Origin of the sequence: Devosia sp. FKR38, assembly GCF_005222805.1 — a bacterium.
Classification (GTDB): Bacteria; Pseudomonadota; Alphaproteobacteria; order Rhizobiales; family Devosiaceae; genus Devosia.
The window spans coordinates 2,236,423-2,292,882 of sequence record NZ_STGC01000005.1 but is presented as its reverse complement, the minus strand read 5'-3'; the positions used below and the strand labels follow the sequence as shown (position 1 = coordinate 2,292,882).

The following is a 56,460-nucleotide window of genomic DNA, read 5'->3' as shown; positions in this document are numbered from 1 at the left end:
ATGCCGCCGTCGCCTTCGGCGGTGCCATGGCCGGCATCGCCGGCGCCTGCTTCCCGCTGCTGCTGACGCCGCAATGGGCGGAGCGGATGACGGCGGGCCGCGGCTGGATTGCCGTGGCGCTGGTGGTCTTTGCCTCCTGGCGGCCATTCCGCCTGCTGGCCGGGGCCTATCTGTTCGGTCTGGTGATGACCATGGAGCTCTATGCCAAGGCCGGGGGGGGGCCCTTGTCCGCGATTCCGAGCGAATTGTGGGCGGCCTTGCCCTATCTCGCCACCGTCGTCGTGCTGGTGCTTATCTCGATCCGCCGCGACGCATCCACCAATGCACCGGCCTGTCTCGGCAGGCCGTTTCTGCCCAGCAATTGAGGGCCGCCCAACGGCGCTCGATCAACCAAGAAAAGTCATTCAGGAGAAACAGATGACAATCACTCGTCGCAATATCCTCAAGATCGGCGGCGCTGCCGCGGCCCTGCCGCTGCTGGGGTCGCGCGCCTTCGCCCAGAGCGAACCGCTCAAGGTCGGCTTCATGCTCATCGGTACCGTCAATGACAATGGCTGGAACTTCGGCCACGCCACCGGCGCCAAGTTCATGAAGGACGCGCTGGGCGATGCCGTTGCCGAGCCCACGATCGTGGAAAACGTGCCGGAAGGCCCGGACTGCGAGCGCGTGCTGCGCGAACTGGCCCAGTCGGGCCACAAGCTGATCTTTGCGACCAGCTTCGGCTATGGCGATTATGTCATCAAGGTTGCCCAGCAGTTCCCCGACGTGAAGTTCGAACATGCCACGGGCTACCAGCGCTCGGACAATGTGGCGACCTACAATGCGCGCTTCCATGAAGGTCGCGCCGTGTGCGGTACGCTGGCCGGCCATCTCTCCAAGACCGGCAAGGCGGGCTACATCGGCTCCTTCCCGATCCCGGAAGTGGTGATGGGCATCAATGCCTTCGTGCTGGCGGCCCGCAAGGTCAACCCCGAGTTCACCATCACCCCGGTCTATATCTCGACCTGGAATGACCCGGCCAAGGAAGCCGACGCTGCCCGCGCCATGATCGACCAGGGCATCGACGTGATTGCCCAGCACACCGACGGTCCGGCTGCCCTGCAGGTTGCCGAGGAACGCGGCATTGTCGGCGGCTTCGGCCAGGGCGCCGACATGAGCGCCTTTGCTCCCAAGGCACAGCTGACCTCGATCATCGACAACTGGGGCCCGCACTATGTGGAAGCCGCAGAAGCCGTGATCGCCGGCACCTGGACCTCGGGCGACCGCTGGCCGGGCCTGAAGGAAGGCGAAGTGGTGATCGGGCCCTACAATGAGTCCATCCCCGCCGACGTCGTGGCTGCCGCCGAAGCGGTCAAGAACGGCCAGATCGACGGCTCGTTCAACATCTTCACTGGCCCGATCAACGACCACACCGGTGCTGAGAAGGTGCCGGCCGGCGTGACGCTCACCGATGCCGAGCTGCTCAGCATGGACTGGTATGTCGAAGGCGTGAACCCGCCCGCATAAGGCCTGGCCTGATGCAAATTCCAGGGGGGCGGGTTGTGCCCGCCCCCTTTTTCTGAGCAGTGCCCAGCGCAGGACAGGCTGCAGGCCCGAGGGGGTCGGCGCGCGGCGGGCAAACGGAGAGCGACGCATGCCCGATTACATCATTTTCTACGAATGGCTGATGTTTGCCGTGCGCTGGCTGCACGTGATCACGGCCATCGCCTGGATCGGGTCGTCGTTCTATTTCATCGCCCTCGACCTGGGCTTGCGCAAGACGCCGAGCCTGCCGCCGCTGGCGCATGGCGAGGAATGGCAGGTGCATGGCGGGGGCTTCTATCACATCCAGAAATATCTGGTGGCGCCCGAGTTCCTGCCCGAGCACCTGACCTGGTTCAAATGGGAAAGCTATTGGACCTGGCTGAGCGGCTTCATGCTGATGGTGCTGGTCTATTATGTGGGCGCCGACATTTATCTGATCGACCGCAATGTGCTCGATGTGCCCAATTGGGCCGCCATCCTGATCTCGATGGCCTCCATCGTGGTGGGCTTTGTGGTCTACAACCGGCTGTGCAAGTCGCCGCTGGGCAATTCACAGAACGGGCTGATGCTGGTGCTGTTCGTGATCCTGACGGCCATGGCCTGGGGCTATACGCAGCTCTTCACCGGCCGCGCCGCGCTGCTGCACATGGGCGCGTTCACAGCCTCGATCATGGCGGCCAATGTGGCCATGATCATCATCCCCAACCAGAAGATCGTCGTCGCCGATCTCAAGGCCGGCCGCGTGCCCGATGCCAAATATGGCAAGATCGCCAAGCAGCGCAGCCTGCACAACAATTACCTGACGCTGCCCGTGATCTTCTTCATGCTGAGCAGCCACTACCCGCTGGCCTTTGCCACGCAGTGGAACTGGCTGATTGCGTCGCTGATCTTCCTGGTCGGCGTGGTGATCCGGCACTATTTCAACACGCGCCATGCCCGCAAGGGCAATCCGCACTGGACCTGGCCGGTGGCGGTGATCCTGTTCATCCTCATCGCCTGGCTGTCCTCGGGCCCCAAGCTGCCGGGCTCGGCGGGAGAGGAGGTGGCGTCTCGTGCGGCCGAACCCTTTCTCAATGCAGAGCATTTTGCCGCGGCCAGCCTGACGGTGCAGACCCGCTGCGCCATGTGTCACACGGCCGAGCCGGCCTGGCCCGGCGTCTATGAAGCGCCCAAAAACGTGATCCTCGATAATGACATCGCCATCGCCAACCACGCCAGGGACATTGCCATCCAGGCGGGCTATGCCCATGCCATGCCGCCGGGCAATGTGACCGAAATCACCCCCGAGGAACGGGCACTGATCGTGGCCTGGTTCCGCGAGGGTTCGGGACAATGACGCGGACCATCCTGCGCGGGCGCGTGCTGAGTTTTGAACGCGAGCCACTGAGCATCGATGATGCGGGCAGCTATCGCTATTTCAGCGATGGCGGCATCACCATCGAGAACGGTGTTATCGTCGCGGTGGGCGATTTCGTCGCCGAAGCGGGTGCGGAGGTAATCGATCATCGCCCGCACCTGATCCTGCCCGGTTTCATCGACATGCATCTGCATTATGTGCAGAGCCAGATCGTGGGCTCCTATGCGGGATCGCTGCTGGAATGGCTCAACACCTACACCTTCGTTGAGGAGCAGAAGTTCAGCCAGCAAGGCCATGCCGAGGCCATGGCGACGGCGTTCTTCGATGAACTCCTGCGCAATGGCACAACCACGGCGGTGGCCTATTGCTCCAGCCACCCGCGTTCGGTGGATGCGTTTTTCGGCGAGGCCGAGAAGCGCAATATGCTCATGGTCGGCGGCAAGGTGATGATGGATCGCAATGCGCCCGAGGCGCTGTGCGATACCGCCCAGTCGGGCTATGACGACAGCAAGATGCTGATCGAGCGCTGGCATGGGCGGGGGCGCGGGCTCTATGCCATCTCGCCGCGCTTTGCCATCACGTCGACGCCGGAGCAGCTGGAGGCGTCGCGCGCCTTGGTGCGCGAATTCCCGGACTGCTATGTGCAGACCCATCTCAGCGAGAACGACGCCGAGATCAGCTTTTCCATGGAGCTCTATCCGGATTCGCCGGATTACACGGGCATCTATGAGGATTATGGCCTGCTCGGGCCTAGGACGCTGCTGGGCCATTGCATCCACCTCAACCACCGCGAGACCGGCGTTCTGGCCGAGACGGGCGCCGTGGCGGTGTTCTGCCCGACATCGAACCTGTTCCTGGGTTCGGGCCTGTTCGACCGCGAGCGGCTGGCCAAGGCCGGCGTGCGCATGGGGCTGGCCACCGATATTGGCGGCGGCACCAGTTTTGGCATGATGGCGACCATGGGCGAGGCCTACAAGGTGTTGCAGCTGCGCGGGCAGCGCCTCAACCCGCTTGCTTCGTTCTATATGGCCACGCTGGGCAATGCCCGGTCGCTGTCGCTCGAGGGCACCATTGGCGCCATCGCCCCGGGGCATGTTGCCGATCTAGTGGTGCTCGATGCCGGCGCGACGCCGGCGATGCGGCTGCGCCAGGGCAATATCGGCAATCTCGCCGATGAGCTGTTCCTGCTCCAGACCATGGGAGACGATCGTTCCGTGGTGGAAGCCTATGTCGCTGGCGCAAGGGCGAAGTCGACTTTAGGCGGGTTGGCAGCCCCGCGGGCATGACTTAAGTCTGCAGCAAACGCATTCAAAGGAAGCAATGATGAACGACTATCAGACGAAGTCCGGCCTGTCGGTGCATTCCCTGCTGGTCGACTTCGTCGAGCAGGAAGCGTTGCCCGGGCTTGGCGTGTCGGCCGAGCAGTTCTGGAGTGGCTTTGCGGCCATGGTCGCCGAGCATGCGCCCACCAATGTGCGGCTCCTGGCGCGACGCGATGCGCTGCAGAGCCAGATCGATGACTGGCATCGTCGCTACGGACCGGTGGCGAACAATCCGCAGGGTTATGAGTTCTTCCTGCGCGACATCGGCTATCTTGTGCCCGAGCCGGCGGATTTCACCATCGAGACCAATGGGCTCGACCCCGAGATTTCCACGCTCTGTGGCCCGCAGCTGGTGGTGCCGGTGAGCAATGCCCGCTATGCGCTCAATGCCGCCAATGCCCGCTGGGGCAGCCTCTATGACGCGCTCTATGGCACCGATGTGATCTCCCGCGAGGGCGCGCTGGCGCCCGGCAAGAGCTACAATGCCGAGCGTGGCGCGGCCGTGGTGGAACGGGCGGCGCAGTTCCTTGATGCCCATTTCCCGCTGGCCAGCGGCAGCCATCGTGATGTGACCGGCTATCACGTGGTCAAGCAGGACGACGTGCGCCACCTGGAGGTCGACACGACTGCCGGCCGCACAGGGCTGCGCGATCCGGCGGCCTTCGTCGGCTATGGCGGCACCGAGGACAGGGGCGAGCTGGTGCTGGTGCATCATGGCTTGCATGTCGTACTGGTGATCGACCCGGCCAGCGTCATCGGCGGCGCGCACAAGGCCGGGCTGAGCGATGTGATCGTTGAGGCGGCGCTGACCACGATTCAGGACTGCGAGGATTCGGTGGCCGCGGTCGACGCTGCCGACAAGGTGGGCGTCTACCGCAACTGGCTGGGGTTGATGAATGGCTCGCTGGCCGACACCTTCGAGAAGGGTGGCCGCAGCGTCACCCGCAAGCTCAATGCCGACCGCAGCTACAAGGACATCAATGGCGCCCCGCTGGTGCTCAAGGGGCGCTCGCTGCTGCTGGTGCGCAATGTCGGGCATCTGATGACCACCGATGCGGTGTTGTGGAACGGCGCACCCATCGGCGAGGGGCTGATGGACGCCGCCGTCACCGTGCTCTGCGCCATGCAGGACAAGGTCAACAGCCGCACGGGCGCCATCTATATCGTCAAGCCCAAGATGCATGGGCCTGAGGAAGTGGCCTTTGCCTGCGCCATCTTTGCGTCGGTCGAGGCGTTTCTGGGCCTGGCGCCCAATACGATCAAGATCGGCATCATGGATGAGGAGCGCCGCACCTCGGCCAATCTCAAGGCGGCCATCTATGAGGCGCGGGCGCGCGTGTTCTTCATCAACACCGGGTTCCTTGATCGCACGGGCGACGAGATCCACACCGCGATGGAGGCCGGCGCTGTGCTGCGCAAGGACGAGATCAAGTCCGAACGCTGGCTGAGCTCCTATGAGGATCGCAATGTGTTGATCGGGCTGGCCTGTGGCCTGTCCGGCCGCGCGCAGATCGGCAAGGGCATGTGGGCCCGCCCCGATGACATGGCTGCGATGATGAGCTCCAAGTCGGGCCATCCCAATGCCGGCGCCAATACGGCCTGGGTGCCGTCCCCGACGGCGGCAACGCTGCATGCGCTGCACTATCACGAGATCGATGTGTTCGAGGCGCAGCGTCGCCGGCACAACCAGGCGGTGCCGCCGCTGAGCGAGTTGTTCTCCATGCCGGTGCAGGTGCCGTTCTCGCTCAGCCGCGAGGAGATCACCCGCGAGCTGGAAAACAATGCGCAGGGCATTCTGGGCTATGTGGTGCGCTGGGTGCAGCAGGGCGTGGGCTGTTCCAAGGTGCCTGACATCAACGATGTCGGGTTGATGGAAGATCGGGCCACCTGCCGTATTTCGAGCCAGGCCGTTGCCAATTGGCTGCGCCATGGGCTGGTGTCGCGCGACGAGGTGACCGCCACATTCGAGCGCATGGCCGCAGTGGTGGATAGCCAGAATGCCGGCGATCCACTCTACCGGCCCATGGCGGAGAATTTTCAGTCCATAGCCTTTAATGCAGCACTCGATCTGGCGCTGCATGGCGCCGATCAGCCCAGTGGCTATACCGAGCCCCTGCTGCATGCCGCGCGCCGCAAGGTCAAGGCGCGCGACGGGCACTAGTCCAGCGAAAAACGCGCTGACGGATGATGCCGGCGGGGGCACGCCCCCGCCCGCGCCGCTGGTTTGATCAGCGGTAGTATTCGATGCGCGTCTCGTTGAGCAGCACGCGGATCACGCGATAGGCGTAGAGGAAGGCTGCCAGCCCGAAGGTCACCAGGATCAGCAGGATCCAGATGATGACGTGGCCGATGGACGAGGCCAGGTTGAAGCTGCAATTGAGCCGGCCAATGGCTGTGCCATTGGCGTCGATCACTTCGGTGCGGTTCAGCACCGCCTTGTTGAAGTAATAGGGAAAAATCATCAGCGCCAGGCCAAGCGTGACGATGGTCAGCAAGATCCAGATGATGACCTGGCCGATGGATTCTGCGATGCCGAAATCGCAACGCAGGCGCGTGGCAACGCCACCCCTGGTGTAGTCTGCAGTGCTCATGATGTGCCCCCGTTTAACCCGCGCACGCTAGTCGAGGCCAAGTCGGCAGGCAACGGGGGACCCTGGGCAAAGGGCCGGTTCCCGGCCCTTTTTCGCGTCAGCTGACGAAATCGAACTTGTCGACGTCGAACAGGCCACGGTCGGTCATTTTGAGATGGGGGATGACCGGCAGCGCCAGGAAGGCGACTTGCAGGAAGGGTTCAGGCAGCACGCAGCCCAGGGCATAGGCGGCGTCGCGCAAATGATGCAGATCATGCGTCACCGCCTCGAAGGGCTTGGGGCTCATCAGCCCGGCAATGGGCAGCGCCAGTTCGGCCGTGATGGCGCCACCGTCGGCGACGGTGAAGCCGCCGCCCAGTTCGATCAGGCGATTGACCGCTACGGCCATGTCGGCGTCCGTGGCGCCGATGACGGTGATGTTGTGGCTATCATGGCCGACCGACGAGGCAATGGCGCCGCGCTTGAGGCCGAATCCGGTGACGAAGCTGCGGCCGATATTGCCGTTCTTGCCGTGGCGCTCGATGACGGCGACCTTGATGACGTCGGCGGCCAGATCGGGCTGCAGGCCAGCCTCGGTCACGGCAAGGGTGGCCTCCTCGCGGAAGGTGAGGATGAGGCCGGGACGCACACCGATCACGGGAATGGCATTCTGCCCAGAACGGGGCTGGGTGATGAAGCTGTCGGCGGTCACCGGCGTCGCCTTCATGGAGGTCAGACCCACGGGCGCCACATCCTGGCGGGCAGCGAACAGCGCCGGGGTCACCAGACGCCCGCCGGTGATGACGTCGGAGACGCGGCAATCCTCAAGACTATCAAGCAGGGCAATGTCGGCGCGCCAGCCGGGCGCGACCAGGCCACGGTCGGTGAGGCCAAAGATGCGGGCCGCCGAGTGGCTGGCGGCGCGATAGACATGGTGCAGCGGCCGACCCATGGCGATCAGGCGGCGAATGGAGCTGTCCAAATGCCCCTCTTCGGCGATGTCGAGCGGGTTGCGGTCGTCGGTGCAGAGCGCCACAAAGCTGGAGCTGTTTTCGTCCAGCACTTCGGCCAGGGCCTTGAGGTCTTTCGAGACCGAGCCTTCGCGGATGAGAATGGCCATGCCCTTGGCCAGCTTTTCGCGTGCCTCGGCGGCGCTGGTGGCCTCATGGTCGGTGCGAATGGCGGCAGCCAGATAGCCATTGAGCGCCTGGCCGAGCAGCAGTGGGGCGTGACCGTCGATATGGCCGCCCTGGAAGGCCACGAGCTTGGCCAGGATGCCGGGATCGCCATTGAGCACGCCGGGGAAGTTCATCATCTCGGCCAGGCCGATGACCTTGGGATGGCTGCGGAATGGCGTGAGGTCGTCGATCTCGAGGGCGGCGCCGGAGGTTTCGAACCCCGTCGCCGGCACGCAGGAGGAAAGATTGACGCGAATGTCCATCACGGTCTGTTCGGCGCAATCGAGGAAATAGCGAATGCCCTCGCTGCCCAGCACATTGGCGATCTCATGGGGATCGCAGATCACGGTGGTGACGCCATGGGGCAGCACGCAGCGGTCGAATTCGAAGGGGGTGACCAGGGACGATTCGATGTGCAGATGGGTGTCGATAAAGCCGGGGACGGCAAAGCGACCGCGGCCGTCGATCTCGGTCAGGCCTTCATAGTGGGCATGGGTGCCCACGATACGATCGGCGACGATGGCGATGTCGGTGGTGGTGACGGCGCCTGTGATGACATCGAGCAGCTGCACATTGCGCACCACCAGATCGGCGGGCTGCTTGCCCTGACCGGCCATGATCATGCGGGTGAGCGTCTGGGCAGAAGTCATCGGTGCGTCCTGGGGCTTGGTCATGCCGGACACTGGTGTCGGGCGGCCCCCGGCGTCAAGGCCGTTTGGACATGGCAGGCATGGGCTCAGGCGGCACCGCGGGCGACAAAGGCCGTCTGCAGCCGCTCGTTGAGGTCCGCTGGCCCGCCGGCGCCGGGGCTGGCTTCGCTGAAGAAGCGGTAGCGATTGCGGCCGCCGGCCTTGGCTTGATAGAGCGCAGAGTCAGCGCGGACCATGAGGTCGACCTCGGTGCTGGCGCTATCTGGCGCGGTGGCAATGCCGATGCTGATGCCGATCTGAACGGTGCCGGCCTGCAGCGTGAAAGGTTGGCGGATGGCCGCGATAATGCAGCTGGCGAGGTCGGCGGGCTGGTCGGGACCGGATATGCCGGGCTGGATGATGGCGAATTCGTCGCCGCCCATGCGAACAAGAATGTCGCGCGGCGCCAGTTGGGCGGTGATGCGCTGTGCGACCTGTCGCAACAATTCGTCGCCGGCCTTGTGTCCCAAGGTGTCATTGACCGGCTTGAAGCTGTCCAGATCCAGGCAGTGCAGAGCCAGCCGTGACGGACCTGGTGGCAGATGCTTGAGCGCGTCCGCCAGCCGGTCATCAAAGAGGGCGCGGTTGCCCAGCCCGGTCAGTGGGTCGTGCAGAGCGCGGTGGTGAGCTTCAGCGCGCTCGGCCAGCAGTTGGTTCGAGGTGCGCTGCAGATTGCGCAGCAGCAGGGCGATGATTGTGCCGGCGACCAGCAGCGCCAGGCCAAGGGCTGGCAGGGTATCGCCCAGGATGCGGCGGCCCGGGCGGTCCGGCAGCCATTTCAGCCAGGTGACCGCTTCACCAGCAGCATTGCGCAGCGGCAAGACCGCCTCGGGGGCAACCCAGCCGGGCCGCTGGCTGAAATGGGGCTCACGCAGCAGATATTGGTCGGCAAGGTCGCGGCCCAGGTCGGGGCCCAGCAGGGTGACGCTGACCATGATCGGTTCGGCGCCTTCGGCGGCGTTCAGCCGACGGGTGTCCGAGACCACGGGCGAGGCGACAATGATCGCTGGGATGCCCCGGACGATAGCAAAATCATGGGCAAGCGAGGCGAGCTCGCGCGATCCGCGCTTATAGGCATTGAGGGCCGCGCGCTTGGTTGGCGAGTCCAGCTGCTCCAGCAGCGGGGTGACCACGGCGCGAATGGTCTCGAAGCGTTCCGGCGCCATGGCGCTGCCCTCGCGCGCGGCATAGAGGGGCTCGCCCGTCTCATCGAGGATATAGATCTGGTCCTGGTCGAAAAACTCATAGGCCTCTGAGGCCAGGTGGTCGGTCAGCCATTGGACATCCTCGTCATCGATGGCTTCCAGCATCTCATCCCAGGTGGACAGTTCGCCTTGGTTTTGGATGGCCGTTTCGATGGTCGTTTCCATGGCTTTGGTCACCATGCGCCGCTGGTGCTGCAGCGCATCGGTGTCAACGCTGTTGATGGCCAGGCCCATGAAGCCGGCCACGCCCAAGACTGTCACAAGGCCGGCCGCGAAGATGGCCAGCAGCATCGTGGCTGGATAGCGCCGCGTCTGCCCTGTCATGTCCATGCGGATCATCTCCCCCAGCCGTACTTCTGGCCATTGTCGGTGAGCCGGCTTAGCGCAGGGTGAATCGCTAATTGGTTCTGCTATAGCAGTTAACGGGAGATTGCCCTGATGGCGCGGCTGCCGCGTGACACCAGCGCGTTGGCGGGGTCGGCGAAGATATCAACGATTCTCTCGCGCGGGACGCCGCTGGAGAACAGGAAGCCCTGCAGCATGTTGCAGCCCATCTGCGCCAGTATGGAGGCCTGGTCTTCGGTTTCCACGCCTTCGGCCGTTACTTCAAGGTCCATGGCATGGGCCAGCGTCACGATGGCCCTGGTGATGGCGACCGAGTCGTGGCCTTCGGCCAGCTGGTTGACGAAGGAGCGGTCGATCTTGATGCGATCCACGGGGTAGCGCTTGAGATAGCTGAGCGAGGAATAGCCCGTGCCAAAGTCGTCGAGCGCGATCTTGATGCCGGCGGTGCGGAAGGTGCGCAGGTTCTGGGAGGACACATGCTCGTCGTCGAGCAGGATGGACTCGGTGATCTCAAGCTCCAGATCATTGGGGCGCATGCCGCTGCGATGCAGGATGTCGAACACCAGGTGCGAGAACTGTGGATTGCGCAGCTGGGTGGGCGAGATGTTGACCGCTATGGTTCGGCCCGGCGCTGTGGCACCCAGCTCGCAGGCGCGGCGCAGTACAAACTCGCCAAGGGCCTCGATCAGTCCGGTATTTTCGGCCACGGGAATGAAGCGCCCCGGCGAGATCTGCCCGAATTTTGGATGGGCCCAGCGCGACAGGGCCTCTGCACCGACCACGCGGCGGGACTCCTGGCTCACCAGCGGCTGGAAGACGACGGACAGCTGGTCGTCGCGCTGCAGCGCTTCGCGCAGCTCGCCCTCGATGGTGTGCTGCAGCTGCAGCATCTCGTTCATGTGCTCTTCATAGACCATAGCGCGGTTGCGGCCGCCAGCCTTGGCCTCATAGAGCGCGATGTCGGCCTTGCGCATCAGTTCGCTGGGCGCAACATCTTCGCTGTTGCGATCGATAACCACGATGCCGATGCTGGCTCCAACATGGGCCTTGTAGTGGCGCAGTTCGAAGGACTGCCCGATCGCCGAGATGATGCGCTGGGAGGCCTGCTGCACATCGAAGGGGCCGTCGGTGTGGGAGACGACGATGCCGAATTCGTCGCCGCCCAGGCGGGCGATGAGGGCGTCCTTGCCCAGGACGGCCTTCAGACGATCGGCAACGGCACAGATCAGCTCATCGCCGGCCTGATGGCCCAGCGTGTCGTTGACCTGCTTGAAGCGGTCCAGATCGAGCATGAGCAGATAGGTGTCGCCGGTGCACTGGCCCCGCATGTCGACGCGGCGCCTCAGCTCGAACTCGAAGCTGGAGCGGTTTGGCAGGCCGGTCAGTTCATCGTGGCTGGCCTGATAGCGACTGAAGTGCTTTCCGGCTTCCAAGGCCTCGGCATAGCGGCGCAGCTGGTTGAGCAGCAGCATCACGAGGCCCCCAATCACCAGGAAGGTGAGGCCGAGCATGGGAATGGTCTGGTTCAGCACCGTCTGGCCGGGGCGATCCAGGTTCCACTGGAAGAAGGTGATGAAGCGTCCTGCATTGTTGACGACGGGAAACACGGCCTGGTCCGCCGTTGTGGCGCCGACCATGGTAAAGTGCCCGCCATCGATCACATATTGGCGGTTGATCTCCGCGGCCACCGTGGTGTCCAGAAAACGCGTCAGCACCAGCGCATATTCGCTGCCGGGCTGCTGGCGCAACGCGCCGGTGTCCGACACGATGGTGGAGGCCGTGACCATGGCCGGGCGTCCGTCGATGACCAGAAAGTCGGTGATGGTGGCCGGCACCTGCCGGGTGCCGAGCGGGCCGGGCGCCGTGCGCAGGGTGCGCAGGTCGCTCAGTAAGCTCTGGAATGGCTCGTGCGCAGCGCCCGTGTCGGGAATGACAACGGCAAAGCCATCGACCATGGCGTAGAGCGGCTTGTTGCTGGCATCCACCACAACCAGGGCGTCATAGCCGAAGTTCTCGTGCATGCGGCTGCTGAGATTGCGCTCGATCCAGTTGGCATTGAACGCCAGCTTGGTGTTGATCAACGTCTCGTCCCACACGGCCACGCTGGTCGCCTGGACCTCGATCTGGCTGCGGCGGAACTGCAGCACGCGGGCAATGGAGTCCTTCTGCCGCTCCAGGGAGCGCTGGTCGATATTGGTCGTTGACCAGACCACGAAGCCGAGCAGGGCGACTATGGCGAGGGCTAAAACCAGTACGACCGGCAGCAGCACGGCCACTGGTACATGCCGACGTGTGGCGGAGGAGGGCTGTGGCTGCATGGGTCAATCTTGTGGATACGTCGTGTCCACAGCTTAGCCCAATTGAGGTTGAGGACTTGTTACCGAGTGCAAAAGTCCTTTTATCTCAATTGGCTAGCTATCATGCTGCGATGAAATATTGTCCTTGAACAACACCTCGCGGTCCTGCGTGAAGTTGGCGAGCAGCGGCAGGCAGGCGCCGCCGATTTCGCGGGCGCCAAAGCCGATCGTGCCCTCTGCGATGGCGAATGGGGCCAGGCCCTGCCGATCGAACTCGGCAACGGCGTCGCGTACGGCCGCCACCAGCGCCTGTCGCACCGCGGGGGGAAAGGCGCCATCGATCACAATCGTGCTGAAATCAATGATGGAGACAGCGCTGATCGCCACCACGGCCAGGCTGCGCGCTGCATCGGTGATCCATTGGGTGATCTCGGGGCCGATCTCCCCCCAGTCGCTGGGGTCGCGCCAGAGGATGCTGGCATCCTTGCCGGCTGCGGCCAGGGTCTCGGCCAGCACATAGATGGAGGCGCTCTTCATCAACTGCTGGAAGCCGGCGGGCGTGGCAATCGGCATGGGGGCAAGCGAGCCGGCATAGCCGGTGCGGCCGGGGAACAAATGGCTGTTCAGCACCACGCCGCCGCCGACAAAGGAGCCCAGGAACACATAGAGGAAATCCTCGCCATGCTGGCCACTGCCCAGCACCAGTTCGGCGGCGCAGGCGGCCGTGCCGTCATTGTGCAGATAGACCGGCCAGGGGCTGATGGCCGAGATTGCCTTGCGCATATCGGCATGCCGCCAGGCCTCGAGCACCTCGGGCGGTGCGCCGATCTGGGATTCCCAGTTCCACAGCTCAAAGGGCGCCGCGATGCCAAAGCCGGCGATGCGGCTGCGTTCGGCCTCGGTCAGGCTCGATGTCAACTCGTCGATGCCGCGCTGCGCCAGGTCCACGATGGCCTCCGGCGTCGGATAGGGGTGGGGCTCGTGCAAGCGTCCCAGCACCGTGCCGACAAAGTCCATCAACACCACGTCCGAACTGCGACGGCCGATCTTGAGGCCCAGGAAGAAGGCGCCGCGCGGGTTGAGCGCATAGGGCACCAGCGGCTGGCCAACCTTGCCGCGCAGGGGAGGGAGACGCGACAGGATGCCGTCGGCCTCGAGCGCATTGGCGATGGTGGAAATGGTCTGGGGTGACAGGCCGGTGCGGCGCGCAATATCGGCCTTGGGCAGCGCACCAAGGCGACGAATGAGCGAGAGAACCAGCCGTTCGTTGTACAGACGCACGCCAGATTGGTTTGTGCCCCGGTCCAGCGTATCGGCACCGCTGCTGCCGGTCGGGATTTTGACCATCAACACGTCCCCTGTTCAGCTTGCTAACATTTTTAGCAAACCGCTTTAGGCCGCATCCTGGGCCCGATTGCAATCCCCATCATGGGGTTTGTCGCGCCCAAATCGCGCTGTGCCCCAGGTCCGCAGGCGTCAGAAAGCCAGAGAAGATCATGGTCCGTCAATTAATAAATCCGTTGGAATAACTTATTGACAGAGCAAACTGGCTTGCTAGAAATGACGCCGACGAACGCGGGCCCTGGCGCCAATGCCGTTCGATCGAAGGCCCGCATGACTGGCAATGTTCAGCTGCGCGCCGGGGAGACCACTATCCTGGGAGGATACCGACGTGACCAAATTCAAGACTTCGCTTCTGCTTGGCGCTGCTGCCTGCGTGTTCCTGGCGGCTCCTGCGGCCATGGCCGCAGACCTGGCCTGCCTGATCACCAAGAACAACACCAACCCGTTCTTTGTGAAGATGAAGGAAGGCGCCGAGGCCGCTGCAACGGCCGCCGGGCTCGACTTCAAGGCCTATGCCGGCGAGAAGGATGGCGATGCGTCGCCCCAGCTGACGGCCATCGAAAACTGCATGGCGGCCGGCGCCAAGGGCATCCTGATTACGCCCTCCAATGATTCCGTCGGCCCGCTGCTCAAGGATGCTCGCGCCGCCGGCATTCTGGTGATCGCGCTCGACACGCCGCTTGCCGATCCCGAGGCACAGGACATGACCTTTGCCACCGACAATTTCGAAGCCGGTCTGCTGATCGGCAAATGGGCTGCCGCGACGCTGGGCGCCGAGGGCGTCAAGACCGCCAAGATCGGCATGCTCGACATCAACAAGGACAATATCTCGGTGGACGTGGCGCGCGACACCGGGTTCCTGGTCGGTTTCGGCATCGAAGTGCCCGACCTCAAGGTTATGGGCTCGGAAACCGATCCGCGCGTGATCGGCCATGAATCCTCGGGTGCCAATCCCGAAGGCGGCGTGACCTCGGTGGAAAACCTGCTCGCCAAGGACCCCGACATGAACGTGGTCTACACCATCAACGAACCTGCCGCCGAAGGCGCCTATCAGGCGCTGACCAAGGCCGGCAAGACCGGCGTGCTGATCGTTTCGGTCGACGGCGGCTGCCCGGGCATTGCCAGCGTCAAGTCCGGCGTGATCGGGGCCACCTCGCAGCAGTATCCGCTGCTGATGGCGTCCAAGGGTATCGAGGCCATTGCCGCCTTCGCCAAGGACGGCACCAAGCCGGTCGCATCGGAAGGCCTGAGCTTCTTCAACACCGGCGTGAACCTGGTCACCGACAAGCCTGCTGAAGGCGTTCCCTCGATCGACAGTGCCAAGGGCACCGAGCTCTGCTGGGGCTGATGCTCAACTGAGCAAAGCGTGAGCTGGGGGCGGCCCTTGTGCCGCCCCCCGTCCGCCTGCCGATGGGCAGGCGAGGGCTTTCATTGGGCAGGGTGATTCATGAGCGATAGCAACGCGCCAACAAAAACCATTTCAGACTTCGAGGCCAAGCTGGCCCAGGCGGACAAGTCCGTTGCCAGTTTCGAGCGGGACGACAAGAGCCTGTTCCACATCTTGCGGTCCTTCCTCAGGACCAATCCCACAACCATTCCGACATTGGTGCTGATCGTCAGCATCGCGGCCTTTGGCCTGATTGCACCGCGCTTCCTGGGGCCGGGCGCCCTGTCGACTGTTCTGCAGCAGATCACGGTCACCGGCATCATCGCCATTGCGCAGACCCTGGTGATCCTGACCGCGGGCATTGATCTGTCAGTGGGGGCGATCCTGGTGGTCACCTCGCTGATCATGGGCAATATGGCGGTCAATCTGGGCGTGCCGCTGCCCATAGCCATCGGCGTGGGCATGCTGTTCGGTGCGCTGATGGGCTGGCTCAATGGCGTGCTGGTGGCCATCATCAAGCTACCGCCCTTCATCGTGACGCTGGGGACGCTGTCGATCTTCACCGCGCTCAAGCTGTGGTATTCGCATTCGGAATCGATCCGCAATGCCGACATTCTGGAGAAGGCGCCTGGGCTGTTGTGGTTCGGCGAGGCCATCCGCTTCGGCGGCTTCAAGCTGACCTATGGCACGGTGTCGCTGCTGGTGGTGGCGGGCATCGTCTGGTTCATGCTCAACCGAACGGCCTGGGGACGCCATGTGCATGCCATTGGCGATGATCCTGATGCGGCGCGCCTGTCAGGTATCCGCACGCGGCGCACGCTGATTTCGGTCTATGCGCTGGCCGGGCTGATCTGCGGCTTTGCCGGCTGGGTGGCCATCGGCCGCGTCGGCTCGGTGTCGCCGATCTCCTTTGACACGGTCAATCTGGGGTCGATCACCGCCGTGGTGATCGGGGGCACCTCGCTGTTCGGCGGGCGCGGCTCCATCGTCGGCTCGGTGCTGGGCGCCATCATCGTGGGTGTGTTCAACACCGGCCTGTCGCTGGCCGGGGTGGACGATTATTGGCAAATGTTTGCGGCCGGCACGCTGGTGATCATCGCCGTCGCACTGGATCAGTGGCTGCGGAGGGCATCGCAATGAGTAAGATCGAGCCAATCCTGAAGGCGCGTGGCCTGCTCAAGCGCTATGGCACCGTGGTGGCCCTCAACGGCGCGGACTTCGATCTCTATCCGGGTGAAATTCTGGCGGTGATCGGGGACAATGGCGCGGGCAAGTCGACGCTGATCAAGGCGATCAGCGGCGCCATCCTGCCCGACCATGGCACCATTGAGCTCGAGGGCAAGCCAGTGAGCTTCCGCTCGCCGGAAGATGCCCGCAATGCCGGCATCGAGACGGTGTATCAGAACCTGGCGCTGTCGCCGGCGCTGTCGATTGCCGACAACATGTTCCTGGGGCGCGAGGTGCGCAAACCCGGCATCATGGGCTCGCTGTTCCGCATGATGGACCGCAGCCACATGCAGAAGTTTGCCCGTGAGAAGCTGAGCGAGTTGGGGCTGATGACCATCCAGGACATCAACCAGGCGGTCGAGACGCTGTCGGGCGGGCAGCGCCAGGGCGTCGCGGTGGCCCGGGCGGCGGCCTTCGGGTCCAAGATCATCATTCTTGATGAACCGACGGCCGCACTGGGCGTCAAGGAATCGCGCCGGGTGCTTGAGCTGATCCTGGATGTCCGTTCGCGCGGCATTCCGATCATCCTGATCAGCCACAACATGCCTCATGTGTTCGAGGTGGCCGACCGCATCCATATCCACCGGCTGGGCAAGCGGATCGCGGTGATCCGGCCCAAGGACTATTCGATGTCCGACGCGGTGGCGATCATGACGGGCGCCATGCAACCGCCCGAGACTGAAGACATGGCCGTCGCCTGAGGCTGGAGCCGTACGCAAAGGCGGTGCGGCGCCCTTCGCGGCGACCATGGACTAGGCTAGAACTGTGGCGGGCGCAACAATGTTTGATGCGCCCGCAGCTCTATGATGCTCCAGGAAACCACCATGACCAAAGTGCGCGCCCTTGTCCTCGAACGCCAGCACGAGCTGGCCCTGCGCGAGATCGACATGCCGCTCGATGTCGGCCCGGGCATGGTCGGCATCGCCATTCACACCGTGGGTGTGTGCGGCTCGGATGTGCATTATTACACCCATGGCAAGATCGGCCCCTTTGTGGTCAATGCGCCCATGGTGCTGGGGCATGAAGCGGCTGGCACGGTGACCGAGGTCGGGGCGGGTGTCACCCATCTCAAGGTGGGTGATCGAGTCTGCATGGAGCCGGGCATTCCCGATGCCAATTCGCGGGCCAGCCGGCTGGGCATGTATAATGTCGATCCGGCCGTGCAGTTCTGGGCGACGCCGCCGGTGCATGGCGTGCTGACGCCGCAGGTGGTGCATCCGGCCAATTACACCTTCAAACTGCCTGACCATGTCAGCTTTGCCGAAGGCGCCATGGTGGAACCCTTCGCGGTGGGCATGCAGGCGGCCACCAAGGCGCGCATTACGCCCGGCGACACCGCCGTGGTGTTGGGGGCAGGGCCGATTGGCACCATGGTGGCGCTGGCGGCGCTGGCGGGTGGCTGTGCCCGTGTGATCGTTGCTGATCTCGCCCAACCCAAGCTCGACATTGCGGCGCAGTATCAGGGCATCATCCCGGTCAATATCCGCGACAAGAACATCGTGGCCGAAGTTGCTCGGTTGACCGAGGGCTGGGGCGCCGATGTGGTGTTTGAATGCTCGGGGTCGCCGCACGCCTGGAAGACCATCATGGACCTGCCGCGTCCGGGCGGTTGCATCGTCGTGGTCGGCCTGCCGGTCGAGCCGGTGGCGGTCGATGTCGCCGGAGCCTCGGTCAAGGAGCTGCGCATCGAGAATGTGTTCCGCTATGCGCATCAGTATGATCGCGCCATTGCGCTGATTGCCTCGGGCAAGGTCGATCTCAAGCCGCTGATCTCGGAGACTTTTGCCTTTGAGGATTCCAAGGCGGCGTTTGACCGGGCCGTCGAGGCGCGGCCCAGCGATGTGAAACTGCAGATCAAGGTCGCCAGCTAACCCGATTGGGACCGGCGGCCACAGGGAGGACAGTATGGATCTCAACCTGCGCGACAAGGTCGCGGTCATCACTGGTGGCACGGTGGGTATTGGCCTGGCCGTGGCCGAGGGCCTGGCGGCCGAGGGCGCCAATCTGGTGCTGGTCGGGCGCAATCGCGATCGGGCCGATGACGAAGCCTCGCGCATTGCCGACCGCTACGGCGTGATCACCACGGCGATCGCCGCCGATGTCGCCACCGCCGAGGGATGCGATGCGGTGATCGCCGGCACGATCAAGGCCTTTGGCGGCGCCGATATCCTGATCAACAACGCCGGCACGGGCTCCAACGAGACCATTGCCGAGGCTGACGACGCCAAGTGGCAGTATTACTGGGACCTGCATGTGATGGCCGCCGTGCGGTTGGCGCGCGGGCTGGTGCCGGCCATGAAGACGCGTGGCGGTGGCGTGGTGCTGCACAATGCTTCGATCTGTGCCGTGCAGCCGCTGTGGTATGAGCCGATTTACAACACCACCAAGGCCGCCTTGATGATGTTCTCCAAGACGCTGGCCAATGAGGTGGTGGGCAGCAATATCCGGGTCAACACCATCAATCCGGGGCTGGTGCTGACGCCGGACTGGATCAAGACGGCCAAGCAGATTGCCGGCGAGGATGGCTGGCAGGCGCATCTGCAGGGTGTCGCCGATGCTGCCGGTGGCATGAAGCGCTTTGCGACGCCAGAAGAGCTGGCCAATTTCTTCGTCTTCATGTGTTCGGACAAGGCGAGCTATTCGACGGGCTCGACCTATTTCGTGGACGGCGGCTGGCTGCAGACCGTCTGATGCTGCCTGTCTCTGGGGCCGTCCTCGGCGTCGATATCGGCTGGTCGCTGCGGCAGCGCTCCAGCGCGGTGTGTCTGCTGCGCTGGGATGCCCAGACGATTGACTGGACGATCGCCCGCTTCACCGCGCAGGACGACGACCGGCGGCAGACGCTGTTGGCCACCATTGCAGACACGCCCCTGCTGGCCGCAGCCTTTGATGGGCCGCTGCGCGGCGATCTGGGGCTGATCGACAGCTACCGAGCGGCCGAACGCCTGCTCAGCGTGCGCCCGCTGCGCGAGGCCATTGGCAAGCTGGCGCAATCCAATAGCGGCAATGGCCGCCTGCTCAACGCCGCCACCAATGCCTGTGCCCGGCTGGTGATGGAGTCCGGGCAATTGGGCGCCGCCGGCCATCCCCAGGCCATTCACGAACTCGCCATCGCCGAGGCGTTCCCCAATAGCTTTCTCGGCCTGATGCTCGCTAATCCGGCCCCGCACAAGGGTGGGCGCGGCAGTCGCTCGGACCGCTACTATACAGCGCTGGTGGCAGACGGGACGCTGGATCGCCTGCTGCGACTCCATCTGCCGGGGCGATTGGCCGGCGCAAGCTTTGCCAGCGTGACCAACCACGACGACCGCGCAGCGCTGGTCTGTGCGCTGACCGCGCTGGGCGTGGTCGGGGCTGACTATTGCGCGGCTGGCGATGCCGATGGCTGGATCATCCTGCCGCCGCCGGCGTTGATTGCACCCTGGGCGCGGCCGGTTCTGCGGGACGCAGCGACGGCCGCAGCGGGCGGGCAGATCATCATGATGGGGGGATAGGGGGCCGCGGGGAGAAGCACGGTGTGCCGCGGCGCGCTCGAGGGACAAGCGCCCATGCAGCTTTGCTTCTCCCCCCGTGCGCAGACGTCAGGGAGGTGACGTCGCGCCCCGACCTGGGCCTCCCCGAGGGAAGGCCCGGCCCGCTTGCCGAGAAGGATCGGCAAACGGGGAACAATGGCCGGAGGGATGCCTGGGAATGCAGACGGTCCGAGAACCGATTGCGACACCCCTCCGGGCCTGACATGCAGCCTGTGGACGCAGGCGCTACATGCCAACAGCTTCTGGACGCTGGGACAGCGACCAGAATTCGACAATTGCCAGGGCTTCGTCGCGATAGGCCGCGATGTCCGCATGGCGGGTAAATATGGCGGCGGCGCCGGCTGCCAGCAGCTCTGCCCGGGCAGCGGCATCGCGGTCCGCGGTGAGCACCAGCAGGTCAATGCCCTTGCCGGCGATCAGGCGCCGAACCGCAGTGACGAACTCCAGATTGGCGCCGCTGTGGGCCTTGAGATCCACGATCACCGCCTTGGGCCAATGCCGCGACTGTCCCCCCAGCACGCCGGAGAGCAGCGCTGCGCCGCGATCGGCATTGCCATACCACTGCATGGCTGGCGCCCCATGGGCGTCCAGCGTCCGCATCAGCAGGTCCGCCGAGAAGGAATCATCATCCACCAACGCCAGTTGAGGCGCGCTGTCACCGTAGTCGTTCACAATGTGCCTCGTGGGTCCGTGCCGTTCGGACAATTCATACGCAACTACCGGCCACGGCGAAAAAAACCGCTGGTCAGGAAGTGATAGTGAAGGGGGGCGAACAGATGTGTCGGGGGCCTAGCCCAACACATCAATTAAATACCGCCGCCGCACTATATACCATCACATATGCGGCATAGTTCGTTCGGTGGCTAGATAAACTCGGGTAACAGGATGTAACGGGTCTTGCGTTTTACATGTAAATCGCGCCAAATCGCGCCTTGAGGCGGAGTCTGTCGTGGCCGTACCGGCGCAACCATATGACAGCGCGATGCAGGCTCTGGAGCGGTTGCTCGCATGGCCCGAAATCGCTCGGTCGCCGCAGCTGGCCAAGTTCCTCGATTACATCGTCCGCCGGAAGATCGAAGGGCAGGAGCAGGCCATCAAGGCCTATGCCATTGCCGTGGACGTTCTGGGGCGCCCGGCGGACTTCGATCCGCAGGCCGATCCTATTGTGCGGGTGCAGGCGCGGCGGCTGCGATCCCTGCTCGACCAGTATTACCGCACCGAGGGGCTGTCTGAGCCGCTGCAGATTCGCCTGCCCGTGGGGCGCTATGTGCCGGAGTTCGTGGTGCAGGCGGCGGTTGCCGTTGCGCCTGAGGCCGAAACGGAGGCAGAGGTCGCCGCGCCGGTTGTCCCAGAATTGCTGCCGACCGATCCAGCAAGGGCTAGCGGCTTTAGCATGTCCTGGTTTGCCCTGCTGATGTTGTTCGCCGGCATGTTGGTGCTGACGCTGGCGCTTGTGGCGTTTTGGCCCCGCAGTGCCGGCGACAGCGCAACGGAGGCTGCGCTGGATCGTCCCAGCCTGACGGTCGTCGAGTTTCAGACGCTGGGCGGGCTGCAGGGCATTGTCGCCCCATCGGGCGGGCTGGCCATCGAGCTGGTGACCGATCTCGAGCTGTTCGACGAGATGACCGTGCGCTATGGCGGCGGCGATGTGTCGAACGCCGAAGAGAGTCCAACCGACTATGTGCTGACCGGTATCGTGCGTCCCGACGGCGAAATGGTGCAGTTCAGCGCCATTTTGACCGATGTGAATTCTGGACTGGTGGTCTGGAACCAGTCCATCGCTGAGCCGACTGCGGTGGCGACGCAACCGGGGGTGCTCGACGAAGTCTCGCGGCAATTGAGCCTGCGCCTGGGCAGTCCGCGCGGGCCGCTGCATCGCAAGGCCCAGTCCTGGCTGGATGCGGACCAGTCCCTGGATGGTCCGGTGACCGACTACCTTTGCACCATGATGTTCCACCGCTATCGCGATATTGGCTCGGAGGCCGCCGCCAATCGGGTGCAGGACTGTATCACCACGCTTCGGCCCGTCGGCGAACCGACCGCCGCCATGTTGGCCATAGAGGCGAGCCTGATCGTTGACCGGATGGGCACGCGCAATGGCGAGCGCTTTGCCAGTCCTGTGAGCATTGGCCGCGCAGAGACGCTGCTGAAGCAGGCCTTGCAGCTGGATGCGACGAGCGGCTTTGTGTGGGAGCAACTGGCGCGCACGCGGGCAGCAGCCGGTGCGATGGTGCAGGCGCGGTCGGCCTATAGCTCGTCACTGCAGCTCAATCCCGCCAATGCCGATGCTTTGGCCGGATATGGGCTGTTGCTGGCGCTATCGGGTGAGCTGACCGATGCCGCGGAAATGGCGCAGGATGCGCTCAACAGCGCAGCCGAGCCGCCGGATTGGTATTTTGGCGCGCCGGCGCTGGAGGCGCTGCAGCGCGGCGATACGGGTCTGGCCCGTCGCTATGCCGAAACCTATGCGCGGGCCGATCGGGAACTGGGGCCGATCCTGGCCATCATGGCCGGGCAGCGCGCCGGAGATGCATCGGTTGTCAACCGCTATTTGGCCCAGGTACTCGAAGTGCCGGCGTTCCGCGTCAACGGAATACTGCCGCGTCTGCGCGAGCGCATCGCCGATCCCGCCCTGATTGAACAGGCCCGTGTCGCGCTGCTGGCGGCTGGCGTGCCGCAGGCGTCGCTGGTCAACGGCTTCTAGTGCGCGCTCGAGTGTGAAAACAGATTGATGACGAGCACGCCTGCCAGGATCAGCCCCATGCCCACAAGTGCGGGCAGGTCCAGCGTCTGCCCATAGGCAAAATAGGCAATAACAGACACCAGCACGATGCCCACGCCCGACCAGATGGCGTAGCCAATACCCACCGGAATGGTCTGCAGCGCCAGCGAGAAGAAATAGAAGGTGATGCCATAGCCCAGCACCACCACGATGGTGGGGACGAGCTGGGTGAAGCCAGACGAGGCGCGCAGAAACGAGGTTGCAATGACCTCGCCGATGATGGCTATCGCCAGATAGACGGCGCCGTTCATGATGGTGTTTTCCCGAAGAGTTCGCGCGCCAGGGCGATGAAACGATCGCCCCGCTCCTCGAAGTTCTTGAACTGATTGTAGGAGGGCGCGCCGGGGGAGAGGATCACCGTGTCATAGTCGTCGCGACGGTCGAACAGGGCCTGCATGGCCGAGGCCAGATCAGGCGCCTCGATGATGCCGATATGGGGGGCAGCGGTGCGCGTGGCACTGGCGAGGCGGGTGCCGGTGACCGGCAGGCAGGCGATGGTGGTTACGCCATAGCCGATGAGACGGCTGGCCAGGTCCGCATAGTCCTGCTCGCGCTCATGCCCGCCGGCAATCAGCGCCAGGCGCCGCCCAGCATAGGCGGCGAGGGCGGCCTTGGTCGCCTCGGGCGTTGTCGAGATGGAATCGTCGACAAACAAGGTCTCCCCGTAACTGTGTTCTTCCAGCCGGTGCGGCAGCGGCGAGAAGGCGCGGATGCCCTGCACAATGCCGTCCAGCGTGCCGCCGGCGGCCAGCGCAATCTGTGCGGCGAGCCTGGCATTGTCGCGATTGTGCGCGCCCTTGAGCCGTGAGCGGTCAATGGCGGGGTCGACGGCGGCTAGTTCATCAGGTGACAGCGGACGAAGCAGTCGGCGATGGTCCCGCACGGCCATGGCGACGCGGGTATTGCCCTGTGCCGCCGCGCCGAGGGCGACCGGGAAGCCGCCGTCACGGTCGATCAGGTGCAGCTTGTCGCGATAGTAATGCTCAAGCGAGCCATGCCAGTCGACATGCTCGGGGTAGAGATTGGTGACCGCCGCGATATCGGGCAGAAAGGCCATGTCGGCGGTCTGGTAGCTGGACAGCTCGAAGATCACCACGGCATGGCGGTCGGCGATGTCGAGCGGCGCCAGGCCCACATTGCCAGCCAGGCCCGCGTCGATGCGCGAGCGCGTCAACATCAGATGCACCAGCGTGGCGGTGGTGGATTTGCCCTTGGTGCCGGTGATGGCGATGACCGTGCGGCCATTGCGATAGGCGCCGCCCCACAGGTTGAGGTTGGAGGTGACGGCAATGCCGGCGTCGCGGGCGATGCTGAAGATCGGCTTGTAGAGCGAGACGCCAGGACTCTTGACGATATGCCCGACCAAATGGTTGCGCAGCGCGTTCGGCAGGTCGTCGGGGGTGATCGGGGTGGTGTCGGGGATGTCGGCGGTGCCGCTGTCGACAGTCACATAGACCTTGAGATCGGGCTGGCGCGCCTTGAGAAAGGCACGGGTCGACAGCGCCTCGCGGCCGGCGCCATAGAGCAGGACGGGTTCATCAAACCGCATAGGCGGCCACCTTTGCTGCCAGGGCCGGGGGGATATGGTGATCGTGGCTGTCGGTCAGGCATTCGGCCATGGCCGCCTGCAGGCGCGGCTCGCCATATTGGGCCAGCAGGTCCGCCTTGACGGCACGCACCACGGCGGCCTCATGCCAGTCGGCGTGGCGGGTCAGCGTATAAAGGCAGGCGGCGGCCTCAAGGATTTCGCCGACGCATTCCCAGGGCTTCTGGCCCGCCAGCCCGGCCAGTTCGCGGAACGAGCCTTCATGGGCCGGATTGTCGAGCAGATCCTTGCCGAAAATCGACAGCAGCCGGTCCTTGGCCATAAAGGGCGCAAAGATCAGGAAGACGAAGTGGCACTTGGGGCATTCGCCGCACCACAGCGGGCCGTCATTGCCGGTGAGGCGGAAATTGCGGTTGCAGCTGGAGAACACGCGATCGAACTTGCTCTCATGCGTGAACAGCGAGGCGATACGGGCCTCCGAATAGGGGCGCAGCAGCGAGAAATACTGCAGCGCGCCGCCGGTGGCGTCGGCCAGGATACCGGCGATGCGCAGCTCGAAGCCCAGGGACTTTGAATATTGATGGTTGGTCTCGCGCCCGTCGAACTCGACATTGCCCTCGCTGGCCGAGCGCTCATTGCTGAGCACGATCTGGTTGTAGCCATAGAGCAGGGCGCAGAGCGCGGCGATCATGGAGTTGATGGCTGTCGAGGGCACATGGCCATTGTAATAGCCCGGCTCCTTGCCCAGCCGGATCATTTCGGCATCGAGCGTGCGGGTGACATAGACCGGATCGGTGCCGATGGCGGCCACCGAGGTCAGGATCGGACCCTTGGGATTGACGGCAAAGGGGGTGAAGGGAACGCCGGTGTGGGTCAGCAGATCCACGCTCACCAGAGAATCCTTGCCGCCGCCGATGGGCAGCAGGGTCCGCTCGGGCAGGGTGATGCGCGGCAGGGGACCGGTGCGATCCTCGGCGGTGGCGATGGTCAGCCGGCCGAAGCGCTGCAGCTGGTTGCGGGCATAGAATTCGCCCAGGCCATTCTCATAGATGTCGATGGCAAAGGCGCGCTCGCTGTCGGTGAGGGCGATGTCGGGCGCCGAAATGGCAAAGGGCGCGCGCAGCTTGAAATAGCTCACGCCCAGCACGATTGCCGTCAGATCGAGCAGCTTGAGAAAACTCGCGCTGGCCGCGGCGTCGGCGCCGGGCGGCAAGTGCAGGGTTTCGACGAAGCCCAGCCCGTCCAGGCCATAGGAAAAGCGGGCAAGGCCCGTTGCCGGGTCGAAGTGCGGGCGCGCGATGCGGAACTGTTCGGTCAATGGGGGCACTCTTGGGGTGCCCCTCATATAGGTGATTTGTCGGCCAGGGGGGAGGGGGCATGCCCGGCTTGTCGCCATGGTGTGTCACCGCTAGGCTTGATCAGGTGGGCGCGGCCTGCAGAGGAGGGACTTGAGCATGCGTGTGATCGTTCTGGTCAAGGCCACGGCCGACAGCGAAGCCGGCATCATGCCGCCGGCCGAACTCATGGTGGCCATGGGCCGCTATAACCAGGAGCTGGTGGATGCCGGCATCATGCAGGGTGGCGACGGGCTGAAGCCGAGTGTTCACGCCAAGCGTGTGGCGTTTTCGGGCAGCAATCGGACGGTGATCGACGGGCCGTTCGCCGAGACCAAGGAGCTGGTTTCCGGCTTCTGGATCTGGACCGTGCGGGACATGGATCACGCCATCGAGTGGGTCAAGCGCTGCCCCAATCCGATGATGGGACCGAGCGAGATCGAAATCCGCCCGGTCTTTGAGATGGCCGATTTTGCCGAGGTGATGACGCCGGAAGCCGAAGCCATTCACGACAAGGTGCGCGCGACGCTCGAAGGGCAGTAACCGCGCGGGCCTAGCAGATCCGCATCTGCAGGCGCATGACGATCTCGCTGCCCAGGCGCTGGTAGCCGAACTCGCGCATGGTGCAGCTCCAGCCATTGCCGGCCCGCTCGATGCGGAACAGATTGTAGCGCGCCGGATCGTCCAGCGTGCCGCCCTGGGCCGAGCTGGCGGCGGCGACGCCGACCACCGGCACCTCGGCATCGCGGCCGGGGATGGAGTGGATCGAGGAGCGATGGGTGTGCCCGTGCAGGATCAGCTCGGCGCCATGTTCGGCGATCACCGAGCGGAACAGCTTGTGTCCCTTGAGGCCAAACGAGGGATGCTGCAGTTCGGGATTGGGCGGATGGTGGATGAGCACGGTGCGGAAATAGCCGGCCTCGCCCATGACCTTGAGAATGCGGCCCAGCCGGTCGGCCTGGGCCTGGTCAAAGCGGCCGATGGCCAGGAATGGACGGGTCGGGACGGCGCTGGAGCAGGAAATGACAGCCAGTTCGCCAATGCGGCGCACAAAGGGGAACACCGACGCATCGAGCGTCTCGCCCTGCATATATTCGCCCCAGTTCTGCTGGGCCGCTTCCAGGGCGCCGGCGACATAGGCATCGTGATTGCCCGGGCAGACCGCGACCTTGTCCGATTGCCCCAGCGCCTTGAGCCAGCGGCCGGCGCGCTCGATTTCCACGGGCAGCGCCAGGTTCACCAGATCGCCGGTGACGGCGGTGAAATCGGCGTTCTGTGTCTGCAGATGGCTGACCAGGCTCGCCAGCGTTTCGCTGTTGAGCTCGTCGTGGCGCTTGAGCTTCCAGTTCAGATAACCGGTCAGGCGCTTGCCGAGCAAATCCCGCCAACCCACCTCGGGCATAGGGGAAAGGTGGATGTCGGAGATGTGGGCCAGGGTGATCATCGCAGGCGTAATGCCAGATGGCAGCCGGCAAGAAAATGCAAAATCGCCCCCTCGGTTGATTTTGTGGTCATCAAACCTCTGCTACCGGTAGGCACGCAAGGAGTGTTCGCATGCAGATGAATCGCCGGCAAAGGCTATTGGCCAGGGTGTTTCTGACCCTCAAGGGGTTCTGGCACCGGCTGACCATGGGGTCGCGGGTGATGGTGGTGGATGGCGACAAGGTGCTGTTGATCCGCCATACCTATGTGCCCGGCTGGCAGTTTCCGGGTGGCGGGGTGAGCCCGGGCGAGACGCTGGAGCAGGCCGGGGCGCGCGAAACGCTCGAGGAGACCGGCTACAAGGTCGTGGGACCCATGGAGCTGTTTGGCATCTATCACAACACCAGCCCGGTGACGAACCGCGACCATGTGGCCTTCTATGTGGCCCATAGCTTTGAGAAGGTGTTCGACCGCAAGCCGGACCGCGAGATTTCCGAGGTCGGCTGGTTTGACCGCCATGCCTTGCCCGACAAGGTGACGCCGGCCACCAGCCAGCGCATCGATGAATATTTCGACCGCGTGCCCAAGCGCGACGTCTGGGGCTACTGAGACCAAGGGCCTCTCCCAAACAGGAGAGGCCCTTTTTGCTTACTTCAGGAATTCCAGATCCGGGCCCGTCGGGACGATCCGCGTCGGGTTGATGGTGATGTGGCTCCAATAATAGTGCGTCTTGATGTGGTCGAGATCGACTGTCGCCTTGATCCCGGGCACTTCGTAGAGCGCCTTGAGATAGTGCGACAGGTTCGGATAGTCGGCGATGCGGCGGCGGTTGCACTTGAAGTGGCCGACATAGACGGCATCGAAACGCACCAGCGTGGTGAACAGGCGCCAGTCGGCTTCGGTGATGCTGTCGCCGGTGAGATAGGCGGTTTCGCCCAGTTTGCCTTCAACCCAGTCGAGCGCGTCGAACAGCTTGCCGACGGCCTCTTCATAGGCCTCCTGGGAGGTGGCAAAGCCGGCCTTGTAGACGCCATTGTTGATGTCGTCATAGACGCGGGTGTTGATCGCGTCGATCTCGGCCCGCAGTTCGGCGGGGTAATAGTCCTCGGTATTGCCGGTCAGCTCGTCAAAGGCCGAGTTGAACATCCGGATGATTTCCGAACTCTCATTGGAGACGATGCGGCCGGTCTGCTTGTCCCAGAGCACGGGCACGGTGACGCGACCGGTGTAGTCCGGCACGGCCTTTGTATAGACCTGCCAGAGCGCGTCCTTGCCGAACAGCGCGTCGCCGGTTGAGCCGGTGGTGGTGTCAAAGCTCCAGCCGGTCTCGTCGGGCATCTTGGGGGAGACCACCGAAACCGAGATCAGCTCTTCGAGGTTCTTGAGCTTGCGGAAGATCAGCGTGCGGTGCGCCCAGGGGCAGGCCAGCGAGACATAGAGGTGGTAGCGGCCGGCCTCGGCCTTGAAACCGGCGTCGCCCGAGGGGCCGGCGCTGCCGTCAGCGGTGACCCAATTGCGGAAGCCGGCCTGGCTGCGCTCGAATTTGCCCCCGGTCTTTTTGGTGTCGTACCACTGGGTGGACCATTTTCCGTCGATCAATTGTCCCACAATCGAAGCCTTTCCGTCATGTTGTCGACGCCATCAGGGCGTCATATCGGGCCTGTTGCCTGCGTTGGGTGACACATAGGGCAGTCCGGCGCGAGCGATAAGTCCGCATTGACGTAACGAAGCGTTGTGCATTCTGAACACAGCAGGCGTGCGGGGCCTGATTTTGCGGGGTTGGACCATGAGTTTTTGTTTACGCGCCGCCCCAGTGGTGCTAATGCGAATTTCAGGCGTGGAGGCGTCCAGGATGATGAAGGTTTTGCGTTTGGTTCGACGACCGTAAGCGGTCCCCCCTGTGCCGGTGCATTGCATGCGCCGGGTTGTTCGACGCATTCCCTTTCTGGATCCTGCCATGTCCTTTGTCTCTGCGCCTTCGGCTGCGGTTGCTGCTGCTTCTCCCTCGCCTGCACGGGTTCCCACCGTTCGTCCTGCCAATCAGCCTGGCGATGATGCATTCATCGACGAGCTGCAGGCCATTGCCTTTGGCCCAGGCCGGTTTGCCCGCACTGCCTTCCGCATTCGCGAGCGGTTCCCGATCGACAAGAGCCTGAGCCTGGTTGCCGAAGTGGACGGCATGCCCTGTGGCTCGGTGTGGATGACGCCGATCAGCATTGGCGGCATGAATGGCTATATGCTGGGCCCGCTGGCGACCCATCCCGGCTTCCGCAAGCTGGGTGCCGGCAAGCTGTTGGCGCGTGAAGTGACCCGCCGGGCGCTGGAGCGCGGCGAAGGCAAGTTCGTCATGCTGGTGGGCGATCGCGACTATTACTGCCCGCTGGGCTGGGAGCCGACGACGCCGGGCAATATCGAATTCCCCGGGCCGGTCGATCCCACCCGCGTGCTGGTGCTGGCCGAGGACAAGAGCCTGGCAACCACCCTGAGCGGTCCCATCGCCGCCTGGCAACAGGGCTGATCTGGCCTGCGCCGGTCTTGACGGCGCGGGTCCATCTGCCCACCTGCCTGGAGCGGGTAGCCACTGCCGCTGCGCTACTCTAGTCTTTGCGGGTGCAACCAATTCCGGTGTCGTGTTGACGTCTGACGACAGCTTTATCGACCGTCTGTTGGGCCGGCTTCTGCCTGAGCCGCCGCCGCTGCCCGCGGCAGAGCGGCTGGTGCCCGACTGGATGCCGTCGCAGCCGTTCAACCGGCCGCCGGTGCCCGCGGCGGTGCTCATTGCGCTGATTCGTCGGCCCGAGGGCATCACCGTGCTCTACACCGAACGCTCGCCCGACCTGCGCTCGCATTCCGGGCAGGTGGCGTTTCCCGGTGGCAAGGTGGATGCCAATGATGTTGATGTTGCCGATGCCGCCTTGCGCGAGGCCGAGGAGGAAGTCGGCATGGCACGCAGCGAGGCCCAGGTGATCGGCTTCATGCCGACCTATTTCACCGGCACCAATTATCTCATCACGCCTGTGGTGGCGGTGGTGCTGCCCAGCGGCCCCTTTGTGCCCAATCCGGGTGAGGTGCATTCGGTGTTCGAAGTGCCGCTGGCGCGCATTCTGCATCCGGAGAGCTATGGTGTGTTCCGCATCACGCGGGATGGCCAGGAACACCAGACCTGGCAGATCGACCATGATGGCCACCGCATCTGGGGCATCACCGCCAATATCACGCGACTGTTCCGCGATCTGGCACTGGGCGAGGCGGCAGCATGAGCGTCGCGGCCCTCCAAACCGCTGCGTGGCTGCGCCGGCCCGAGACGCAGACGATCCTCTCGGTGCTCGACGGCGCGACCCGGCGCACCCGGGCCGTCGGCGGGGTGGTGCGCGACACGATTCTGGATCGCCAGCGCGACAATCCCGATATTGATCTGGCGACCGAACTGCTGCCGGACGAGGTGATGGCGCGGGCTGCTGCGGCTGGCATTGCCGCCTATCCCACCGGCATTGCGCATGGCACGGTGACGCTGAAGCTGGGCGAAACGCTGGCCGAGGTCACCACGTTGCGCCAGGACACCGAAACCAATGGGCGCCATGCAGTGGTGGCTTTTGGCACCGATTGGCGGGTCGACGCCAGCCGCCGCGACTTCACGCTCAATGCGCTCTACTGCGCCGCCGACGGCACGCTCTATGACCCGCTGGGCGGGCTGGATGATGCGCTGGCAAGCCGGGTGCGCTTTATCGGCGAGGCGCGCGCCCGCATCGCCGAGGACGGGTTGCGCGTCTATCGCTTCTTCCGCTTTTCGGCCAGCCATGGCGGCGAGCAGTTCGACCCTGACGGACTGGCAGCCTGTGCTGACGCCGTTGGACATCTGTCGCATCTATCGCGCGAGCGGATAGGGCAGGAAATGACCCGCATGCTGGCCCTGCCGCGCGTCGCCATGACGCTGGCGACCATGGGCGGCATTGGCCTGTTGCAGATCGAGGAGACCGTGGCCAAGGCGCTGCTGCGCTATGAACTGTTGGGCGGGCAGGCGGTGGCGACGCGGCTGGCGCTGCTGGCAGGGGACAGACTGGACGCGGCGCAGGCGGCCTGGCGACTGTCCGGGGACATCGTCAAGGCGGCGCAAGCCACGCAATCGGCGGCAGGCCTGCTGGCGCAGGACCGTGTGGCCGAGGCAGCCTATCGGCATGGCGAGGCGGCAGTGGAAGGCTTGGCCTTGGCGGCGGCGCGCGATGACTGGCGCCCGGCGCATCTGGCCGAGGCCGCGCGCATGCTGGCTGGCATGGTGGTGCCGGACTTCCCGGTGACCGGCAATGATCTCAGGGATTTGGGTCTGCCGCCCGGGCCGGCCATGGGAAAACAGCTGGCGCAGCTCGAGCGGGTCTGGATCGATAGCGGCTTCACCCTGGGCAAAGCCGCCCTTCTGGCGCAGGTGACGGTCTAGCTGTGCAGCGTGCGCGCCTCGGATGCATCACTGTCGGTGATGCGCTCCTTGATGCGCTCGATCATCTCGGGACGCACCTGGTCCTCGCCATGCAGGCGGCGCAGGTTTTCAACGGCACGCCGCACGACTTCGGCCTCGCTGTCGGCCTGGGCAACCCAGGTGGCACCGGGGATCAATGACGCAGACTCAAAGCGTTTCATCATGTCCTCCTTGTTTCGACCGCTGCAGTGAACGCCACCAAAGGGGCCATTTTTGGGCCAATAGCGGTGATCATCAGGGTTTTCCCTTGCCCGACAGGGCTTTGCACCGGGCTAACGGCTCTGAAACGGAGGCGGCGCCTTACGGCCAGCGCACTTCGGGTGGCATGGAGGACAGGATGGAGTTCACATTGCCACCCGTCTTGAGCCCAAAGGTGGTGCCGCGGTCGTAGAGCAGGTTGAATTCGACATAGCGGCCGCGACGCACCAGCTGTTCGTGGCGGTCCGCCTCGGTCCAGGCCGTATCGACATTGCGGCGCACCAGGGCGGGATAGATCGAGAGGAAGGCTTCGCCGACCGCCTGGGTAAAGGCAAAGTCGGCGTCCCAGTCGCCCGAATTGTGGTGGTCGTAGAAAATGCCGCCGGTGCCGCGCGGTTCGTTGCGGTGGGGCAGGAAGAAGTATTCGTCGCACCAGGCCTTGTAGCGGTCGTAGTCGACGCCGGGCCGGTCGGCGCAGGCGGCGCGCATGGCGGCGTGGAAATCGATCGTGTCGGCATCGTCCTGGGTGCGGCGACGGTCGAGCACGGGGGTGAGGTCGGCGCCGCCGCCGAACCACTGCTTGCCGGTGACGATCATGCGCGTGTTCATGTGCACGGCCGGCACATGCGGGTTGCAGGGGTGCACGATCAGCGAAATGCCGGCGCTCCAGAACTGCGCGCCAGCCTCGGTGCCCGGCATCTGCTTGGCGAAGTCGGGCGAGAATTCGCCATGCACGGCCGAGATATGCACGCCGGCTTTTTCAAAGACGCGTCCGTGCAGCATGCCCATTTCGCCGCCGCCGCCACCGGCCCGCTCCCAGGGGGTGCGCTCGAATGTGCCGGCGGGCAGATGGGCATTGGGGCCCTGGTGTTCGGCCTCGATGGCCTCAAAGGCGGCGCAGATGCGGTCGCGCAAGCTGCGGAACCAGGCCTGGGCCGTGGCCTTCTTGGTGTCGATGTCGGGCGGGAGAGCGGGCTGAGGGTCTGTCATGATGGATCTGAAATGAACGCTCAAACGAGCCCTGTAAAGCCGTCGGTCTGTCTTTTTGCTTCCCCGAGCACCAGAGTTGCGGCCAGCGCCACATTGATCGAGCGCAGGCCGGGGCGCATGGGGATGCGCAGGCGCAGGTCCGCCGCCTCGGCCACCGCATCGGGCACACCGGCGCTTTCGCGCCCCATCATCAGGATATCGCTGTCCGCGAAGCGCGCCGCATAGAGCGTGGTGTCGGCCTTGGTGGTCAGCAGCACCAGACGGCGGGCCTCGCTGCGGCGCCAGGCGTCGAACTGGGTCCAGCTGTCATGCTCGCGCACGGCGGCGTGGTCGAGATAGTCCAGGCCCGCCCGCGCCAGCGTCTTGGGCGAAAAGACAAAGCCGGTGGGGTGGATAATGTGGATGGTGGTGCCCAGGCAGGCACACAGCCGGATGAGCGTGCCGGTGTTGTTGGCGATGTCGGGCTGATAGAGGGCGAGATCGACCGGCATGGCAGTCCCCAGGTGAAATGGGTGAAAAACAGCCCGATTTCCGGGGCTGGACCGGGTATAGTGTCGCAGATGCGAGCTGTCACGGCTGCGGTCACTGGACAAGCGCATGGGACAGTGCAAAAAGAGCCGCAACTGACGGGCCGCTTGAGGGCGGACGGCTGCCGATTCTGCGTATGCGAGAACGGTGTTGCCGCTGCAGGCTGCGTCGGATCTGCTTTGTACGGGGATACGGACCTTGGCCACGCAATCACAACATTCAACGACACGGCGGGATTTCCTGTTTGTCGCAACCGGTGCAGTCGGTGCGGTCGGCGCTGCTGCGGTCGTCTGGCCACTGATCAACCAGATGAACCCGGACGCTTCGACCCTGGCCCTGGCCAGCATCGAATTCAGCCTTGCCGGCATCGAGGAAGGTCAGTCAGTGACCATTCTCTGGCGCGGTCTTCCCGTGTTCGTGCGCAATCGCACGGCCAAGGAGATCGAAGAGGCCAAGGCCGTTCCGCTCAGCGAGCTCAAGGATCCGGCGACCGACGAGTCGCGGACCAAGGAAGGCCATGAGAACTGGCTGGTGATGATCGCCAACTGCACCCATCTGGGCTGCATTCCGGTGGGCGAGTCGGGCGAGTTCGACGGCTGGGCCTGCCCCTGCCACGGCTCGCAGTTCGATACTGCCGGTCGTATCCGCAAGGGGCCTGCGCCGACCAATCTGGTTGTGCCGCCCTATGAATTCATCAGCGATACGCTGGTCAAGATCGGTTAGTGGGGGCTTCTCCGATGTCTGAACATTCGACTTATACGCCCGGCTCCGGCATCGAGAAGTGGCTCGATGAACGCCTGCCGATCATCCGGTTCTCCAAAGAGCACCTGATGGACTTCCCGACGCCGAAGAACCTGAACTACTGGTGGACGTTCGGCGCGATCCTGGTGATGTGCCTGCTGGTGCAGATCGTCACCGGCGTGATCCTGGCGATGCACTACACCCCCAATATCGGGATGGCCTTCGACTCGGTCGAGCATATCCGTCGCGACGTCAATGGCGGCCGCATCATCCAGGCGACCCATGCCGTGGGCGCTTCGATGTTCTTTGCTGCCGTCTACATCCACATCTTCCGTGGCATGTATTTCGGCTCCTACAAGGCGCCGCGCGAGATCCTGTGGATCCTGGGCGTGCTGATCTTCCTGCTGATGATGGCGACCGCCTTCATGGGCTATGTGCTGCCCTGGGGCCAGATGTCTGGCTGGGCTGCCACCGTGATCACCAATATCTTCGCGGCCATTCCGGTGATCGGTACGCCGCTGCTCGAGCTGCTGCGCGGCGGTTTCTCGGTGGGTAATCCCACGCTCAACCGCTTCTTCTCGCTGCACTACCTGCTGCCGTTCGTGATTGCTGCGGTCGTTGCGCTGCACATCTGGGCGCTGCACGTGCCGGGCAACAACAATCCCACCGGTGTGAGCGTCAAGGACAGCCGCGACACGCTGCCCTTCCACCCCTATTACACGATGAAGGATCTGTTCGGCATGGTGCTGTTCATGATCCCGTTCGCGTGGTTCATCTTCTTTGCCCCCGATATCCTGGGCCACCCGGATAACTACATCCAGTTCGACAGCCAGGTGACGCCGGCCCACATCGTTCCCGAATGGTACTTCCTGCCGTTCTACGCGATCCTGCGCGCCATCGACTTCAACCTGCTGTTCATCGACTCCAAGCTGCTTGGCGTGATCTTCTTCGGTGGTTCGATCCTGATCCTGTTCCTGCTGCCGTGGCTGGACACGTCCAAGGTGCGTTCGGGCAATTTCCGCCCGATGTTCCGCTGGTTCTACTGGCTGTTCGTGATCAACTTCGTGGCCCTGACCTATCTGGGCGCGCAGCCGGCCGATGGCATCTATGTGCTGCTGTCCAAGATCTGCACGGCCTACTACTTCATCCACTTCATCGTCATTCTGCCAGTCCTTGGCCGCATCGAGACGCCCCGGCCGCTGCCGACCAGCATCTCGGAAAGCGTCCTCAGCAAGTCGCATGCGTAAGAGAGGGGCAGGAACCATGTTCAATACCAAGACGATCCTTGCCACTGTGGCCATTCTGGCCGGGCTCGCCGGCATGCCGGCGACCCAGGCGGCTGAAGAGGCCCCGCATATCGAAAAGCAGAGCTGGAGCTTTGCCGGCATTTTCGGGACTTATGACCAGAACCAGCTGCAGCGCGGCTTTCAGGTGTTCCGCGAAGTCTGCTCGAGCTGCCACAGCGCCCGGCTGATCTCGTTCCGCAATCTGGCTGAAGAGGGCGGTCCTGCGTTCTCCGAAGAGCAGGTCAAGGCGCTGGCTGCCGAGTATGACATTGCTGACCCCACCGCTGATGGCGGCACCCGCAAGGGCGTCGCTGCCGATCGCTGGCCGTCCCCGTTCGCCACCGAACAGGATGCCCGCGATGCCAATGGCGGCGCGCTGCCACCGGACTTCTCGGTGCTGGCCAAGGCCCGCGGCGTGCATGACGCCTTCCCGTTCTGGATCTTCAACTACTTCACCGGCTATTCCGAAGGCGGCCCGGACTATATCCACGCCCTGCTGAACGGCTACCACGAAGAAGTGCCGGAATCGGCGCCGCACAATGCTGACGGCACCCCGTTCGAACTGCCCGAAGGCAAGTATTACAACGACTATTTCGCCGGCCACGCCATCGGCATGGCGCCACCCCTTCAGGATGGCCAGATCAGCTATGAAGTGGCTGAGGGTGAGGCCGCCGTCCCGTTGACGGTGGACCAGTATTCCAAGGACGTTGCTGCCTATATGATGTGGATGGCAGAGCCTGGCCTCGTCTCGCGCAAGCAGACCGGCTTTGGTGTGCTGCTGTTCCTGGTGCTGTTTGCGGGCCTGATGTATGGCACCAAGCGCAAGATCTGGGCCGGCATCGAACACTGATCGCCTGGCAGCGATCCCAGCATTTGCAAAGGGCCCCAGTGGGGCCCTTTGTCGTTTCCGACAATGTGACGCTGCTGCCCCTTGCCATTCGGGCGCAGGACCGCAATATGGATGTCTGACCGTCTCTTGCGCCGGGGAGCCAGCATGTCCGCCATCCGCCTTGCCGCCACCGTCGTAGGTGCCGCCATCACGCTGACCCGCCATCCCGTGGTGCGGGCCGGGATCACCGCCGTGGCGAGCAATCCCCAGGCGCGCGAAACCGCCATCAAGGTCACGCGCAAAGCCGCCTACAATGCCGGCGTCGTCGCCCGGCATCTGATGGGCCGTCGTCTCCCCTGATTCTCACTCTCTGTTAGGTTTGCCATGTCGCTCGACCTCAAGGCCCTCGTGCGCACGATTCCGGACTATCCCAAGAAGGGCATCCTGTTTCGGGACATCACCACGCTGATCGAGCATCCCGAAGGCTTCAAGCAGAGCGTGGAGGATATTGCCGGCCTTTATCGCGGCAAGGGCATTACCCATGTCGCTGGTATCGAGGCGCGCGGCTTCATCTTCGGCGCGGGTGTCGCCATCGCGCTGGGCGTGGGCTTCATCCCGGTGCGCAAGAAGGGCAAGCTGCCCGGCGAGACCATCGGGCAGAATTACGCGCTGGAATATGGCGTGGACACCATCGAGATCCATGCTGACGTTATCGACCACAGCCACACGGTGCTGCTGGTGGACGACCTGATTGCCACCGGTGGCACCGCGATCGCGGCTGTGGGCCTGCTGCGCCGGACCGGCGCCACCGTCGCAGGCGCCGCCTTTGTCATCGATCTGCCGGTGTTGGGCGGGGCTGCCAAGCTGGCTGCCGAAGGCGTGCCAGTGACGGCGCTGATGGACTTCGACGGGCACTGATCGGGTCCCGCCGAACGGCACCGTGCAAGCTTGAAGCCCCGAGTATCGCTCGGGGCTTTTTATTGCCCGGCTGCGTGCCCTCACGGATTGGGCTGCGCGCTACCAGTTGTGGCGGCCGTCATAGTCGTCGACGGTCACATGGCTCCAGTCGAAGTCGTCGATCAGGTTGAGGTTCACCGAATAGCTGCGGGCCGTGGGCATGCCGCCAACGCCGTCCTTGGGCGTGCCATCGGCATTGTAGAGGCTGCTCCAATCGGGGGAGTCGCCCCAGGTTTGCATGCCGCAATTGCCGCAGAAATGGTGCATGTTCATGCCGCTGGCCGTGTAGGTCCGTTCTCCCTCATTGGCGAGGATGGTGAGCTCGCCTTCGCCGTAATAGCCCCATATGGCGCCGGCGCGGGCGCAATAGGTGCAATTGCAGCGGCCCGCCCGCAGGGGCGCATGGGGCAGGGTGATCTGGGTGGCGCCGCAGTGGCATCGCAGGGTCAGGGACATGGCATGGCTCCGTTGAGAGGGTGCCATTCACTCTGGGTTCCCGTCGCGTCAGCCCTTGTCAGCAGGCCCAGGCCCGATCAGGCGGCCAGTTCGACGGCGGTGTCGACGATCACGAACTGATTGCCCTCGGGGTCGCGCATCACCGTATAGGTGGGCAGCACGCGGACGGTCTCGGCGCCAGTCTCGGTCAGCCTTGCCACCAGGCCCGCGCGGTCGTCGACGGCAATGTCGAAATGCACACGATTGTTGTCCGGCCGGCGCCCGTCGATGTTCTGGAAACAGATGGAGGGGCCAGGTCCGTCGATCACCACGGTGGGTTCGGGCACTGGCTGCAGCCCCAGGTCGGACAGGGCCGCCAGTGTCAGGGGATCGGTGCCCCGCACGCTATAGCCGTCCAGCAGGCTGGCCCAGAAGGCGGCAAGGGTGGCCGGCTTTTCACAATCGAACACGATCTCGTGGATCTTGCCCATGGTCGTCTCCTTGTCATCATCGCTCAGCGTGGTTAGCGGGCAAATGCGGCAAGACTGGCGCAGCCGGGGCGGGGCATGGCCGGATGGGGGAGAGCGGCGCCGGAGCGCCGCTCTCAAGTGGTTCTCGATCAGGGTTCGAGCTGGCCCGTCTTGGGCTGCTGCTCGGCGCTGATATCGGGCTCGTTGCGGGTCTTCCACAGCGAGAACAGCACGCCACCGGCCAGGATCGACAGGGTCACCAGCAGCGAGAGCAGGGTGTCGATCTTGATGCCCATGGGCACCAGGAAGATCTTGATGCCGACCAGCACCAGAATGATGGCCAGCGAGGTCTGCAGATAGCGGAAGCGGTTCATGGCGGCGGCCAGGGCGAAGTAGAGCGCTCGCAGGCCCAGGATGGCGAAGATGTTGGAGGTGTAGACGATAAAGGTGTCCTGGGTGACGGCAAAGACCGCCGGCACGGAATCGACGGCGAACACCAGGTCGACCACTTCCACCATGATCAGCGCCACGGCCAGCGGGGTCAGCCAGCGCACCAGCTTGCCGGTCTTGGGGTCAGGCTGCATGACCGTAAAATTGTGGCCATGCAGTTCCTTGGTGACGCGGAAGCGGGTCGTGATGAAGCGGAAGACCCGGTTCTCCGAGATGTCGGGCGTCTCGTCCTGGTGGCGGAACATGCGGATGCCGGTGAAGACCAGGAAGGCGCCGAAGAAGAACAGGATAGCGCTGAACTGATAGACCAGGGCAGCGCCCAAGCCGATCAGCACAGCACGGAAGGCGATGACGCCCAGAATGCCCCAGAACAGCACGCGGTGCTGGTAGATGCGGGGGATGGACAGGAAGCCGAAGATCGTGGCGATGACGAACATATTGTCCATCGCCAGGGATTGTTCGATCAGATAGCCGGTGAAGAATTCGAGGCCCGATTGCGCGCCGCGCTGCCACCAGACCCAGCCGCCGAAGGCCATGGCAATGGCGACATAGAAGCCATAGAGCGTCAGGCTCTCCTTGGCGCCGATCTCGTGGTCATCCTTGTGCAGAATGCCCAGGTCAAAGACCAACAGGCCGATCACGATCGCAATGAAGGCGATCCAGAAATAGACGGGGGTACCTAGAAAATCGCCCGATAGGGCTAGAAGTAGCGAATCCATCGCCGGACCTTCTCCATGAGAGTTTGGAGCAGCTCCGACATCACGAGAGCATCAATGCTCTCGCCAGAGGGGCCCGGCGCCGCCCTGAGGAAATAGGTGGCCTAAAATGGGTTTCAAGCCCCGGCGGCACAAAAAGTGAAGGATGCGGTTCGGCGACGCTAGCGCGGCGTGCAGAGCATGACGGCGGCGGTTGCCGTCTCGAGCTGGATGGCGATGCCGGCATTGGCGTCCGAGACGATGCGCCCGGCCTGGATGCCGCGGGCATCCTTGAGGCCGCCGTCGTTGAAGGCCACGCCATCCTGATAACCGGTGATGGTGCCGGTGCCCGAGCTGGTGTCGCCGACAATTGTCGAGGCAAAGCCATAGACGCCGCCATAGATGGTCAGCATGCCGGCCTTGGCGGCATCGGCATCGCGACAGCCCCAATTGCCCTCAAAGCTCTGAGCCAGAGCGGGCGAGGCGGTAAGGACAATAAGGGCAGCGGTAAGGGCGATTCGGCGCATGATTGAGACAGTGCCGGTCCGGCGCGCGGCTTTCAAGAGCCGCGCTTGATCCAGCCGCCGATTAGCGGCCATGTGCTGATGGCCTGCATCACTTTGAGCGAGAGTGGCATCACATAGTCGCGCCGCTTGGAGAAGCCGACCAGTTCGGCGCGATAGACCAGCTCGTCGCGTTGGTTGACCGCGGTGATGGTGTTGAACAGCAGGCCCCAGCCGGGGATGGAGTTCGACGCGCGCTTGTCGGTGACCACCAGGGTGTAGCGCACGGTGTCGCCGGGGCGCACGGGCACCTTGAAATCCATGCTGTTGACGCCGGGGGAGGGGCCCGACACGCCCGGCTCCTGGCCCAGGGCGCGCAGCCGGTCTTCTTCGGCAAACAGGGTATCGACCATCAGGCGATGGCCGATGCTGACCGTGTGCCAGCCGCTGGCGACCAGCCCGCCGAAATGGCTCTGGCGCGCCGCCTCGGGGTCGATATGGAAATACTGCGGATCGTAGAGCGTCGCGAAAGCGATGATCTCGTCCTGGCTAAATTCATGATCGCCCAAGGCAAATTCTTCGCCGAGCACGATATCCTCAAACCAGCGGGTCATGCCTGGGCTCCCGGGTTACGGGTTTCGACCAGATTGGCGAGGCGCATGGTCAGCACCGGCGCGTCCTTCTGGTTGCGCACGTCGAAATCGAGCGTGACGATGCCCCATTGCGGATGGCTCTCGGAGCGGCGCAGCTCGACGATTGTGACGGTGCCGCCGATGGTGTCATTGACCATCACGGGGTTTTTCCACTTGAGGTTGCGGAAGCCCAGGCCGCCGGCGGAGGCGACGGTGCCCAGGAAACTGTCAACCAGCATGCGCAGGCTCAGGGCGCCAGTCTGCCAGCCGCTGGAGGCGAGACCGCCCAGAAGACTGGCCTTGGCCGCGGCTTCGTCGAGGTGAAAAGGAAACGGGTCGAACTGCTTGGCAAAGCCGATGATCATCTCGCGGGTCACCTTGGTGTGGCCCAGGGCGATCACCTCGCCGACAGCGAGATCCTCAAAGTGCCTGCGGTCTGCGGTTACAGTATTGGTCATTGCATTGCCCTATAGGTCAATTGCCTATTTGCGCCCTTTGTGCACCCAAGACAACCCGGATTCAACCCGATCCGTGCAGGCCTGCGGTCGCCGCCGGACCGACAAAGTGCCGCCAGAGGACCGGCTTGGACCCGTCTTTTGCCGTCAGGTGCCCGCCGCCAGTCGGCCATTGCGGCGAAACTCCAGGGGCGCCATGGCGCGCTTGCGACGGAAGGCTTTGGCCAGGTAGTTGGCGTCAGCAAAACCGGTGGCGGTGGCGATGGCCGAGATGGTCATGTCGGTGGCCAGCAGCAGGCGCTCGATATGGTCGATGCGGCGCGCCAGCACGAAGTCCGATGGTGCCTGGCCGGTCGCCAGGGCGAACTGGCGGACGAAGTGGCCGCGGCTCATTTCAGCGATGGCGGCGAGGCGCTCGACCTGCAGCGGGCGGGCCAGATTGGCCTCGATATGGGCCACGACGCGGGCCATGGCGGGCGGCAGGCTGCGCTCTGGCGTGGCGCGGGCGGCAAAGACGCCGTCGTGCAAGGCCGCCATGGCGGCATAGGTGGCGCTGGAGGCCTCGCCGGGGCTGATGTCGGCGCGGTCGATCAGCAGCAGGCAGGCGGCGGCCAACCGGTCGACAATGGGCGCAGGCAAAGTGGAGACCGGGCCGGCGGCATCGATGATCTCGCGGGCCAGGCGCAGGGCCTCGCGCCCGTTGAGCACCATCCAGAAATATTGCCAATGGCCGCCGCGCTCCAGCCAGTAGCGATGCGCATGGGGGAGGCTCAGCACCATGGTCTGGCCGGGCGTCAGCCGATATTGCGTGCCAGCGAAATCGAGCCGGCCTTCGCCGACCAGCGTGTGCTGGATGACCAGGAACGGCGCGTCGCCGCGCTGCAGCCCATCCCAGGAATAGACTTCGTTGATACGCTGCTCGTAGCCGGCGCTGTGCGCCATGCAATGGAGCGGCACGGCCGACTTGGGCAGCTCGAGCCGGCGCACGCGATGGCCATAGTCGATGAGTTCTTTGAGCACAAAATTACCCACAATCGCACAAGCTTTCTCTACCACTTGTGCTGTGGCAGCGGCTAGCACTATGGGCACCAATTCGCAGCAAATGCGACCAGCGGAGGACGTCCATGTCATTCAAAGTTACGGTCATCGGCGCCGGTTCGATCGGGTTTACCAAGACCCTGATCTCGGACCTGCTGAAGGTTCCCGAATTCGTCGATTGCGAATTCGCCCTGACCGACATCAATCCGGCCAATCTCGACATGGCCCGGCAGATCATCGAGATGATCGTGTCGGTCAACAAGCTGCCGGCCAAGGTGACCGCGACCACCGATCGCCGCGCGGCCATCACCGGCGCGCGCTATGTGATGAGCTGCGTGCGCGTGGGCGGGCTGGATGCCTTTGCCACCGATATCCGCATTCCGCTCAAATATGGCGTCGACCAGTGCGTGGGCGACACCATCTGCGCCGGCGGCATTCTCTATGGCCAGCGCAACATCCCGGTGATCCTGGACTTCTGCAAGGACATCCGCGAGGTCGCCGAGCCCGGCGCGCTGTTCCTCAACTATGCCAACCCCATGGCCATGAACACCTGGGCTGCCGAGCAGTATGGCGGCGTCAATGTGGTGGGCCTGTGCCACGGCGTGCAGCATGGCGCGCACCAGATCGCCAATGTGCTGGGCGTCAAGGACGACGAGCTGGACTATGTCTGCGCCGGCATCAATCACCAGACCTGGTACATCGACATTCGCGCCAAGGGCCGCAAGATCGAGGCCGACGAGCTGATCGCCGGCTTTGAGGCGCACCCGGTCTATTCCAAGCAGGAAAAGGTGCGCATCGACGTGCTCAAGCGCTTCGGTGTCTATTCCACCGAGTCCAATGGCCACCTGAGCGAATACCTGCCCTGGTATCGCAAGCGCCCCGAAGAGATCAATCGCTGGATCGACATGAGCGACTGGATCCATGGCGAGACCGGCGGCTATCTGCGGCACTCCACCGAGCGTCGCAACTGGTTCGAGACCGATTTCCCGATGTTCAAGGAGCAGGCCAACAAGCCGCTGAGCGAACACAAGCGGACCACCGAACACGCCAGCTACATCATCGAGGCGATGGAAACCGGGCGCACCTATCGCGGCCATTTCAATCGCCGCAACAATGGCATCATCACCAATCTGCCCGATGACGCCATTATCGAGAGTCCCGGCTTTGTGGATCGCTTCGGCATCAACATGGTCGAAGGCATCACCCTGCCGACCGCCTGTGCGGCGACCTGCTCGGTGTCGGTCTCGGTGCAGCGCCTCTCGGTCGAGGCGGCGATGACGGGCAATATCGATACGCTCAAGCTGGCGGTGCTGCATGACCCGCTGGTTGGCGCCATCTGCACGCCCGACGAAGTCTGGGCGATGGTCGACGAGATGGTGGTGGCCCAGGCCCAGTGGCTGCCGCAATATGCCGACGCCGTGCCGGCTGCCAAGGAGCGCATGGCCAAGTCGACCGTCAAGACCATCGAGTGGGAAGGCGCTGCCCGCAAGAAGGTGCGCTCGGTCGAAGAGCTGCGCGAAATGGTGGGTGGCCACCACTAGACAATCCGGATGTCCTCCCGGATCGGGCGCCCCTTCGGGGGCGCCTTTTTTGTGGCTTGCACCGGTCTTGCGCCGCGCTATGGTCCGGCGCCCTAGAGTGGATTGCCCAATAGATGGATGGCCTTACCCCCTTCGTTCTTGCCGTGCTGGCGCTACTGGCCACGCCGGGGCCGACCAATACGCTGATGGCGGCAGCGGGTGCGCAGCGCGGGGTCGGGCGGGCGCTGCCGCTGCTGGTGGGCGAGCTGGGCGGCTATCTGATCGCTATCACGGTGTGGATCGAGCTGGTGGGCGCCATCGGGGCGAGCCAGCCGCTGGTGCCGCTGCTGGCGCGTCTTTTGGCGGCCGGGTTCCTCGCCTGGTCGGCATTCAAGCTGTGGCGGGGCGCCGGTCAGGCGGACTTGGCGCAGCGCGGCGTTACGCTGAGCCGTGTGTTCGTCACCACACTGATCAATCCCAAGGCGCTGGTGCTGGCCTTTGCCATTTTCCCGCACGTCGGCTTTGTTGCGCGCCTGCCCTATCTCGGGGTGTTTGCCGGGCTGGTGATCGGCACGGCGGTGGCCTGGATGGCGCTGGGCGCGCTGGCAGCACGCTCCTCGGCGGGCTGGCTGAGCGCCGGGCGGGTTGAACGCATCACCGCGCTGGCCCTCGCGGTGTTCGCCGCGCTGCTGCTGGTGCAGACGGTGCAAGGCCTTGTCGCCTCGTAGACACCGACCTCCAAACGCTCTCGATCGTCACCCTCGGGTCAAGCCCGAGGGTGACGCGCGGTGGTTGGAACGCCCCCCAGCCAAAACGGCCCCGATGCCAAGCGCATCGGGGCCGTACTTAAGTCAGCCGATGACTTTGCGCCGCGAATTACGCGACGCGCTGCTTGCGCGGGCCGCGGGCCCATTCGGGCAGCATGCTGCCATGGGCTTCGAGCAGGTCGTCGACGACGTTCCAGATCTGCTCGAGATCGAGTTCGGCGGCGGTGTGCGGGTCCATCATGGCGGCATGATAGATGTGCTCGCGGTTTTCGGTCATCAGCGCGCGGACGGTGAGTTCCTGCACGTTGATATTGGTGCGCATCAGCGCGGTCAGCTGCGGCGGCAGTTCACCGATATAGGTGGGCTGCAGGCCATTGTCGTCGACCAGGCACGGCACTTCGACGGCGGCATTGTTGGGCAGGCTGGTGATGACGCCATTGTTGCGCAGATTGCCGTAGATCACCGAGGGTTCGCCGGTCCACACCGAGTTGACGATGGACGATGCATATTCCTTGGACTGCTTGACCTCGATGCGGTCGGCCTTGCGGTATTCCTCGGAGGTCTTCTTCCAGCCGGCGATCTGCTCGACGCAGCGCTTGGGGTATTCATCGAGCGGGATGCCGAACTTCTCGATGATGTCCTCGCGCCCTTCCTTGATGAAATAGGGCGTGTACTCAGCAAAGTGCTCGGAGCTTTCGGTGACGAAATAGCCCAGGCGGGTGAGCATTTCATAGCGCACCTTGTTGGGGCAACGCGGGTTCCAGGTCGGCTTGGGTGCGCGGCCTTCGGCATAGGCGCGCAGCAGATCGGGATAGAGGTCGCGATAGCTGCCATCGGCCTGGCGATGCTCGAACTTGAGGTAGAAGGCCATGTGGTTGATGCCGGCCGAGCGGTAGCGGATCTCGTCATAGGGAATGTCGAGATCGTGGGCCAGTTCCATGGCCGTGCCCTGCACGGAGTGGCAGAGACCGACCTGCTTGATGGTGGGGTATTTTTCCGAGATGGCCCAGGTGTTGATGGCCATCGGGTTCACATACTGCAGCATGATCGCGTCGGGCGCGACCTGCAGCATGTCCTCGCAGATGCTCCACAGGTGCGGCACGGTGCGCAGGCCGCGCATGATGCCGCCGACGCCCAGCGTGTCGGCAATGGTCTGGCGGAGGTTGTACTTCTTGGGGACGTCGAAATCGATGACCGTCGAGGGCTCATAGCCGCCGATCTGGAAGCAGACCACGACGAAATTGGTGCCATCGAGCGCCTGGCGCTGGTTGGAATAGGTTTCCACCTTGGCCGAAACGCCCAGGGTGGCGATCAGCTTTTTGGCGATGATCTCGCTCTCTTCCAGGCGCGTCGGGTTGATATCCATCAGGCGGATGGTGGCGCCGGTCAGGGCCGGCCGCTGCAGAATGTCGCCGACGATGTTCTTCATGAACACGGCCGAACCGGCACCGATGAATGTAATCTTGGGGTTTGCCATTGGATGCTCCGTTCAGGCGGCTATGTCGAATGCGGCGCGTACAAGGCGGGCCGTGTATTCGGTTTGGGGATTGGTGAGAACATCGGCCACGGGCCCCTGTTCGACGATCTTGCCATACTGCATGACCATGACCCGATGACAGAGGGCGCGCACGACTTTGAGGTCGTGGCTGATGAAGAGGTAGGAGAGGCCCTTCTCGTCCTGCAGCTTGCGCAGCAGGTCGATGATCTGGGCCTGCACGCTCAGGTCAAGCGCCGAAGTGGGCTCGTCGAGCAGGATGAACTCGGGCTCGAGCGCAATGGCCCGGGCGATGGCGATGCGCTGGCGCTGGCCGCCGGAGAACTCATGCGGGAAGCGGTTGAGCACACCATCGGGCATGCCGGCATCCTGCAGCGCCTGGCGCACGCGGTCGCCACGCTCGGCGCGGTTGGCGCCGATGTTGTTGACGATCAGCCCTTCCTCGATGATCTGGCGGATCGACATGCGCGGATTGAGCGAGGCAAAGGGATCCTGGAAGACGATCTGCATGCGCGAGCGCAGCGGGCGCATGGCGGCACGGTCCTTGGTGTCGATGCGTTCGCCATCAAAGAAAATCTGGCCACCCTGGTTGGAGATCAGGCGGATCAGGGCCTGGCCAAAGGTGGTCTTGCCCGAGCCTGATTCACCCACGATGCCCAGGGTTTCGTGGCGCATCAGCTTGATGTCGAGATTGTCGACGGCCTTGAGCTCGAAGAAGTCGGGCTTGAAGAAGCCGCCGCGCTTGAGCGTGAAGCTGACCTTGACCTGCTTGCCTTCGAGCACGGTGTCATGGGCGCCTTCGGCCAGCGGCTTGGCAATGCCCTTGGGTTCGGAGGCCAGCAGGTGCTTGGTATAGGGATGGGTCGGATTGGCGAACAGCGCCTCGGTGGCATTGTGCTCCTGCACCCGGCCATTCTGCATGACATAGACATATTCGCTGAACTGGCGAACCACGGTCAGATCATGGGTGATCAGGATCACCGCCATGCCGTATTTGTCCTTGAGATCCTTGATCAGGTTGAGGATCTGGGCCTGGACGGTCACGTCGAGGGCCGTCGTGGGTTCGTCGGCGATCAGCACGTCGGGGCGATTGGCGAGCGCCATGGCGATCATCACGCGCTGGCGCTGGCCGCCTGAGAGCTGGTGCGGGAAATTGTTCAGCCGCGCCCGGGGCTCGGGGATCTGCACTTCCTCGAGCAGGGATTCTGCCTTGTCCATGGCTTCGGCCCGGCTCATCTTGTTGTGCAGGTGCAGCACCTCGCACAATTGCTGGCCGATGGTATAGACCGGGTTCAGCGAGCTCATGGGCTCCTGGAAGATCATGGCGATGTCGTTGCCGCGCAGCTTGCGCATGTCGCGATCGCTCATGGTGACGATGTTCTTGCCACTCAGCGTGATCTGCGTCTCGGGCAGAATGGTGGCGCGCTTGGTCAACAGTTTCATCAGCGTGCGCGCGGTCACGGACTTGCCGGAACCGGATTCGCCGACCAGGGCAATGGTCTCGCCCTTGTGCAGCTGGAAGGAGACGTCGCGCACGGCGTTGACGGTGCCGCCCTCGACCTTGAAGTCGACGCCGATATGACGGGCGTCCAGGATCAGCTCACGCCCATGGCTGCCCAGGTCGTGCCGCGTGTCGGAAACAGGCGTGGAATTGGTCTCGGTCATGGCCTGGTTCCTCAATAGGGGTCAATGGCGTCGCGCAGGCCATCGCCAAGGGCGTTGAACGCGAACACGGTAATCAGCACGAAGATGACGGGGCTCAGGATCCAAGGATAGGAGCCGATCACCGAATAGGACGAGGTATCCTGCAGCATCAGGCCCCAGGAGATCAGTGGCGGCTTCACGGCAAAGCCGAGGAAACCCAGGAAGCTCTCGAGGAGCACCACCGAGGGCACGGCCAGGGTGACCGCCACGATGATGTGGCTCATCACATTGGGCAGGATGTGCCGTGTGATGATGCGGCTATCGGTGGCGCCCACGGCGATGGCGGCCCGCACATATTCGATGCGCGCCAGCGACAGCGTTTTGGAGCGCACCTCACGGCTGAGCTGGGCCCAGCCAAGCACCGCGATCACCAGGATCACAAAGGCGATGAAGACATTGGACGGGGCGGTCGCCGGAATGAGCGTCGTCAACGCCAGGTAGAGCGGCAGTTGCGGGAACATGAGCACGAATTCGACGAAGCGCTGCACCCAGGCGTCCACCCTGCCGCCGAGATAGCCCGAGGTGATGCCGACCAGCGTACCGATGATGGTGGTGAGGGCCACCACGACCAGCGCGATGGTCAGGGTAATGCGCGAACCGACAATGCCACGGGCCAGAATATCGCGGCCGAATTTGTCGGTGCCCAGGATGTGGAAGGTTTTCGTGGGGTCCAGAGTGCCGAACAGGTGAATGTCGGACGGGATGAACCAGAGGATCTTGTAGGCATAGCCCTTGACGAAAAAGCCCAGCTCGGTGGGGTTGTCATAGTCGGGCCCGACCAGGGGCTGGAAGGTGATGGGGTCGAGCTCATCGCTTTCGGCGATGGGATAGATGGTGGGGATCAGCGAGAAGCTGCCATCGGCGCGGAAGAAGGTGATGTTGTCGGGCGGAGCAAAGCCGATGTCGGCCTGCTTGGGATCCTGGGGGGCAAAGAAGTCGGCAAAGACGGCCATCAGCAGCAGACCGACGACCAGGATCAGGCCGATCATGCCCACGACCGACCGGCGGAAGCGGCGCCAGACCAGCGAGAAATAGCCGCCATTGCTGTTGGCAAAGCGCGCGTTGATGGCGCCGGTGGTGTCGTGATGGGCTTCCTGCGCCGGGGTGGGCGCGGCGGTGCCGGGATCATTGGGCAGGGGGATGGACGAGCCGGGGTTGAGGTCGGTGCGGGTGTCGTTCAATTGCTTTTCTCCCCGCCCAGGCGGATACGCGGGTCCAGCAGCGCCAGCAGGACGTCAGAAATGATGTTGCCGATGATCAGCGTCACGGCCAGCACCATCACGAAAGTGGCGGTGACCCAAACGTCGCCGACGCCCATGGAGCCCACGATGGCGGGGCCGACGGTGGCGAGGCCAAAGACGATGGCCACTTCGATTTCGCCGGTCAGCATGTAGGGCAGCACAACGCCCTGATAGGCCACCAGCGGATGCAGCGCATTGGGCACGGCGTGCTTCATGATCACGGCGCCTTCGGGCAGGCCTTTGGCGCGGGCGGTCTCGACATATTGGCTGTTGAGCACGTCGAGCAGATTGGCGCGCATCACGCGCATATTATAGGCCAGCCCGCCCAGGGTGGCGACGAAGACCACCGGCCAGATATGGGCAACAAGGTCGGCAAAGCGGCCCCAGCCCCAGGGTTGGCCGCCCCAATAGGTGGAATTGAAGCTGCCGATTTCCTGCACGCCCAGGCGGAACACCAGGATGTAGAGAATAACGATGGCCATCAGGAAGCGCGGAATGGTCATGCCCAGGAAGGCGAAGAAGCCCAGGATGGTGTCGACCCAGCTGTACTGCCGGGTGGCGGCCAGGATGCCCAGGCTGATGCCGATGACCGAAGCCAGGATATGGCAGGTCAGGGCCAGCAGGATGGTGCGCGGCAGGCGCTCGGCCACCACATCGCTGACGGGCTTGTTGAAATAGAGCGAGTCACCGAAATCGAAGCGGGTGATGATGCCGGTGAGCCAGTTGAAATACTGCACGATCAAGGGATCGTTGAGGCCATGGGCAGCGCGATAGGCGTCAGCCAGCTGCTGAGCCTGTTCGGCGGTGGCGCCGGTGCGGTTGATGGCCATGGTGCGGATATAGTCGCCATAGTCGCCCGGAGGCGCCTGGATGATGGCGAAGGTCACAATGCTGAGCAGGAACAGGATCGGGATCGCGCCGAGGATCCGTATGATGAGAAAGCGCAGCATGGACAATATACTCCCGCAAGAAAAAGCCCGGGGTCGGGAGGCTGGCGGCGGAGGGCCGCCACCAGCCTGATCGTTATGACGTTCTAGTTCTTGATCGGACCATTGCCGATGCCAGGGGCAGCGGGCAGGGTGTCGGGCTGCAGCTCATTGGTGGTCTGCTTGTCCGCCGGGACGAACACGCGCTCACGAATGATGTTGTCTTCAGCCCAGTTGAACTGGAAGATCGGGGCGCCGGCCGGAATATTGGCGAAGCGCTTGTTGATGATCAGCGCACCCGGGTACTGGGTGAGGCCGATGCCATAGAGGTTCTGCGTATAGAGAGCCTGGTACTGCTTCATCAGTTCGGCGCGTTCGGCATTGTCCGAGCTGGCGATGAACTTGTTGACGACGTCAACCATCTCCTGTTCGAACGGCAGCAGGTCGAGCGTGCCATCGGTACCAACGCGGTGCGAGAAGGCGGTACGCGGACCAACCGGGGCCAGGCCAACGGTGCCCTGGACGACCGACACGAGGTCGGCGCCATTGCGCAGCACAGCCCAGTCGAACTTGCCGCCCTGCTGGATCTCGGTCAGCGAATTGCCCGAGATGGTGTCCAGCACGACGCGGATGCCGAGCTTTTCCATCATGGTCAGCACGCCTTCGGCCAGGCTCTTGTCCGTGCCGTAGTCGCCATTGACCAGCAGGGTGATCTGAACGTCCTGGCCGCCGGCAGTGCCTGCGGGGAAGTTCACGATGCCATTGCCGTCGGTGTCAGACAGACCAGCCTTGGCAAGGTAGGCCTTGGCCTCATCGAGCGAGTAGGGGAAGTAGGCCGTGGAGTCCTTGTCGTAGAAGCTGGTGCCGGCGTAGAGGCCGCCCGGATAGGGGGTCGTGAACGGCCCCTTGACCAGGGATTCACCCATGCTCTGGCGATCGAGCGCCATGCTGACGGCCTTGCGGAAGTCGAGGTTGCGATTGAGTTCGCGGATGGCCTGACCCAGTTCGCTCGGTTCGCCCCAGCCGTTGCCGGACAGGTTCGGATAGAGCGTGTAGCCGATGGTGCGGGCACCAAACTGCAGGCGGGCCGGGGCATCAGCTTCGGCGGAACGCTTGAGCGATTCCACGAAGTTTTCCGGCTGCTCGAGGTTGGAGAAGTCGGCGGTGCCGGCGACGGTCTGCACGTCGCGGTCGCTCCAGGTGCTCAGGCGATAGCTGACTTCGTTGAGGTAGGGCAGCTGGTTGCCGTCGGCGTCGACCTTCCAGTAGTAGGGGTTACGACGCAGAACGATTACGTCGTCCGGACGATATTCCACCGGAACCCAGGCACCCATCACCGGGAAATTCAGGTATTCGGGCGGGAAGGCGTTCTTGTATTCTTCGTAGGTGTTCTCAGCATTGTACTTGGGATGCTGCGGCTTGAGCATATGCGCCGGGCCGGGGCAGAACGCGCCATAGGCCATCTGGTACAGATACTGGGTCGGGCGGACTTCCTTGAAGGTCCACTTGACGGTGTAGTCGTCGACCTTGACCAGGGTGGTGCCGACGCCGAAGGTTTCGGGCGTTGCGCCGCCGGTGGGCGAGACATTGGTATCGAGAACGTTGTCTTCCCAATAGAAGATAACGTCGTCGGCGCTGAACGGCATGCCGTCAGACCATTTCGCGCCTTCGATCAGGTGCATGGTCAGCTCATGGCCGTCTTCGGACCATTCCCAGCTCTTGGCCAGGTTGGGCATGGGTTCGAGTTCGTCGGCCTTGACCTGGAACAGCGGCCCGGTGCGGGTCAGACATTCGTACATGCCGATGTCGATGCCGCCCCAGCCCTGCTGGGCGCCGCCGGCATAGTTCCAGCCGTCGGGACGACCGCCGATGACATGGCGCATGGTGTCGCCATAGATGCCAACGCCGTCAGGCATGTTGGCGGTCTTGTAGACCAGGGGTTCCTTGGGCAGGCGTTCGGCGACGGGCGGCAGCTTGCCGGTGTCGACGAAGTTCTTGGTCACCCATTCGGGCTCGTGGTATTCCGGCAGTGCCTTGTATTCCAGCATGTCGGAAATGCTGACGAAATTGGGTTCGCTCTGTGCGGCGAACGCCGGTGGCTCGGGCACCTTGCCCATGCCGTCCTGGGCCTGAACCGCCAGCAGCGATACGCCCAGCATCAATCCTGCCCCGCCAAGGGCCATTGCGTGTCTCTTCATAAAACCTCCCGTGGCAGCGGGCGGCATTGATTGCCAGCGTCGGCCACTCCCTGCCGACTTCTTCCCGTGCTCAGATCAAAATGGTATCGCTTGCCATGGGCGATACAATCCGGAATGATAGAGACTTGTTCCGGGTTTCAAAGAAGTGCGCCGATAAGTATGACTTTGGAAAATGCGGTACCTACCTCAAAGCCGCGCGAGCGGGCGCCGCGGCCGACGCCGCGACCGGACCGCAGCTTTTATTCCTCCGGTAAAGCCTTCGGGCGCTTCGGCATTCGCTCTTTCGCGCCCCAGATCATGCCCTATGCCCATACCCATGGGCATATCGAGTTCAACTGGCTGACGCAGGGCAGCATGGACTATGTGTTCGACGGCGGCCCGGTGAGCATTGGCTCGGGGCGGCTGGTGGCGTTCTGGGCCGGCATTCCGCACCAGACCATTGCGCTGAGCCCCGACACGGCTATGGGCCGCCAGCTCAATATCTATCTGCCCATGGATGCGTTTCTCGAAATGCCGCAACTGGGCCGGTTGACCGAGACGCTGATGGGCGGTGGTGTCATCCAGCTCAATGCCGATTGCGTGGGGCTCGAAACGCTGGACCGCTGGCATCAGGACTATCGCAGCGGCAATGCGCTGCGCAGCGAGATCGTGCGCGCCGAGATCGGCACCATGTTCCGCCGGGCGGCCATCACCGGCTGGGACACGCTGCTGTCGCCCTGGGTGGAAGGGGCAGGGTCGCGCACCCGGACGGGCTCGCCGGTGCGTTATGTGGTGCGCATGGTGCGCCATATCGTGGAGAATATCACCGAGCCGCTGACCGCCGAGAGCATCGCCGATGTGGTGGGGCTGCACCCCAATTATGCGACGAACCTGTTCACCAAGGTGATGCACATCTCGGTGCAGAAATTCGTCATCCGCATGCGGCTGATCCGGGCCCGTAGCCTGCTGTTTGACGGCAGCCTCTCGATCGCCAATGTCGCCTTCCAGTCCGGCTTTGTCAGCCAGACCCAGTTCTACGAACATTTCCGCAAGGCCTATGGCATGACGCCCAGCCAGATGCGCAAGGACACCATCGAGGGCTAGGGCATGGCTTGCCCCGGGCACGGCTCGTCACTAGCCTGTACCAAAAAGGAGGGGGTCATGACGGTATCGCGCCTGACCATTGCCCAGCGGGAACAGTTTAGCCGAGACGGTTTCATTGCCCTGCGTGGCCTGTTTTTGCCGGACGAGATCGCCGAAATCCGCGATGGCTTCATGCAGGCGGCTGCTGATGGGCCGGTGCCGGGATTGTCCGATATGCCGCGTGTGCCGGCGACGGGGAATGATCCGCTGACCCGTTATCCGCGCATGATGCATCCGCACAAGCATCCCGACAAAGCTGTCGGGCGCCTCGCCAGCCGGCTGATGGTCGATCCGCGGCTCGAACCGATCCTCGCCGATCTGCTGGGCGAAGAGCCCTATGCCTGCCAGTCGATGTTCTATTTCAAGCCGCCCGGCGCGCGCGGGCAGGATCTGCACCAGGACAACTTCTATCTCCGGGTCAAGCCGGGCACCTGCATGGCGGCCTGGATTGCCGTGGACGATGCCGACGCCGGCAATGGCGGCATGATGTGTGTGCCCCAGACAGCGGGGCTCGACATTGCCTGTCCAGAGCAGGCCGACCCTGCGCTGTCGTTCACGACCGAACATGTCGAACCGCCGGCCGGGCTGGAGCCGCAGATGATGCAGCTCAAGGCGGGCGACGTGCTATTCTTTAATGGCAGCGTGATCCACGGCTCGACGCCCAATTCCAGCACCGACCGGTTCCGCCGCTCGCTGATTTTCCACTACGTCCCCGCCAGCACTGTGGAGATGAGCCATTATTACGAGGCGATGAGCTTTGCCGGCGTGCGGCAGGTGATCGGGGTGAACAGTGACGGCGGGCCGTGTGGCACGGTGCAGGCGATGCCAGCTGGGCCGCACTGAGGAGGGGCGAAAGCTAGATGGCTGCGCCGCTCAGCACGAATAGCGACAGCAGCAGCTGACGGAGTGCGACACTGAGAACTGCGAGGCCCAGGAATAGACCAGCCAGCCAGGCGGCGCGTGCCTTGACCAGCGCATAACCCACCAGGAAGAGCTCAAGCGCCAGGGTGGCGAGGGCGATCACTACGCCGATATGGGGCTGTGCGTTGCCGATGGCCAGCGCCAGCACAAGCAGTGCGTTGGATAGCGCGAGTGGAATGGCGAACCACCACAGGGCGGCGGTCCTCTTGAAGAGCATGGCGCCGAGACCGAAGGCGAGCAAGACCATGCTCAAATTTGCGAAGCTTGAAAGGTAGAGCCCCAGGCTGGTGCTCAGCCAGAAGACCTGATCGTCGAATACTGTATCGAAAAGCCAAGTCCACCAGGTCATCGGTTGCCTTGGCCCTTCTATTGCCCTTCGAGCTTAGCTCTCGCTTTCGCGGGTCGCCTACAGCCACTCGACCATAGGTCTCATGGCCTTAGCGTCTAAAATCGCTCCACCGGAGCGTTTTACCGGCCGGAGACCGGCGACGCTAAGTATTAAACTTGAACAGCATGACGTCGCCGTCCTTGACGACATATTCCTTGCCTTCGTCGCGGGCCTTGCCGGCTTCCTTGGCCGCCACTTCGCCGCCCAGGGCGACGAAATCGTCATAGGCGATGGTCTGGGCGCGGATGAAGCCGCGCTCGAAATCGGAGTGGATGACGCCGGCAGCAGCCGGGGCCTTGTCGCCCTTGTGGATGGTCCAGGCGCGGCTTTCCTTGGGGCCGACCGTGAAATAGGTCTGCAGGCCGAGGAGGTCATAGGCCTCACGGATCAGCCGGTTGAGGCCGGCTTCATGCAGGCCCAGGGATTCGAGGTACTCGGCCTGTTCGGCATTGGGGAGCTGGGCGAGCTGGGATTCGATCTCGGCGGAGATGACCACAACGCCAGCGTCATGCTGATGGGCATAGGCTTCCACCTGCTTGCTCATGGCGTTGCCGGTGGCGGCGGAGCCTTCATCGACATTGCAGACATAGAGGGCCGGCTTGCTGGTGAGCAGCTGCAGCTCCTGGAAGGCCTTTTCCTCGTCGGCTTCGCGCTTGACGAAGCGGGCAGACTTGCCATCGCGCAGCAGCACCAGGGCGCGGTCGATGAGGTCGAGCGTCAGCTTGGCATCCTTGTCGCCGCCCTTGGCCTTCTTTTCCACGCCGTTGCGGCGCTTCTCGAGGCTTTCAAGATCGGCCAGCATCAGCTCGGTCTCGACCACTTCGGCGTCGGCCAGTGGATCGACCTTGTTGGCGACGTGGATGATGTTGCCGTCTTCAAAGCAGCGCAGCACATAGGCGATGGCGTCGCATTCGCGGATATTGGCGAGGAACTGGTTGCCCAGGCCTTCGCCCTTGGACGCGCCTTTGACCAGACCGGCAATGTCGACAAAGCTCATGCGGGCGGGCTGCACATTGATCGACTTGCCGATGACGGCGAGCCTGTCCAGGCGCGGATCGGGCACGGCCACTTCGCCCACATTGGGTTCGATGGTGCAGAAGGGGAAGTTTGCGGCCTGGGCGGCGGCGGTGCGGGTCAGCGCATTAAAGAGGGTCGACTTGCCGACATTCGGCAGGCCGACGATGCCCATCTTGAAACCCATGGGGATAGCTCCGGAAAGTGTTGGTCTTCACTTCGTTCGGATGGGCCGAGATGTCAATGCGTGGCGGTCAATCGGCGGCTTGTCGCGCGCGCCTGCGCATCGTATTACCGCTAACATAATTCCCCTGCATCCTATTCTCTCCCGTTCCCTGTCGGAGGCGTCGCATGAACCTCATTCTCGTTTTGGTCATCCTGGCCGCCCTGATCGCCGCTGGCGCCTGGTATTATTATCGTGGCCGCCACATGGGCTCGTTCGCCCAGGCTGTGGGCACGGCGCCGGCCATTCCCGAGGCCAAGCCGCAGGGCGCCATTCCCATGCTCAAGATGCCGACCGCCAAGGGCTGGGACAAGGGCGAGAAGCCGACGGTGGCGGCAGGCCTCAAGGTCACGCCCTTCGCGCTTAATCTCAAGCATCCGCGCTGGGCCTATGTGCTGCCCAATGGCGATGTGCTGATCGCCGAATCGGCCGGCATTCCCGGCACGCCCAAGAATATCCGCGACTATGCGATGAACCGGGTGATGGCCCGCGCCGGCGCCACGCGCCCGAGCGCCAACCAGATTACCCTGTTGCGCGATGCCGATGGTGATGGTGTGCCTGAAGTGCGCGAAGTGTTCATGAGCGGGCTCAACCAGCCCTTCGGCATGGCCCTGGTGGGTGACCAGCTCTATATCGGCAATACCGATAGCGTGGTGGCCTATCCCTATGTCACCGGCCAGACGCGCATTACCGCGCCGGGCAAGACGCTGATGACCATGAAGCCGGGCGGGCACTGGACGCGCAATCTGCTCGCCAATGCCGATGGCACCAAGCTCTATGTCGCGGTGGGTTCGCTGAGCAATATTGCCGAAAGCGGCATGGAGGTCGAAGAGGGCCGCGCCTGCATTTTCGAGCTGGACCTGGTGACCGGTCATCATCGCGAATTTGCCGGCGGCCTGCGCAATCCGGTGGGCATGGCCTGGGAGCCGACCAATGGCATGCTGTGGACCGTGGTCAACGAGCGCGACGGGCTGGGTGACGAGACCCCGCCGGATTATCTGACCTCGGTCAAGGATGGCGGCTTTTATGGCTGGCCCTTCAGCTATTGGGGCCAGACGGTGGATGATCGCGTGCCGCAGAATGCCGCGCTGGTGGCCCGCGCGACCGCGCCGGACTATGCGCTGGGTGGCCATACGGCCTCGCTGGGCCTGTGCTGGGCGCCGCAGGGCACGCTGGGCGCGCTGCCGGCCGGCATGGTCAT

Annotated in this window: 55 protein-coding genes (2 of these 55 cut by a window edge); 27 read left to right on the top strand and 28 right to left on the bottom strand. The window is 63.8% G+C overall.

The features are described from left to right. The 5 genes from E8M79_RS16095 to E8M79_RS16075 form a co-directional block, all read left to right on the top strand. Positions 1-365: the end of an ABC transporter permease gene (locus tag E8M79_RS16095; protein ID WP_205747958.1), read on the top strand. It extends 559 nt beyond the left edge of the window; only the last 365 of its 924 coding nucleotides appear in the window; the start codon falls outside the window, past its left edge; it ends in the stop codon at positions 363-365. 52 nt (positions 366-417) lie between these two features. Next, the gene (locus E8M79_RS16090) at positions 418-1,506 is read left to right on the top strand and encodes a BMP family ABC transporter substrate-binding protein (protein ID WP_171015896.1); all 1,089 of its coding nucleotides are present in this window, start codon (positions 418-420) and stop codon (positions 1,504-1,506) included. A gap of 127 nt (positions 1,507-1,633) precedes the next feature. Further along, entirely contained in the window at positions 1,634-2,860 is a 1,227-nt protein-coding gene (locus E8M79_RS16085; protein ID WP_137152865.1) for a urate hydroxylase PuuD, read from the top strand. Continuing rightward, positions 2,857-4,167: a guanine deaminase gene (gene guaD / locus E8M79_RS16080; protein WP_137152864.1), complete on the top strand. Its 1,311-nt coding sequence runs from the start codon at positions 2,857-2,859 to the stop codon at positions 4,165-4,167. Before E8M79_RS16085 ends, guaD begins: the two co-directional genes overlap by 4 nt. Before the next feature lie 37 nt (positions 4,168-4,204). Then, positions 4,205-6,364 (top strand): malate synthase G, encoded by a 2,160-nt coding sequence (locus tag E8M79_RS16075; RefSeq protein ID WP_137152863.1) that lies wholly within the window; start codon positions 4,205-4,207, stop codon positions 6,362-6,364. A gap of 67 nt (positions 6,365-6,431) precedes the next feature. Here the strand turns inward: E8M79_RS16075 and E8M79_RS18495 are convergent, their stop codons facing one another. The 5 genes from E8M79_RS18495 to E8M79_RS16050 form a co-directional block, all read right to left on the bottom strand. Continuing rightward, positions 6,432-6,794 (bottom strand): DUF6693 family protein, encoded by a 363-nt coding sequence (locus E8M79_RS18495; RefSeq protein WP_205747922.1) that lies wholly within the window; start codon positions 6,792-6,794, stop codon positions 6,432-6,434. A gap of 97 nt (positions 6,795-6,891) precedes the next feature. Continuing rightward, positions 6,892-8,601: an adenine deaminase gene (gene ade, locus E8M79_RS16065; RefSeq protein ID WP_137152862.1), complete on the bottom strand. Its 1,710-nt coding sequence runs from the start codon at positions 8,599-8,601 to the stop codon at positions 6,892-6,894. 86 nt (positions 8,602-8,687) lie between these two features. Continuing rightward, positions 8,688-10,175, bottom strand: a complete 1,488-nt coding sequence (locus tag E8M79_RS16060; protein WP_171015895.1) for a diguanylate cyclase — start codon at positions 10,173-10,175, stop codon at positions 8,688-8,690. Positions 10,176-10,264: 89 nt separating this feature from the next. After that, a complete protein-coding gene (locus E8M79_RS16055; RefSeq protein ID WP_137152860.1) occupies positions 10,265-12,508 on the bottom strand; it encodes an EAL domain-containing protein in 2,244 nt (747 codons plus the stop codon). 93 nt (positions 12,509-12,601) lie between these two features. Beyond that, entirely contained in the window at positions 12,602-13,834 is a 1,233-nt protein-coding gene (locus E8M79_RS16050) for an ROK family transcriptional regulator (RefSeq protein ID WP_137152859.1), read from the bottom strand. Positions 13,835-14,228: 394 nt separating this feature from the next. Here E8M79_RS16050 and E8M79_RS16045 point away from each other — a divergent pair, with 394 nt between their 5' ends. From E8M79_RS16045 to E8M79_RS16020, 6 genes are all read left to right on the top strand, one after another. Next, a complete protein-coding gene (locus E8M79_RS16045) occupies positions 14,229-15,179 on the top strand; it encodes a substrate-binding domain-containing protein (protein ID WP_137153415.1) in 951 nt (316 codons plus the stop codon). Positions 15,180-15,278: 99 nt separating this feature from the next. After that, complete coding sequence (locus E8M79_RS16040; RefSeq protein WP_137152858.1) at positions 15,279-16,358, top strand: ABC transporter permease; 1,080 nt, start codon at positions 15,279-15,281, stop codon at positions 16,356-16,358. Then, positions 16,355-17,146 carry an ATP-binding cassette domain-containing protein gene (locus E8M79_RS16035; RefSeq protein WP_137152857.1) on the top strand — a complete coding sequence of 264 codons (792 nt, stop codon included), beginning with the start codon at positions 16,355-16,357 and terminating at the stop codon, positions 17,144-17,146. The genes E8M79_RS16040 and E8M79_RS16035 overlap by 4 nt, the downstream gene beginning before the upstream one ends. A 123-nt stretch (positions 17,147-17,269) precedes the next feature. Beyond that, the gene (locus E8M79_RS16030; protein WP_137152856.1) at positions 17,270-18,316 is read left to right on the top strand and encodes an NAD(P)-dependent alcohol dehydrogenase; all 1,047 of its coding nucleotides are present in this window, start codon (positions 17,270-17,272) and stop codon (positions 18,314-18,316) included. 34 nt (positions 18,317-18,350) lie between these two features. Then, complete coding sequence (locus tag E8M79_RS16025) at positions 18,351-19,136, top strand: SDR family oxidoreductase (protein ID WP_137152855.1); 786 nt, start codon at positions 18,351-18,353, stop codon at positions 19,134-19,136. Continuing rightward, positions 19,136-19,939, top strand: coding sequence for a hypothetical protein (locus E8M79_RS16020; protein ID WP_137152854.1), 804 nt, complete (start codon positions 19,136-19,138; stop codon positions 19,937-19,939). The genes E8M79_RS16025 and E8M79_RS16020 overlap by 1 nt, the downstream gene beginning before the upstream one ends. A gap of 264 nt (positions 19,940-20,203) precedes the next feature. Here the strand turns inward: E8M79_RS16020 and E8M79_RS16015 are convergent, their stop codons facing one another. Next, on the bottom strand, positions 20,204-20,650 hold the full coding sequence (locus E8M79_RS16015) for a hypothetical protein (protein WP_137152853.1): 447 nt from the start codon (positions 20,648-20,650) through the stop codon (positions 20,204-20,206). Positions 20,651-20,927: 277 nt separating this feature from the next. Here E8M79_RS16015 and E8M79_RS16010 point away from each other — a divergent pair, with 277 nt between their 5' ends. Then, on the top strand, positions 20,928-22,682 hold the full coding sequence (locus E8M79_RS16010; protein ID WP_137152852.1) for a hypothetical protein: 1,755 nt from the start codon (positions 20,928-20,930) through the stop codon (positions 22,680-22,682). Here E8M79_RS16010 and E8M79_RS16005 read toward each other — a convergent pair. Genes E8M79_RS16005 through E8M79_RS15995 form a run of 3 tightly spaced genes read right to left on the bottom strand, consistent with a single transcriptional unit; the run spans position 22,679 to position 25,624 of the window. Beyond that, positions 22,679-23,011 carry an SMR family transporter gene (locus E8M79_RS16005; protein ID WP_137152851.1) on the bottom strand — a complete coding sequence of 111 codons (333 nt, stop codon included), beginning with the start codon at positions 23,009-23,011 and terminating at the stop codon, positions 22,679-22,681. The genes E8M79_RS16010 and E8M79_RS16005 overlap by 4 nt on opposite strands. Next, on the bottom strand, positions 23,008-24,309 hold the full coding sequence (gene murD / locus E8M79_RS16000) for a UDP-N-acetylmuramoyl-L-alanine--D-glutamate ligase (protein ID WP_137152850.1): 1,302 nt from the start codon (positions 24,307-24,309) through the stop codon (positions 23,008-23,010). The genes E8M79_RS16005 and murD overlap by 4 nt, the downstream gene beginning before the upstream one ends. Next, on the bottom strand, positions 24,299-25,624 hold the full coding sequence (locus E8M79_RS15995) for an endonuclease domain-containing protein (RefSeq protein WP_137152849.1): 1,326 nt from the start codon (positions 25,622-25,624) through the stop codon (positions 24,299-24,301). Before E8M79_RS15995 ends, murD begins: the two co-directional genes overlap by 11 nt. Before the next feature lie 136 nt (positions 25,625-25,760). Here E8M79_RS15995 and E8M79_RS15990 point away from each other — a divergent pair, with 136 nt between their 5' ends. Beyond that, positions 25,761-26,183, top strand: a complete 423-nt coding sequence (locus E8M79_RS15990) for a YciI family protein (RefSeq protein ID WP_137152848.1) — start codon at positions 25,761-25,763, stop codon at positions 26,181-26,183. 10 nt (positions 26,184-26,193) lie between these two features. Here the strand turns inward: E8M79_RS15990 and E8M79_RS15985 are convergent, their stop codons facing one another. After that, positions 26,194-27,084, bottom strand: a complete 891-nt coding sequence (locus tag E8M79_RS15985; RefSeq protein WP_137152847.1) for a metallophosphoesterase — start codon at positions 27,082-27,084, stop codon at positions 26,194-26,196. 110 nt (positions 27,085-27,194) lie between these two features. On the opposite strand from E8M79_RS15985, the gene E8M79_RS15980 reads away from it, so the two are divergent. Then, positions 27,195-27,671, top strand: coding sequence for an NUDIX domain-containing protein (locus tag E8M79_RS15980; RefSeq protein WP_137152846.1), 477 nt, complete (start codon positions 27,195-27,197; stop codon positions 27,669-27,671). Between the two features lie 39 nt (positions 27,672-27,710). Here E8M79_RS15980 and E8M79_RS15975 read toward each other — a convergent pair whose 3' ends face one another. Further along, complete coding sequence (locus E8M79_RS15975; RefSeq protein ID WP_137152845.1) at positions 27,711-28,670, bottom strand: glutathione S-transferase family protein; 960 nt, start codon at positions 28,668-28,670, stop codon at positions 27,711-27,713. 349 nt (positions 28,671-29,019) lie between these two features. On the opposite strand from E8M79_RS15975, the gene E8M79_RS15970 reads away from it, so the two are divergent. The 3 genes from E8M79_RS15970 (at position 29,020) to E8M79_RS15960 (ending at position 31,494) form a co-directional block, all read left to right on the top strand. Then, positions 29,020-29,580 (top strand): N-acetyltransferase, encoded by a 561-nt coding sequence (locus E8M79_RS15970; protein WP_137152844.1) that lies wholly within the window; start codon positions 29,020-29,022, stop codon positions 29,578-29,580. A 115-nt stretch (positions 29,581-29,695) separates the two neighbouring features. Continuing rightward, positions 29,696-30,322 carry a CoA pyrophosphatase gene (locus tag E8M79_RS15965; RefSeq protein ID WP_137152843.1) on the top strand — a complete coding sequence of 209 codons (627 nt, stop codon included), beginning with the start codon at positions 29,696-29,698 and terminating at the stop codon, positions 30,320-30,322. Then, entirely contained in the window at positions 30,319-31,494 is a 1,176-nt protein-coding gene (locus tag E8M79_RS15960; RefSeq protein ID WP_137152842.1) for a CCA tRNA nucleotidyltransferase, read from the top strand. The genes E8M79_RS15965 and E8M79_RS15960 overlap by 4 nt, the downstream gene beginning before the upstream one ends. Here the strand turns inward: E8M79_RS15960 and E8M79_RS15955 are convergent. The 3 genes from E8M79_RS15955 to E8M79_RS15945 form a co-directional block, all read right to left on the bottom strand. After that, the gene (locus E8M79_RS15955) at positions 31,491-31,694 is read right to left on the bottom strand and encodes a DUF1059 domain-containing protein (protein WP_137152841.1); all 204 of its coding nucleotides are present in this window, start codon (positions 31,692-31,694) and stop codon (positions 31,491-31,493) included. The two genes, E8M79_RS15960 and E8M79_RS15955, sit on opposite strands and share 4 nt — an antisense overlap. Positions 31,695-31,833: 139 nt before the next feature. Then, the gene (gene hemF, locus E8M79_RS15950; RefSeq protein WP_137152840.1) at positions 31,834-32,721 is read right to left on the bottom strand and encodes an oxygen-dependent coproporphyrinogen oxidase; all 888 of its coding nucleotides are present in this window, start codon (positions 32,719-32,721) and stop codon (positions 31,834-31,836) included. Between the two features lie 20 nt (positions 32,722-32,741). Continuing rightward, entirely contained in the window at positions 32,742-33,212 is a 471-nt protein-coding gene (locus tag E8M79_RS15945; protein WP_137152839.1) for a tRNA (cytidine(34)-2'-O)-methyltransferase, read from the bottom strand. Positions 33,213-33,447: 235 nt separating this feature from the next. On the opposite strand from E8M79_RS15945, the gene petA reads away from it, so the two are divergent. From petA to E8M79_RS15920, 5 genes are all read left to right on the top strand, one after another. Further along, complete coding sequence (petA, locus tag E8M79_RS15940) at positions 33,448-33,972, top strand: ubiquinol-cytochrome c reductase iron-sulfur subunit (RefSeq protein ID WP_137152838.1); 525 nt, start codon at positions 33,448-33,450, stop codon at positions 33,970-33,972. A gap of 14 nt (positions 33,973-33,986) precedes the next feature. Then, on the top strand, positions 33,987-35,237 hold the full coding sequence (locus E8M79_RS15935; RefSeq protein WP_137152837.1) for a cytochrome b N-terminal domain-containing protein: 1,251 nt from the start codon (positions 33,987-33,989) through the stop codon (positions 35,235-35,237). A gap of 16 nt (positions 35,238-35,253) precedes the next feature. After that, the gene (locus tag E8M79_RS15930; protein ID WP_137152836.1) at positions 35,254-36,126 is read left to right on the top strand and encodes a cytochrome c1; all 873 of its coding nucleotides are present in this window, start codon (positions 35,254-35,256) and stop codon (positions 36,124-36,126) included. A 144-nt stretch (positions 36,127-36,270) separates the two neighbouring features. Beyond that, positions 36,271-36,465, top strand: a complete 195-nt coding sequence (locus tag E8M79_RS15925) for a hypothetical protein (protein ID WP_137152835.1) — start codon at positions 36,271-36,273, stop codon at positions 36,463-36,465. Between the two features lie 24 nt (positions 36,466-36,489). Then, on the top strand, positions 36,490-37,023 hold the full coding sequence (locus E8M79_RS15920; protein WP_137152834.1) for an adenine phosphoribosyltransferase: 534 nt from the start codon (positions 36,490-36,492) through the stop codon (positions 37,021-37,023). 99 nt (positions 37,024-37,122) lie between these two features. Here the strand turns inward: E8M79_RS15920 and E8M79_RS15915 are convergent, their stop codons facing one another. From E8M79_RS15915 to E8M79_RS15885, 7 genes are all read right to left on the bottom strand, one after another. After that, positions 37,123-37,518, bottom strand: coding sequence for an aldehyde-activating protein (locus tag E8M79_RS15915; RefSeq protein ID WP_137152833.1), 396 nt, complete (start codon positions 37,516-37,518; stop codon positions 37,123-37,125). A 77-nt stretch (positions 37,519-37,595) separates the two neighbouring features. After that, entirely contained in the window at positions 37,596-37,988 is a 393-nt protein-coding gene (locus E8M79_RS15910; RefSeq protein ID WP_137152832.1) for a VOC family protein, read from the bottom strand. Between the two features lie 128 nt (positions 37,989-38,116). Further along, positions 38,117-39,136, bottom strand: a complete 1,020-nt coding sequence (locus E8M79_RS15905) for a TerC family protein (protein WP_137152831.1) — start codon at positions 39,134-39,136, stop codon at positions 38,117-38,119. A 158-nt stretch (positions 39,137-39,294) separates the two neighbouring features. Next, a complete protein-coding gene (locus E8M79_RS15900; RefSeq protein WP_137152830.1) occupies positions 39,295-39,639 on the bottom strand; it encodes a hypothetical protein in 345 nt (114 codons plus the stop codon). Between the two features lie 32 nt (positions 39,640-39,671). After that, the gene (locus E8M79_RS15895; RefSeq protein ID WP_137152829.1) at positions 39,672-40,229 is read right to left on the bottom strand and encodes a MaoC family dehydratase; all 558 of its coding nucleotides are present in this window, start codon (positions 40,227-40,229) and stop codon (positions 39,672-39,674) included. Then, the gene (locus E8M79_RS15890; protein ID WP_137152828.1) at positions 40,226-40,705 is read right to left on the bottom strand and encodes a MaoC family dehydratase; all 480 of its coding nucleotides are present in this window, start codon (positions 40,703-40,705) and stop codon (positions 40,226-40,228) included. The genes E8M79_RS15895 and E8M79_RS15890 overlap by 4 nt, the downstream gene beginning before the upstream one ends. A gap of 144 nt (positions 40,706-40,849) precedes the next feature. Beyond that, positions 40,850-41,722: an AraC family transcriptional regulator gene (locus tag E8M79_RS15885; RefSeq protein ID WP_171015893.1), complete on the bottom strand. Its 873-nt coding sequence runs from the start codon at positions 41,720-41,722 to the stop codon at positions 40,850-40,852. Between the two features lie 104 nt (positions 41,723-41,826). Between E8M79_RS15885 and E8M79_RS15880 the strand changes: the two genes are divergently transcribed. After that, entirely contained in the window at positions 41,827-43,281 is a 1,455-nt protein-coding gene (locus E8M79_RS15880) for an alpha-glucosidase/alpha-galactosidase (protein ID WP_137152826.1), read from the top strand. Positions 43,282-43,394: 113 nt separating this feature from the next. Beyond that, positions 43,395-43,988, top strand: coding sequence for a LysE family transporter (locus E8M79_RS15875; RefSeq protein WP_137152825.1), 594 nt, complete (start codon positions 43,395-43,397; stop codon positions 43,986-43,988). A gap of 148 nt (positions 43,989-44,136) precedes the next feature. On the opposite strand, the gene E8M79_RS15870 is transcribed toward E8M79_RS15875, so the two are convergent. The 5 genes from E8M79_RS15870 to E8M79_RS15850 form a co-directional block, all read right to left on the bottom strand. Continuing rightward, the gene (locus E8M79_RS15870) at positions 44,137-45,504 is read right to left on the bottom strand and encodes an alpha-glucosidase/alpha-galactosidase (protein ID WP_137152824.1); all 1,368 of its coding nucleotides are present in this window, start codon (positions 45,502-45,504) and stop codon (positions 44,137-44,139) included. Between the two features lie 12 nt (positions 45,505-45,516). Continuing rightward, entirely contained in the window at positions 45,517-47,187 is a 1,671-nt protein-coding gene (locus E8M79_RS15865; protein WP_137152823.1) for an ABC transporter ATP-binding protein, read from the bottom strand. A gap of 11 nt (positions 47,188-47,198) precedes the next feature. Further along, positions 47,199-48,293 (bottom strand): ABC transporter permease, encoded by a 1,095-nt coding sequence (locus E8M79_RS15860; RefSeq protein ID WP_248305076.1) that lies wholly within the window; start codon positions 48,291-48,293, stop codon positions 47,199-47,201. A 110-nt stretch (positions 48,294-48,403) separates the two neighbouring features. Beyond that, positions 48,404-49,417, bottom strand: a complete 1,014-nt coding sequence (locus E8M79_RS15855) for an ABC transporter permease (protein ID WP_137152822.1) — start codon at positions 49,415-49,417, stop codon at positions 48,404-48,406. 83 nt (positions 49,418-49,500) lie between these two features. Next, on the bottom strand, positions 49,501-51,591 hold the full coding sequence (locus E8M79_RS15850) for an ABC transporter substrate-binding protein (protein WP_137152821.1): 2,091 nt from the start codon (positions 51,589-51,591) through the stop codon (positions 49,501-49,503). 159 nt (positions 51,592-51,750) lie between these two features. On the opposite strand from E8M79_RS15850, the gene E8M79_RS15845 reads away from it, so the two are divergent. Together E8M79_RS15845 and E8M79_RS15840 are read left to right on the top strand one after the other, a co-directional pair. Next, complete coding sequence (locus E8M79_RS15845) at positions 51,751-52,674, top strand: helix-turn-helix domain-containing protein (RefSeq protein WP_171015892.1); 924 nt, start codon at positions 51,751-51,753, stop codon at positions 52,672-52,674. Positions 52,675-52,731: 57 nt separating this feature from the next. Further along, positions 52,732-53,556 (top strand): phytanoyl-CoA dioxygenase family protein, encoded by an 825-nt coding sequence (locus E8M79_RS15840; protein WP_137152819.1) that lies wholly within the window; start codon positions 52,732-52,734, stop codon positions 53,554-53,556. Positions 53,557-53,569: 13 nt separating this feature from the next. On the opposite strand, the gene E8M79_RS15835 is transcribed toward E8M79_RS15840, so the two are convergent. Next, complete coding sequence (locus E8M79_RS15835; protein ID WP_137152818.1) at positions 53,570-53,881, bottom strand: hypothetical protein; 312 nt, start codon at positions 53,879-53,881, stop codon at positions 53,570-53,572. A gap of 244 nt (positions 53,882-54,125) precedes the next feature. Then, entirely contained in the window at positions 54,126-55,223 is a 1,098-nt protein-coding gene (gene ychF, locus E8M79_RS15830) for a redox-regulated ATPase YchF (protein ID WP_137152817.1), read from the bottom strand. Between the two features lie 164 nt (positions 55,224-55,387). Between ychF and E8M79_RS15825 the strand changes: the two genes are divergently transcribed. Continuing rightward, a protein-coding gene (locus E8M79_RS15825) for a sorbosone dehydrogenase family protein (protein ID WP_137152816.1) crosses the window boundary here: on the top strand, positions 55,388-56,460 show its 5' portion. 232 nt of this gene lie beyond the right edge of the window; 1,073 of the gene's 1,305 nt are visible here — the first part of the coding sequence; the start codon lies at positions 55,388-55,390; its stop codon lies off the right edge, out of view.

Excerpts from the sequence above, each read along its gene's own strand:
- E8M79_RS15930 (WP_137152836.1), top strand. The coding sequence starts at position 35,254 with ATGTTCAATACCAAGACGATCCTTGCCACTGTGGCCATTCTGGCCGGG.
- E8M79_RS15900 (WP_137152830.1), bottom strand. The coding sequence starts at position 39,639 with ATGCGCCGAATCGCCCTTACCGCTGCCCTTATTGTCCTTACCGCCTCG.
- E8M79_RS15865 (WP_137152823.1), bottom strand. The coding sequence starts at position 47,187 with ATGACCGAGACCAATTCCACGCCTGTTTCCGACACGCGGCACGACCTG.
- E8M79_RS16050 (WP_137152859.1), bottom strand. The coding sequence starts at position 13,834 with ATGGTCAAAATCCCGACCGGCAGCAGCGGTGCCGATACGCTGGACCGG.
- E8M79_RS15925 (WP_137152835.1), top strand. The coding sequence starts at position 36,271 with ATGTCCGCCATCCGCCTTGCCGCCACCGTCGTAGGTGCCGCCATCACG.
- E8M79_RS16055 (WP_137152860.1), bottom strand. The coding sequence starts at position 12,508 with ATGCAGCCACAGCCCTCCTCCGCCACACGTCGGCATGTACCAGTGGCC.
- E8M79_RS15845 (WP_171015892.1), top strand. The coding sequence starts at position 51,751 with ATGACTTTGGAAAATGCGGTACCTACCTCAAAGCCGCGCGAGCGGGCG.
- E8M79_RS16025 (WP_137152855.1), top strand. The coding sequence starts at position 18,351 with ATGGATCTCAACCTGCGCGACAAGGTCGCGGTCATCACTGGTGGCACG.
- E8M79_RS16045 (WP_137153415.1), top strand. The coding sequence starts at position 14,229 with ATGGCCGCAGACCTGGCCTGCCTGATCACCAAGAACAACACCAACCCG.
- E8M79_RS15905 (WP_137152831.1), bottom strand. The coding sequence starts at position 39,136 with ATGGATTCGCTACTTCTAGCCCTATCGGGCGATTTTCTAGGTACCCCC.
- E8M79_RS18495 (WP_205747922.1), bottom strand. The coding sequence starts at position 6,794 with ATGAGCACTGCAGACTACACCAGGGGTGGCGTTGCCACGCGCCTGCGT.
- E8M79_RS15960 (WP_137152842.1), top strand. The coding sequence starts at position 30,319 with ATGAGCGTCGCGGCCCTCCAAACCGCTGCGTGGCTGCGCCGGCCCGAG.
- ychF (WP_137152817.1), bottom strand. The coding sequence starts at position 55,223 with ATGGGTTTCAAGATGGGCATCGTCGGCCTGCCGAATGTCGGCAAGTCG.
- E8M79_RS15880 (WP_137152826.1), top strand. The coding sequence starts at position 41,827 with ATGTCATTCAAAGTTACGGTCATCGGCGCCGGTTCGATCGGGTTTACC.
- E8M79_RS16085 (WP_137152865.1), top strand. The coding sequence starts at position 1,634 with ATGCCCGATTACATCATTTTCTACGAATGGCTGATGTTTGCCGTGCGC.
- E8M79_RS15990 (WP_137152848.1), top strand. The coding sequence starts at position 25,761 with ATGCGTGTGATCGTTCTGGTCAAGGCCACGGCCGACAGCGAAGCCGGC.
- E8M79_RS16035 (WP_137152857.1), top strand. The coding sequence starts at position 16,355 with ATGAGTAAGATCGAGCCAATCCTGAAGGCGCGTGGCCTGCTCAAGCGC.
- E8M79_RS16090 (WP_171015896.1), top strand. The coding sequence starts at position 418 with ATGACAATCACTCGTCGCAATATCCTCAAGATCGGCGGCGCTGCCGCG.
- E8M79_RS15855 (WP_137152822.1), bottom strand. The coding sequence starts at position 49,417 with ATGCTGCGCTTTCTCATCATACGGATCCTCGGCGCGATCCCGATCCTG.
- murD (WP_137152850.1), bottom strand. The coding sequence starts at position 24,309 with ATGCGGTTTGATGAACCCGTCCTGCTCTATGGCGCCGGCCGCGAGGCG.
- E8M79_RS16030 (WP_137152856.1), top strand. The coding sequence starts at position 17,270 with ATGACCAAAGTGCGCGCCCTTGTCCTCGAACGCCAGCACGAGCTGGCC.
- E8M79_RS15945 (WP_137152839.1), bottom strand. The coding sequence starts at position 33,212 with ATGCCGGTCGATCTCGCCCTCTATCAGCCCGACATCGCCAACAACACC.
- E8M79_RS15955 (WP_137152841.1), bottom strand. The coding sequence starts at position 31,694 with ATGAAACGCTTTGAGTCTGCGTCATTGATCCCCGGTGCCACCTGGGTT.
- E8M79_RS15890 (WP_137152828.1), bottom strand. The coding sequence starts at position 40,705 with ATGACCAATACTGTAACCGCAGACCGCAGGCACTTTGAGGATCTCGCT.
- E8M79_RS15980 (WP_137152846.1), top strand. The coding sequence starts at position 27,195 with ATGCAGATGAATCGCCGGCAAAGGCTATTGGCCAGGGTGTTTCTGACC.
- E8M79_RS15935 (WP_137152837.1), top strand. The coding sequence starts at position 33,987 with ATGTCTGAACATTCGACTTATACGCCCGGCTCCGGCATCGAGAAGTGG.
- E8M79_RS15850 (WP_137152821.1), bottom strand. The coding sequence starts at position 51,591 with ATGAAGAGACACGCAATGGCCCTTGGCGGGGCAGGATTGATGCTGGGC.
- E8M79_RS16060 (WP_171015895.1), bottom strand. The coding sequence starts at position 10,175 with ATGGACATGACAGGGCAGACGCGGCGCTATCCAGCCACGATGCTGCTG.
- E8M79_RS15870 (WP_137152824.1), bottom strand. The coding sequence starts at position 45,504 with ATGGCAAACCCCAAGATTACATTCATCGGTGCCGGTTCGGCCGTGTTC.
- E8M79_RS15875 (WP_137152825.1), top strand. The coding sequence starts at position 43,395 with ATGGATGGCCTTACCCCCTTCGTTCTTGCCGTGCTGGCGCTACTGGCC.
- E8M79_RS15985 (WP_137152847.1), bottom strand. The coding sequence starts at position 27,084 with ATGATCACCCTGGCCCACATCTCCGACATCCACCTTTCCCCTATGCCC.
- E8M79_RS16005 (WP_137152851.1), bottom strand. The coding sequence starts at position 23,011 with ATGAACGGCGCCGTCTATCTGGCGATAGCCATCATCGGCGAGGTCATT.
- guaD (WP_137152864.1), top strand. The coding sequence starts at position 2,857 with ATGACGCGGACCATCCTGCGCGGGCGCGTGCTGAGTTTTGAACGCGAG.
- E8M79_RS16075 (WP_137152863.1), top strand. The coding sequence starts at position 4,205 with ATGAACGACTATCAGACGAAGTCCGGCCTGTCGGTGCATTCCCTGCTG.
- hemF (WP_137152840.1), bottom strand. The coding sequence starts at position 32,721 with ATGACAGACCCTCAGCCCGCTCTCCCGCCCGACATCGACACCAAGAAG.
- E8M79_RS16040 (WP_137152858.1), top strand. The coding sequence starts at position 15,279 with ATGAGCGATAGCAACGCGCCAACAAAAACCATTTCAGACTTCGAGGCC.
- E8M79_RS15895 (WP_137152829.1), bottom strand. The coding sequence starts at position 40,229 with ATGACCCGCTGGTTTGAGGATATCGTGCTCGGCGAAGAATTTGCCTTG.
- E8M79_RS15840 (WP_137152819.1), top strand. The coding sequence starts at position 52,732 with ATGACGGTATCGCGCCTGACCATTGCCCAGCGGGAACAGTTTAGCCGA.
- E8M79_RS15835 (WP_137152818.1), bottom strand. The coding sequence starts at position 53,881 with ATGGTCTTGCTCGCCTTCGGTCTCGGCGCCATGCTCTTCAAGAGGACC.
- E8M79_RS16020 (WP_137152854.1), top strand. The coding sequence starts at position 19,136 with ATGCTGCCTGTCTCTGGGGCCGTCCTCGGCGTCGATATCGGCTGGTCG.
- E8M79_RS15910 (WP_137152832.1), bottom strand. The coding sequence starts at position 37,988 with ATGGGCAAGATCCACGAGATCGTGTTCGATTGTGAAAAGCCGGCCACC.
- ade (WP_137152862.1), bottom strand. The coding sequence starts at position 8,601 with ATGACTTCTGCCCAGACGCTCACCCGCATGATCATGGCCGGTCAGGGC.
- E8M79_RS15915 (WP_137152833.1), bottom strand. The coding sequence starts at position 37,518 with ATGTCCCTGACCCTGCGATGCCACTGCGGCGCCACCCAGATCACCCTG.
- E8M79_RS15920 (WP_137152834.1), top strand. The coding sequence starts at position 36,490 with ATGTCGCTCGACCTCAAGGCCCTCGTGCGCACGATTCCGGACTATCCC.
- E8M79_RS15970 (WP_137152844.1), top strand. The coding sequence starts at position 29,020 with ATGTCCTTTGTCTCTGCGCCTTCGGCTGCGGTTGCTGCTGCTTCTCCC.